We start from the raw sequence: 56,814 nt of genomic DNA, 5'->3' as shown, positions 1-56,814 counted from the left end.
ATTCAGCAAGCAAATGTAACTATATATGATAAATTGCATAACGAAATTTATTCTGAGGTTGCTACCGGTAAAGCTGGTATTATGAAAACCTATAGTCTTGAGGAATTTCCTGATGGTGTTTATTTTTTGGAAGTGGAAACAAACCTAAAAAAAGTAACACACGAGATTGTGATCTCAAAAGATGTGCCTTCATTATCTAGAAAAGCTATTGCAGAAGTGTATAAAGGTAATCTAAAAATGAAAAATCAAAATGTAGTAACTTTGAATTAATAAAGTCATACGTTAAGAACACTATTTACTTCGAATTTATAAAAAACAGCTCTTATATGGAGCTGTTTTTTGTTTTAGTATATTTTCTTTAAAACCAATAAAAAGGTTATGAAAACTAATTTGCATGAGGGATGGAAATGGCATCTCCCGATTTAGAAAAACAAGGTTTTTTGCCGTAGTTTTTGTTAATCGGGAATACAATGGACAGCCCGACCTTGTTGCTTGAAAAATGATGTTATTTGCCCAAAATGATCTGCAACAAGGACATGCCCAAATTTTTAATTTTATTAATTTTATTTTTAGCGTTAAGAAAAGGTTTTAAAGTATTTTATTTTGTTTTTCAGATGGCAAAATAAAGTGAAATTTTGTTGTATTAATTTTAGTTTGATATACTTCTTAGATTACTTTATATTAAAACTAATTATTAAAAAAAAATCCCATCTAGGTAAAGCTAGACGGGATATAGTTATATTCAATTTAATCTATTATGCCAGCATTGTAACTGGATTTTCGATATATTGTTTTAATGTTTGTAAAAATTGAGCACCTGTTGCACCATCGATAGTGCGGTGGTCACATGCCAATGATAGCATCATAGTGTTCCCAACTACAATCTGTCCATTTTTCACTACTGGTTTTTCTACAATAGCTCCAACAGATAAAATAGCGGAGTTTGGTTGGTTTATAATAGAATTAAATTCTGTTATGCCAAACATACCAAGGTTAGAAACAGTGAAAGTACTTCCTTCCATTTCAGTTGGTAATAATTTTTTGTTTTTTGCTCTACCAGCAAGATCTCTAACACTTGCTCCAATTTGTGATAAACTCATGGCGTCTGTAAATCTTAGTACAGGAACTACTAATCCGTCTTCTACAGCTACAGCAACACCCACATTTACATGGTGATTGATGATGATAGCATCTTCTTTCCATTGTGAGTTGATTTTTGGGTGCTTTTTCAATGCTAATGCACAAGCTTTAATTACCATGTCGTTGAAAGATACTTTTGTATCTGGTACGCTATTGATTACAGCTCTTGATTGCATTGCTTCGTCCATTGTCACTTCGATTACAAGATTGTAATGTGGTGCTGTAAATAATGATTCAGCCAAACGTTTCGCAATGATTTTACGCATTTGCGAATTTTTTATTTCTTCTGTAAAAATTTCTCCTGCAGGTACAAATACTTTTGGGGTTTCGGTTTTTACGGCTTCAGGGGTTTTAGTTGCAGTTGGTACCGCTGTCGTTGTAGGGGTGAAGTTCTCAATATCACTTTTTACAATACGACCATTTTCTCCTGATCCTTTTACTTGTGTTAATTGAATTCCTTTGTCACTTGCTATTTTTTTAGCTAATGGAGAAGCTAAAATTCTTTTTCCATCACTTACTGTTTCAATTGGTTCTGCAGATTCTGATGGAATAGTTTTAACTTCTTCTTTTACTGTTGTCGCTGTTGGAGCAGCTCCGCCAACTTTATAGTTTTCGGCTATTCCGCTAATGTCTGTTCCTGCTGGTCCTATGATAGCTAAAAGGCTATCAACTGGAGCGGTGCTTCCTTCTTGAATTCCAATATACAATAAAGTTCCTTCGTTGAAAGATTCGAATTCCATTGTTGCTTTATCGGTTTCAATTTCTGCCAGAATATCGCCTTCAACAATGTTGTCTCCTACTTTCTTTAACCAAGAAGCTACTGTTCCTTCGGTCATCGTATCACTCAAGCGAGGCATTGTTACTACGATAACACCTTTTGGTAAGGTTGCTACAGGAGCTTGTGTGGTTACTTCTGCTGTTTTTGTTTCAGTAGGAGCTGTTGCAGATTCTGTTGCAGTTGGTGCTGCTGAACCTCCAGCTATTAAAGCCGAAACATCTTCACCTTCGTTTCCGATTATTGCTAATAAAGAGTCTACAGGTGCAGTTTCTCCTTCTGGGATTCCAATATATAAAAGAGTTCCTTCATTGAAGGATTCAAATTCCATTGTTGCTTTATCAGTTTCAATTTCAGCTAGGATATCACCTTCGCTTATTTTATCTCCTACTTTTTTAAGCCAAGCTGCTACCGTTCCTTCAGTCATAGTATCGCTCAAGCGCGGCATTGTTATAATTGTTGCCATAATTGATTTATAATTTATGAGGTGTGAATGGATAGTTTTCTTGGTCGTATACTACATCGTATAATTGTTGAATTTCTGGATAAGGAGATTCTTCTGCAAATTGAACACATTCTTCAACTAGATCTTTTACTCTTTGATCTATAATTTCAATTTCGTCTTCTGTAGCATATTTTTGATCTAAAATCACATCTAGAATTTGAGTAATTGGATCTATTTTTTTATATTCTTCAACTTCGTCTTTAGAGCGATACAACTGTGCATCTGACATGGAATGTCCTCTGTAACGGTATGTTTTCATTTCAAGGAATGTTGGTCCGTCTCCTCGTCTTGCTCTTTCTATAGCCTCAGTCATTGCTTCGGCAACTTTTACAGGATTCATCCCATCAACTGGTCCACATGGCATTTCGTATCCTAAACCAAGTTTCCAGATATCGGTATGATTTGCTGTTCTTTCTACAGAAGTTCCCATAGCATATCCATTGTTTTCTACAATAAAAACTACTGGAAGTTTCCATAACATAGCCATATTAAAAGCTTCGTGTAGCGATCCTTGGCGAGCTGCTCCGTCTCCGAAATAAGTCATAGTTACTCCACCTGTTCCGTTATATTTGTCTCCAAATGCAAGACCAGCTCCTAAAGGAATTTGCCCTCCTACAATTCCATGACCTCCATAAAAGCGGTGTTCTTTGGAAAAAATATGCATTGATCCACCCATTCCTTTTGATGTTCCAGTTGCTTTCCCCATAAGTTCTGCCATAATACGTCTAGGATCAACTCCCATTCCTATTGGTTGAACATGATTCCTGTATGCAGTAATCATTTTGTCTTTTGTCAAATCCATAGCGTGTAAAGCTCCTGCTAATACAGCCTCTTGACCATTATATAAGTGAAGAAAACCTCTAACTTTTTGTTGAATGTACAATGCTGCAAGCTTGTCTTCAAACTTTCTCCAAAGAAGCATGTCTTCGTACCACTTTAAATAAACTTCTTTTGTAACTTCTTTCATCTGAATTAATTCTTTTGCTTAAGTGTTATTGTATTATCAATTAGAGCTTAGTAACGCAAAATAGTATCCTCACCACAAATTTGCGCCCCGAAGCAGTTGGGATGCAAAAATAAGACATTCCTACTAAGAACTAAAATTTATATGTTAATTTTTATTTTATTTTTAAAGCAAATTTGTTTCAAACATAAAAGGGAGTAAATTTTTAAGTGATGTGGAATGGTGAATTGGACCACTTTCCCCCATAAAAAATATTGCGATTGGTGTGTTTTGTTTTACTTCGTATTCAGCAATAGATTGTCTACAAGCTCCACATGGCGGTACAGCTGTGATAGTCTTTTTTAGGTCTGAAGCAGCAGTAATTGCCATTTTTAATATTTTTGCCTTAGGAAAAATTGCTCCAGCATAAAAAACAGCAACTCTCTCAGCACATAATCCTGAGGGATAGGCCGCATTTTCTTGATTGGAACCAACAACAATTTCACCGTTATCTAAAAGTATGGCCGCCCCAACCCTAAATTTAGAATAAGGTGCATATGCATTTTTTCTTACTTCAATAGCTCTTAACATTAAATCTTGTTCGGTATCTGTTAATTCTTTGATATCTTCAAAGACACTAATTTTAGATGTTGCTATTATTTCTTTCATAAGTGGATAATATTTTTTTTTAAAGGAATATGGTATTACCAGATCTATATTTGTGTTTGCGACAACTTCTTTTAAGGCGATTTCATAAGTTGAAACCTTATTAGTTGGAGTCTTTTTGAAATATTATTTTTAATAAATTTTAGAGATACTCTTTTGTGATGAATCTTTATATTTTAGATAAAAACAAAAAAATCCAATTTCAAAATTTTGAATCTTGGATCTTAGTTGTGTTATTTTTTATTGAGGATTAATAAATTTCAAATTTTTCACCAAAGTTAAAAGTTAAAGAGAAACGAAGTGTGTTTTCTAATGGGTTTTGGATTTTAGATGTTGAAAATAAATACGAAACATCAATTTTTACGGTACTGTATTTGAATCCAGCACCTAGAGAAAAATATTCTCTTGAGCCATAATCAGGGTTTTCATAAAAATAACCTGCTCTAAATGAAAAAGCATCTTGATAAACATATTCTGAACCAAGTGAATAGGTTACTTCTTTTATATTTCCAAATGATTTAAACATCCCCGAAAACCAATTAATCGATTTGTATTCTTGGTATTCTTCTGTTGTGATTACACCATCGTTATTTATGTCTCTCGAAGGAACTAATAACTTACTGAGTTCTAAATTAACGGCGATCTTACTATATTCGTCTAAAATAAAATCAAAACCGCCACCAAGTTTTACATTAGCAGGTAAAAAATTAGAATTAGCTAGGTCGTTATCATAACTGATTTTAGGCCCCATATTCTGAAAGTTAAAACCCCCTCTCCATCTTCCATTAAAATCGCTATAGGCTATTTCTTCAGATTGGTAAAAACCAGCAACATCTACTGCAAAACTACTAGCGGATGATGCATCGCTGTTTAAATCAGGAAATTTTAGATTCGAGTTAATGAAGCGACCCGCAACTGCCATAGCAAATTTTTCACTTAATTTCATAGAATAGGATATGTCAAAAGCAAATTCATTTGGAGATACGGTTGGACCTTTAACGTCAAAATCTTGCCTTAACTCAATATCGCCTAAACCAAAATAGCGTAAACTACCAGCAAAAGCACTTCTTTCGTTAAATTTATTATAATAGGTTAATTGGGCTAATGAAATGTCGTTTACTAAGTCGGCTAAATAAGGAGTGTAGCTTACTGAAAAACCTTGTTGATCAGTTGAAAATGCATATTTTGAAGGATTCCATTGTTGAGAAAATGTATCAGCTGAAGTTGCTACACCATTATCTGCCATACCAGCTGCTCTTGCATCTGCAGCAACTAACAGGAATGGAACAGCAACAGTTGTTGTATTGTAATTCTGAGCGTTAATGAAATTAAAGGTATATAAAAATGTAAATAGTAAAGTCGCTTTTTTCATTATTTGATAAAAATTAATTCAGGGTAAATATACTATATTATTAAAGAATCACAAGTTTTTCAATTTTTTCTGCCTTTTTATTTGATAAGGTTGCTTTTACAATTAATTTGTAAATATACACACCTTTTCCTATTTTATTTCCAAAATCATCTCTAGTATCCCATGAAATATCTCTCGATAAAAAACCAGAAGTAGTTATGGATTGATTTTTTGTCCAAACTACTTTTCCTGTAATTGTTAATACTTGAACTTGAACTTCTAAAGGTTCATTTGGTTTGTTATGCGTAAACCAAAACTCAGTGTGATTTACACAAGGATTTGGGTAATTTAATACATTTGTAAGTGTTATGGATTCATTACCAACTACTACAAATTGCATTTCAGTTGTTGTGGCATTGTTATATACGTCCCAAACAGTAAAACTAAGAGTATGTATACCTGCTTTTAAATTTCGGAGTGGAAAATGCAAATTTCCTTTTGTGTAGTCATCTAAATTTGTTTCATAATAATCATTCAAAATAAAAGGATTACTCTCGTTTCCATCTAAAACGGCAACAATATCATGACCGATACCACCCGCAGTGTTGATTCCACTTTCATCTTCCATGTATGCGATAAATATAGGAGATTCATTTGTAATACCTCCAGATACAAATGTTTCATCATTCATATATAACTTTACTTTAGGACTATTATTGTCCGCAATGGCATTTTCATTTACTCCACCAATTTTTATACTGGAGTCAAATCCTGTAATGTCTTCCTTTGATCCGTTTTTTTGGGCGTAAAAACTTATTTTTCCATTATCCAATGGAATCCTAATGTCTTTTGGAACAATAAAACTGAATTCAAATTTGCCATTAGTGACAGTTGCATTTCCTCTGAAGATACCTTCTCCTAGAGTGGTAAAATTAATTGGTGGGCTATAGCCATCGTTATTTAAAGTGCTTTTAGTGATTTTTTTGTCAAACAAAATAGTAGACAAAATACCATTATAATCAGATATTTGGATATTGTTTTCATTTGTAATTTCTCCTGATATTTTCATTTTTGCTAATGATTTAAAGTCAGGAATACTAGAATTTATAGGGATATCATTTATTTTGGTTATTACTATTTTTGGTTTTGGAATAGCCAGAAAAATAGCTGGATCTCCAATATAGAGTACAACATTAGTTGCCGAATTGGGATTTTCATTTTTTGAAACCCTTAAGGCTTCTGCTATAGAGACATACTGATTGGAATTAAATGATAATAAGTTTTTGGCAAAAGTATCATTGAAATTTTCGGCACTAAATTGTCCTATGGATCGAATAGTAGAAACTAATGAAATTGCACCTCCTTTTGGATTCCAATAGATATATTCTCCAGCAGTAGGTCTACTGGGATTGTCAAATCTTGAAAACTCACAAGTAATAGTAATAAATAGGGGATATTTGAATTGATTGTTTAGACTTTGGCTATCCGTTTTGTCCCAGATTCGTTCACTTGATAAACCGTCTTCACCTCCATGTCCTAAATAATTAAAAACCAATGCCCCTTTTTCAAATTCATTATAAAATTCAGATTTTGCTTTTGGATATCTTTCTCCGCCAGCGGAAGCTTCTTGGGTATAAGAATCTAAAAATATTTTAGAAACATTTAAAAATGGTTTTTGGGTTTCAATTTCATCGGCTAGTGTGTTTTGTCTTGATTGTAAAGAATTATCAGAATCTTTATCAGAATCATCTGCAAGTGTGATGTATTGATTCCTCCAATTTCCGTATGATTTAGCATCATAATATTCCGTTATTTTAGTAACCATTTCGTCTGCTTGTAAAGAGTTATTGACTAACATTCTTCCACAGGCTATGTCGATTCCACCATAGTAACTTGTAATATTTCCTTCGGAATCATCCATTAAACCATAAAAATCATCCGAAGCAAAGGAGGCTTCTCCAATTGTGTTGCTAATTAATGATTCATATATAGGTACAATATTGGTGTTATTAGTAATTCTTTTTTTGTAATCGAACGATGCGTCCCCAAAAAGATTAACGTAGCGTATTTTTTTGTCGAATGAAGACGCATTATTATATACATATTTAATGCAGTTGCGTATGGCAGCTATATCTTGTTTTCCAGAAGAAAACTCTTGGTAGATCGATTCAAGAGTCAGTACTTTTACATTTAAATTGGAATTAATTCTATGAAAATTTGCTAATTTTTCTGCTTGAGTTTTCAGAACATCTGGAGTGATAATTAAATAGTCAACATCTTGAAATTGTCCTTGATTATTTTTGAAAACGGTTCCTTTTATATTTGAATTTGCGATTCTTGATTTGGATTCTTTTAATGGGTTGTAATAATTTGTTGGATCAATCGCGACATATTTTTTCAACTCTCCAAGATTAGCTTTGAATGAAAAAGTACTCTGATTATTGTTGTCAAATTTGGTTGCATTATAGATGTCTGTCACGTCCCAAATTTGTGAAATGGAAGCTGCATTAGAAAAATCATAAGAAATAATTCCAATACTTGAACTTGATAAGTCATATTGAAAAGGGAATTGTTTTCCGAATCCTTGTAATTTGCACTTTGCTTTTAGCCGAATGTAATCTAGAAAACCTTTTGAACCAGGGACGCCATTATTGTTGTAAGATAATTTAATTTTAATATTTGGTAGGGCTGTAAAGTTTGTGTTATTAGGAAGTTTTCCGTTAAAATACTGAATGTCGGAACTCGTATTTAATGCAGAAAACAAAATAGAACCAACATCAACGCCATTAGCTGAAACTTTAAATGAGGTTGGGGTAAAAGCCGCTGAAGCTAAAGAAACCGAAAGATTTACTGGAGTTGTAGTGTCAATATTTGGAAAATCAAAGGTAAATTCTTGGTCCTGATTAATGTCGAAAGATTCGCCAACCCATTGTCTGCCAACTTGAGCTATATTTTTTAGATCAACTTCATAAAATTGGTAATTGTCATATGTGTTTAGGTTTAAGGTGCTACTGCCGGATGGCTGTGATGTTTCTGTGATTCTTTTTCCATCATTCCCTTGTATATTGATGTAATAATAGGACTTTGAATCATAAATATTAACACTAGTTTGACTTTCTTCGTTCCAATTAGAAATGCCTTCACCGTAAAATAAAATATAATCTTCCTTATTGAAAACACCATCATTTTCACCTTGGATTTGAATTGCATTTTCTGTTAAATCATCAGGGTAAAAAGCATCGTTTGCAAGGGGAAGCATTCGTCCTCCGTTACCGTAGACTTTGATTTTCTTTGGATCTACGCCGTTTAAGTTAATTCCAAGTTGTTGTAAAAATTCTTTAGAAATTTTATATACTCCTGATTTTTCAATATAAAAGCGATACCATTCCCCCGAGGCTAAAACTGAATTTTTAATTATATTTTTGTTTGAAACGGTTGTTTTTTTTGTTGTAGCCCCAAGATTAATATTGTATGAATATGATTTTACTCTTTTGAATCCTGAATTGTCTTTGATTATAGGAGATATTCTTAAAAAATTTTGACTAGTATTTCTGGATTTTGAAGAATATAGCGTTGGGTTTATTGAGAAAGGGATTTCAGTGGTGTTTATATTTTTAAGAGTAGAAATTGAAATGGATTCATAAATTATATTGCTTATTTGAAGGCTATTTTCGTCTAATGTGCTTGATGAATTTAAGTTAAAATTATGATAAATCAATTGTTTATATGTGTCATGAAAGTAGCTATTCCCTTTAAATCTTGGAGTTTGGATTTTGGAATTATTAGGTAATGTTGTGTTGTCAAGCCATTCGATTGATACATTGCCATTTATTTGTGAAAAAGTTATTATGGGTATTAAAAATATAAAGGTAAATACAAGATTTCTCATGGAAAAGGATAACGATTTGAATCATAAATATTTGCTAAAAGTAAAGAAAAAATATTAAATATCTTTTTTGTTGTTTTGTGTAATAAAAAATATAATTTTGCGTTTTTATAAGATCTGACAAATCGTTAGAAAATTATATTTAAAAATGGTTTTGCGATTTAATGTTTAATTATTACATTGCACCACCTAAATTATAATAATTACCTACTAGAAACTATGAAAGTAAATCAAACTATCCCCCTAAAAGTAATGTTGTTGCTGGCATTGATGTTAGGATTCGCTAGTTGTAGCAAAAAATCTAAAACCGACAGTGCTTCAAGAGGTACTGGTTGGAATGTAAGCAGTTCTAAAGGCGGCTTTACAAAAGGGTCAGCTCATAAAACACAAGAGACAGGGCCTGGGTTGGTTTTTGTTGAAGGAGGAACTTTCACTAAAGGACTTGTTCAAGATGATGTGATGCATGACTGGAATAACATTCCAAATCAACAACATGTGATGTCCTTTTATATGGATGAAACTGAAGTAACCAACCTGATGTATTTAGAATATCTTGAATGGTTAAAAAAAGTGTATCCACCGACAGAAGCTAATTACAAAAACATCTATGAAGGTGCTTCGCCTGACACATTAGTTTGGAGAAATCGCTTAGGATATAATGAAACTATGACCAATAATTACTTAAGACATCCTGCTTATGCAAATTATCCTGTTGTTGGGGTAAATTGGGTTCAGGCAGTTGAATTTAGTAAATGGAGAACAGATCGTGTTAATGAGGCTGTATTGGAAAAAAATGGTTATTTGAAAAAGAATGCTAAATCGTTGGATGTTTCTGCTGAAAGTAATTTCAATACCGAAACTTATCTAGCTGCACCAACAATGACTTACGGTGGTAGTGAAGAAATTCTTTTAAAAGGTAGAGGAGCTTCTAAGAAAGGACCAAAACCTGGTAAAGATGGAAAAGTTGTTGAAGAGAAAAATGTTTATGCTCAAAGATCATCTGGGATTTTATTGCCAGAATATAGACTACCAACTGAATCTGAATGGGAATATGCTGCTGCAGCTGATGTAGGACAAAGAGAATATAACATATATAAAGGACAAAAGAAATATCCTTGGTCTGGAAGTTATACGCGTTCTGGAAAAAGATCTAATAAAGGTTTTCAATTGGCTAACTTTAAACAAGGTAACGGAGATTACGGTGGAATTGCAGGTTGGTCTGATGATGGTGCTGATATTACAAATGAAGTGAAAAAATATCCAGCAAATGATTTTGGATTATATGATATGGCAGGAAACGTTGCAGAATGGGTAGCAGATGTTTACAGACCAATAGTTGATGTTGAAACAAATGACTTTAACTATTTCAGAGGTAACGTTTATACTAAAAATAAAATTGGTAAAGACGGAAAAATCGAAGTAATCACCAACAATACTATTGTTTACGATACTTTAAGCAACGGAAAACTGGTTGCCAAAAGACTAGCAGGTGAAATTGCTCAAGTACCTGTAGATGATAATGAAACGTATTTGAGACAAAATTTTAGTACAAGCGATAATATTAATTACAGAGATGGTGATAAACAATCTAGTAAATATTATAAATTTGGTGGAACCGATGCCGATAAAGGTAAGATTTCTGATAAAGAAAATATGTATAATGCACCTAAACACAATGTAAAAATTGACAGTTTAGGCGTAATGGACAGAAAATATGATAAATCTAACAAAAGAACAACTTTGATAAATGATGCAGTACGTGTTTACAAAGGTGGATCTTGGAGAGATAGAGCATATTGGTTGGATCCAGCTCAAAGAAGATTTTTTCCTCAAGATATGGCAACAGATTACATCGGTTTTAGATGTGCAATGTCTAGAGTAGGTTCAAAATCAAATACAAAAAAATCACCAAGAAATTAATTTTTGTACATCATACCAATAAAAGCCCTTTCATTAGGGCTTTTATTTTTTAAACTATTTTTAAATGGATATTAAATACATTCATAGCTTGTTTTTAAAGTGTAGTTCAATTTCGATTGATACGCGTAAAATTGAATTGAATTCCTTTTTTGTAGCAATTAAAGGAAATAATTTTGATGCCAATACTTTTGCCAAAGAAGCATTAGATAAAGGAGCTTCGTATGTTATAATTGACAACAAAGCTTTTTATATTGATAATCGAACTATTTTGGTTGAAGACAGTCTTGTAGCTTTACAGGAGTTAGCTAAATTTCATAGGACATATTTAAATTTACCTATTATTGCTCTTACTGGAAGTAATGGAAAAACAACAACTAAAGAATTGATTAATGTTGTACTTTCTAAAAAATTTAAAACAAAAGCCACCGTTGGAAATCTTAACAACCATATTGGAGTACCATTAACATTACTTTCATTTAATGGTGAGACCGAAATTGGAATTGTTGAAATGGGAGCGAATCATCAGAAAGAAATCGAGTTTCTTTGTGGAATAGCTCAACCTGATTATGGTTATATTACCAATTTTGGCAAAGCACACCTTGAGGGGTTTGGAGGAGTTGAAGGGGTTATAAAAGGGAAAAGTGAAATGTATCAGTATCTTTTAGGAGAAGATAAAATGGCTTTTGTCAATTTGGAAGACCCTATTCAATTGGAAAAATCAAAAGTGTTGAACAATTTTTCTTTTGGTGTGAATAAAGTGAATGCAAATGTTAATATTTCTACGATTGAGGCTAACCCATTTGTAGTAATATCATATTCAGGACAGATTATTACTACTCATTTGATTGGTTTGTATAATGCTAATAATATTAATGCAGCAGTAACAATAGGAAAATATTTTGGGGTTGAAGATGTAGCTATAAAACAAGCGTTAGAAAGTTACATTCCGGAAAATAATAGATCGCAATTAATAACAAAAGGTACTAATGAAATTATATTAGACGCTTACAATGCTAATCCTAGTAGTATGAAGGTGGCAATTGAAAATTTTATCTTGCTTAACAAAAAAAATAAAATTGCATTTCTAGGCGATATGTTTGAGTTAGGCACAGAGAGTTTAGTAGAACATAAATTTGTTGTCGATTTATTAAAACATCAAGTCGAGATTGATTGTTATTTTATTGGTAAGGATTTTTATCAAAATAAAATTGATAAACCAAATTTCTTTTTCTTTGAAACTTTTGAAGCCTTTTCTATTTTTATAAAGGAATTTAAATTTGATACTAATATGATTCTTATTAAAGGTTCTAGAGGAATGGCTTTAGAACGAACTTTAGACTTTATAAACTAATTTAAAATAAAACTCCTTCAAAATTAAAAATGAAGGAGTTTTATTTTTATTTGATACTCATTAAGTATCCAATTAAATTCTCTTTTTGATTTAATTCTAATTTTTTTCTTAACCGATATCTGGCTAATTCTACTCCTCCGGTTGAGATATTCATGAACTCTGCTATTTCTTTTGTTGACATATTCATTAATAAATAGGTTGACAAGTCCATTTCTCTTGGTGAGATAGTTGGATGTTTTTCTTTTAGTTTTTTTAGAAAATCAAAATGAACATTTTTCAAATGTTTTTCAAGACCTTTCCAACTTTTGTCGGTATTGACCTCTTTGGTGATGCTTCTGTTTAATTTAGTAAATTGAGCTTTGGTATTTTCGTCAAATGAATTTGTATCAATATCTTTTAATTTTTGAATAATCCCGTTGAGTGTTTTGTTTTTTTTGACTACTTGCAAGGTATTGTTAACTAGTTCTTTATCCTTGGATAGGATTTTAATTTGTAGTTTTTCATTTTCAAGTTTTTCTATTTCTTTTTCAAGTTCGTATTGTTCTTGTTTTATTTTTGTTTCTTTTTCTAAGTATAATCTTCTTTGTTCTAACTTTTCAAAATACTTGTTTTTTCTTATTTTTATTTTTATTCTAAATCGAATATAGTACACAATAGCGACAACGATTAGTAAGTATAACAAGTATGCTAATGAATGTCTGTACCAAGGTGGATAGATTCTAAATGATATAGAGGATACGTCAGATTGAACGCTTGCATTGTTTCTCACTTTTACGTTCAATTTGTAGTTTCCTTCTTTTAGATTTGTATATTCCTTTATCGTATTGTTTGACCAATTGCTCCAATTTTTGTCAAAATTTTCAAGTTGATAGGAAAATTCTAAATTTTCTAAATTTTCATATGAAGGTGACGAAAAAGTAAATTTTACTTGATTTGAGGCATATGGTAATTTAAATTCTTTATTTTGGTTGATTCCATTTCCAAAATAAATAGTGTCGCTAGGATACGAAAAGCTTCGTATGCATGCTTTTGGTTTATCCACTTTACTATTTTCGATTGAAGAGTCATAATGTGCTAAGCCATCTATCAATCCTATAAATGTGTTTCTAGAGTCTATAGTGTTTATCGAAGAGAAATCGGGCACTAAATTTCCGGACAGGTTAGATAAAGGTGCAATTATGTCTATGTATTTATTGGGTCCTTTTTTAATTAAAACACCAACCGATTTATTGAAAATATACCACAAATTTCCATTCTTATCTTCTGTGATTTCTTTTGCTTTTGGGGTTGATTTAAATAAATCTGTTATTGATTTGTCTTCAATAAATATATTTTTCTCGGAGTTAAAATTGTAAAATATTGAATTGGATTGAAAATATATTTTGTTGTTTATTTTTTGTAGACTCCCTATTCCAGGGTTGGTTTTTGAGAATCTTCTGAAAACATGAATAGATTTTACATTTCGCAAATTAGGACTTAATTTAATTTGATATATGAATTCATATTTTTTTAACCATATAATATCATTGTCAATTTCGAAAGTATTTGATGATTTGTTTACTCCTTGAATTGTATTTCTAAATACGATTCCGTTTTTGGTCTTTTCGAAGATAGAAAAGCCATTATAAAGCGCTCCTAAATATAAATTGGGGTGGTTGGGGATAGTTTTGATACCAAAATACCCTTTGGGGTCTAAATTACGAACCATTTTGCCGTTTTGTAATAATAAGGCCCCTCTATTACTTGAACATAAAATTTCATCATTTAAAATTTGAACATTCCATGCTTGGGAAGTAGTTCCTTCTATAAGTTTAAAAGAATTTTCTTTGAAATCAGTACTCCATGGATGGGTGAAAACACCTTGATTGGTAGCGACATATAAAATTCCTTTATGTGCCACAGACGAGTAAACAGTACCTAAATTATTACTATTTCCATAATACGTTAGAAATGAATTTTCATTCACATACGCGATACCATTGTCTAAACCAAGCCAAAGATTGTTTTCATTGTCAATAAAAGAAGTTAGCACTGTGTTGTTTTGTAATCCTTTGTTTCTATTAATATGTTGGATAATATTTCCATTTAAGTCACTCACAATTATACCTTCTAGTACAGAATTGATAATCATGTATTTTTTTTTGTATAAAATACATCCTAATGACCCATTTTTTAAAATAAAGATATTGGCTTCAGTATTCCAGGGTTTTATTTGATTATTTTCGAATAGGAATAGACCTTTATCAAGTGTAGCAATCAGAAATTTATTTTTTGACATTTCTGCCATACCCCAAACTTCAGAATTGTTTAGTTTACCAGTTCCCTTGAGCATTTTTATTATCCCGTCTTTGTATTCAAGTAGGCCATAGTTAAAATCCTGAATAAAAAGCCTACCATTAATTTGAAACGAAAATTGAAACTTTTTAGGAGCATTAATGATTTTAATTTTATTGTTCTTATAAATGTAAATAGCATCAAAGGATTGGAAAACAACTTCATCATTAAAAAGATGTATTCTCCATATAAAATCCATCGAATTACGTTTTTTTTTGTCTAAATATTTAGAAATAGAAAAGTATTCTAGTTTTCCTTTTGAATTGGATTTAAAGAAACCAAACTCATTATAGCAGCCCACATAGATTTTTCCTGATGGATCTACTTTTAAACATTTAATTGCATCTAAATTTTTTGCTTTGTATTTATTCCAAATTGATCCGTCAAACTGGAGGATACCTTCATTATTTGCAAAATATAAATTACCTGTTTTATCTTGATCAATAGTCCAGTTTTGAGTCCCTCCTTTATATTCAATTCTACTGTAATTTTTAATGAGTGGTAGACCAATTTTTTTTACCTGCCCTATTATTGCAATTGGAGAGTAGATTATTATAAGAAAGGTTAAGAGTCTATTGAGTTTCATTTAATTTTTTTCTTAGATTATGTGTTTTAATGGTATTAGTTAAGTCAATCAGATCTTTTATTTGACCTTTTTAGGAAATATTTAGTACAGAATTCTGTATAATTATGTGATTTACAGCTAAAGTATTTAAATTATATTAAATGTAGTGGTATTTTTAAATTAATATTTTTTTAACTAGAGTAAATTAATATTTAAATATATGATTAATAGTGTTTTAAGAATATTATGATGTGTTTTTGTAATATTACTATATCGTTATTGATGTGTTTTTGTAGTAGTTTTAAAATGTTAATATGAAAATTAAAGGCTTATTATTGCATTAAATAACTAATTAATTAACCAAAATAATCAGAAAAATGAAATTATTAAAAACATTTATTTTTTGTGTTTCATCAATTTTATTCTCGTTTTATGGGTATGCTCAGGATACTATAATAAACGGAAAAATCATTGATGACAAAGGAGCTCCTATACCAGGGGCAACCATAGTTTTAAAAGGAACAACAACTTCTGTAGCTTCAGACTTTGATGGAGGATTTCGAATAAAGGCTCCAAAAGATGGAGTTTTGACTATTACTTTTATTGGATACAAACCCGTTGAATCGTCAATCAATGGTCAAACAGAATTACAGATTAAAATGTATTCTTCTACTCAAGACCTACAGGAAGTTATAGTTGTTGGTTATGGTACTCAAAAGAAGAGCGTTGTAACTGGAGCAATATCTTCAATTAAGTCCGATCAGATTGCTCATTTATCTGTTGCATTAACTTCGCAAGCATTACAAGGCCAAACTGCTGGTGTTACTGTTTTGCCTCAATCTGGTGCTCCAGGAGCTGGTGCTAAGATTCGTATTCGTGGTGCAGGTTCAAATGGTAATTCTGATCCTATTTATGTTGTTGATGGAATGCGTACAAGTAACATTGATTACTTAGATCCAAATGATATCGAGAAGATGGAAATTTTAAAAGATGCTGCTTCGGCAGCTATTTATGGAGCCGATGGTGGTAATGGGGTTGTTATGATAACAACTAAAAAAGGTAAATCTGGATCTATGAATGTAGCATTTAGTTCACAACTTGGTTTTCAATCTTTAAGAACAAAATTAGATGTGATGAATGCTGATGAATATGTTCATTGGATTAATGAAACTAATCCTGCTGGAACTCATCCAAACGTGGGAGAATGGGCAGGTAAAGAAGGAACAAACTGGGTTAATGAAACTGCTGAAGATGCTGCTCCTATGATGCATAATTCGCTTCAGATATCTGGAGGGAATGAGGTATCTACATTTATGGTTTCCGGAAATTATTTTACTCAAGACGGACTTTTTGGTGGAAATAAAAGTAACTTCAATCGTACTACTTTCAGAGTTAACTCGAATCATAAAGTGAGTAAGTATTTTGAAGCTGGTGAAAACTTTTCTTATTCAGTAAATAAGCGTAAATCTTTTACGGAAGATGATAGTTTCGGTGGAATCATGAATCATGCTATGCTTATGGATCCATTAACTCCTGTTTATTATCCTAACGGTAGTGTACTCCCACAACATGTACAGACTGCAATAGCGGCTGGATATCCTTTGGCTAAGACAGAAAATGGAGAATATTATGGTCTTTCTCAGTATGTCGGAAACGAAATAGCAAACCCAATTGGTCAAATTGCAATTGATAATGGACTTAATACAGAAACTAAGATTATTGGAAATGTGTATGCTAATATCAAACCTTTTGATGGTTTTGTTTTTACAACACGTTATGGTATTGAACAGCGTTTTACAAATTTTGAGGATTGGAATCCAAAATTCTGGTGGAATTCACAAAAAACATCTAATATAAATACAAAAACATTTAATCAGTCGCAGTTTAAAACTTGGCTTTGGGAGAACTTTGCTACATACAGCAAAACAATTGATAAGCATGAATTTTCTGCTATGTTGGGGATGTCTGCTCAAGACTCAGAATCTAGTTATTTAAATACTTCTACCAATGGTATGATTAAAGAAGGCGACAACTGGTCTACAGTTGGTGAAACTCCTGTAACAGGGACCGTTGCTGGTAATAAATATCCCTCGTCAATGAATTCATATTTTGGACGTATCACTTATTCTTATGATAACAAATATTTGTTTCAAGCTTCTTTGAGAAATGACAATTCTTCACTTTTTGCACCGGATAAGCGCTCAGGTTACTTCCCAGCGGTATCTGCTGGATGGGTGATATCAAATGAATCTTTTTGGGGTATTGAAGCGGTAAATCAATTAAAGTTGAGAGCTTCTTGGGGTCAAAATGGTTCAACGGCTAATATCGCTGCGGGACAATGGAGAGCTCTTGTAACAAAAGATGGTTTAAAATACCCTGATGCCGATGGAGTTATGCGTCCTGTTGCTGAGCTTAAAGCCTTGCCAAATGAAGATATAACTTGGGAAACAACTGAGCAAACTGATTTTGGATTTGATTTAAGAGCTTTAGGCAACAGATTAACATTTGGTTTTGACTATTACAACAAAGTGACTAAAGATTTATTGACTCCTTCATCACCTCCTTTATCAACAGGTTATTCTGCTCCATTTGCAAATGCAGGAGATGTGACTAATAAAGGATTGGAATTTGAAGTAGGTTGGAGAGAACAAAAGAATGATTTCAGTTATGGAATTAACCTGAATATGACTACCATGAAAAATGAAGTTACTTATTTAAATCCATTACTTACTAGAGTTGATGGAGCTGCGCTTCCAACATTGGGAACTGTTACTGTTTTTGAATTAGGTCAGCCAGTTTGGTACTATAGAGGATTTAAAACAAATGGGATTTACCAAAACCAGGCAGAAGTTGACGCTTATAAAGCAAGCTTAGGTCATGTTACAGCTTATAACCCTGCACCTGGAGACGCAATTGTTGTTGATACAAATGGTGATGGTGACATCAATACTAGTGATAAAACGTACATTGGTGATCCTCATCCAGATTTTATGATTGCAACTACTATTGATTTAGCATACAAAGGTTTTGATTTTAAATTGTTCTTACAAGGTTCATTTGGTGGTGAAAATTTTATGGCATTAGCTAGAACTGACCTTGCATACAGTAATCGTCCTTCTTTCTTTTATAATGACAGATGGACTGGAGAAGGGAGTACTAATAGTTTCCCAAGAGCATCTAGTAATGACCCTTACACTTACACAAGTGATTTAATGGTTCAAGATGCTTCTTATGTGAAAATTAAACAAATTCAATTGGGTTATAATTTAAAACCAGAATTAATCAAAAGATTGGGTATGACTAGCCTAAGACTATATTTGTCGTTAGATGATTACTTTACTTTCACTAAATACAAAGGAATTGATCCAGAAGTAGGAAGTTTTAACAACAACTCTCAGGGTATTGACAGAGGTTTGTACCCTACAGCTAGCCGTTTTATGTCTGGCTTATCAGTAACATTTTAATTTTACGACAATTACTATAATTATATAACAATGAAAAAATTAATTTATAAATTATCAGTTATTGCAGGCTTAGCCTTGATGCTAACAGCTTGTGAAAAAGATTTCTTAGATAAACCAATTTATGGTGTTCTAGCAGCAGATGATTATTTTAAAACGGATCAAGAATTAGAAGAAGGGCTTTTTGCATGTTATGATGTTTTACAATGGGCTTATGCTACAGACTGGAACTCAATGTATGTGGTAAAGTCGTTTCCTTCTGATGAATCATTTGCAGGAGGTGGTGATAAAACAGATCAGCCTCCATATCAAGAATTGGACAACTTCTCTTATACACCAGAAAACGCTGCAATTGCACACTCATATCAAGGAATGTATTTTGGTATAATGAGAGCTAATGTAATTATTAATTCTGCTACTGCTGCGGGAGATTCTCCAGTAAAAGTAAAAATGATAGCTGAAGCTAAGGCTCTTAGAGCTTACTTTTTCTTTGAATTGGTTTCAATGTGGGGAGGAGTGCCTTTAAGATTGACACAGCCTAAAGGAACTGATTATGCAATGGCAAAATCTACTCCTGAGGAAGTATATGCTCAGATACATAAAGATTTAGATGAAGCGATTCCAAACTTGCCTAAAAAGAGCGAATATGCTGCAGCAATGCGCTTTAGAATGTCTCAGGGTGCTGCTTGGGCTTTAAAGGGGAAAGCATATTTATTTCAAAAGAAGTATGTAGAATCAGCTAAGGCATTTGATGAAGTAATTAAATCAAACCAATACTCTTTGCTTGTAGATTACTCAAAGTTATTCCTAAAAGAGCAGGAATATGGTGTAGAATCTTTATTTGAAATTGGTTATAGTGAAACTACCAAAAATGATTGGGGGAATTTCCAATGGGGAGGAAGCCGAGCTATGGAAAATCAAATTAACTGGCAATTGATGGGACCTAGAGCAGATTACTTAATAAGTGGAACTTCTGGACTTGCAGGTGGTTGGGGATTCAATTACCCAACGGCAAAAATGGGTCAGGCGTATGATGCTGAAGGCGATTTAGTTAGAAGAAAGGCGTCAATCTTATCCGTTGATGAGCTTAGAGCTCAAGGAGGGGATTGGGTAACAGCTAAAGATAAAGATGGTAATATTATTGACTGGAAAATCGCTCCCCCAGTTTGGGGAATGGAAGGCTATTTTAGACTTAAATACGGTACACTTGTTACTGAAACTGCTGGACCTACTAACGAATTGAACTATGGTACAAACATTAGATTAATTAGATATGCGGATGTTTTATTAATGGCTGCTGAGGCAAACTTTTTGTCTGGCAATATTGGAGTTGCCCAAGGTTATTTCGATCAAGTACGTAATAGAGTAAACTTACCAGCCAAAGTTATTACAATGGATGGAATTAAGACTGAGAGAAGATTGGAGTTGGCTTTTGAAGGATCTAGATTTCTTGATTTAGTTCGTTGGGGAGACGCTGCAGCTGTATTGAAAAACGAAGGCTTTGCTAAAAATGGAAACTTTATAGAAAAACATAACTTGTTTCCAATACCAGATTCAGAAGTAAAGAACAATAATTTAATGGTACAAAACCCTGGTTGGTAATTAGATTAATTGGTTAAAAGCAGTGTTTTTATAACACTGCTTTTAATTTACTTTTTTTTAAATGAAATGATAAATATTATGCGTTTCAATCTAAAAGGCATATGGTATTTTTAAAATAAGTTAAGTTAAGTTAAGTTATGTTTGAGTTAGTAAAATGGCCCATTCTCTTGTGATTATGGGTCATTTTTAATAAATAATAATTTTTTAATTAGTATATAAAATAAAGTAATAAAAAAGTATAGTACTAAAATAAGCATATATGTAGCTATAATTTTTTAATGTAATTTGTTTGCAGTAAGCAAGACAGAATTCCATATTTATAAGGCAGATTGGCATACATCATTTATAATGTTTTATATTGATTATGTTTTGAATTATGTATTTATAAATTCAGATAAATTTTCTTTTAAATAAAGATTTTTACTAATTGTTAATATAGTAATGGTGTGTATTTAGACTGGTTAAGTAGTTTTAAACTTTATTTCTTCTGTTTTTTGAAGTAGATTATGATAGAGTGTATATATTTTTTTTATAAATTATTTGATACAGAAATAGGTAGTAAATTTATAAAAGATAAAATTTTAAAAATATGTCTAAAAGAAATAATCTAATTGTTGTTTGCTTTGTTTTGTCAAGTTTGATGACCTATGCTCAAACCCTAAAAATAATGACCTATAATATACGTCTTGATGTAACCTCAGATGGAGAGAATGACTGGGCGCATAGGAAGGATTTTTTAAATGGACAGATTCAATTTTATGCACCTGATGTTTTTGGAGTACAAGAAGCATTACCCAATCAAGTATTGGATATCGCGACAGCGCAGTCACAATACAATTATATTGGAATAGGAAGAGACGGAATTGGCAAAGGAGAATCATCTAATATTTTTTATAACACAGAAAAATTCAAGGTGATAGAATCCAATACTTTTTGGTTGTCTGGAACTCCTGATACCATTTCTTTGGGATGGGATGCTGCCTGCAACAGAGTTTGCTCGTATGCTTTATTAAAAAATAAACAAACTAATAAGTTGATTTGGGTTTTTAATACTCATTTGGATCATATGGGTGAAGTAGCCAGAACCAAAGGATTAGAACTTATTCTTTCTAGAATTGAAAAATTGAATACCAAAAAATATCCAGTTGTTTTAATGGGCGATTTTAATTCAGAACCCGAAGCAGATCGAATAGTTGCATTAAAAAACAAAATGAATGATGCTAAAACAATTTCAAAAGAAAAACCTTTCGGGCCTTATGGAACTTTTAATGGTTTTAAATACAATGAAGCAACAACGCATTTGATTGATTACATTTTTTTATCCAAAAGCAACCAAGTTAAAGTCAATAAATATGCTGTTTTATCGGATGCTAAAGATTTGAAATACCCATCAGATCATTTTCCAGTTTTTGTCGAAATTATATACAACTGATTAAAAGTACTAATCGCTAAAGTAGCATTGATAAATAGATGAAAGGTATGCGTAAAACAATCAATAGTCTTAATTATTATAAAAAAACAAGAGAATTACAACCAAAGGATCTTTAAAAAAATAAATATCTAAAAAATGAAAAAAATAAATACCACAGTATTAATATTAGCTACTTTTTTTGTTTTTGCACAACAAAAAAGTAAATCACAAAATCAATCGTATAGTACAAATGGTAAAACGGTTACAGTTTATACGACAGCCGAAAGTACTAATTTAAGATTGACTAAAACAGATGATCTAACGTTTTCAGAATTAATTCAACCTACTGAAAGGCAAATTTCGGTATTTGTAAATCCAGACAAAACGTTTCAATCATTTCTGGGAATTGGAGGTGCAATTACGGATGCCAGTGCCGAAGTTTTTGCCAAATTATCGAGTGACAAACAGCAAGAATTCTTGAATGCATATTACAGTCAGGACAAGGGAATTGGGTATTCTTTGATGCGAACTACAATTCACAGTTCGGATTTTGCTTCCGGGAGTTATACCTATATAAAGGAAGGCGATACTGAATTGAAAACATTTTCTATAGAACATGATAGAGCATTTAAAATACCACTGATAAAAAAAGCAACAGCGACAGCTGGCGGAAAAATGACTTTATATGCAAGTCCATGGAGCCCTCCCGCTTTTATGAAAAGTAATAAAGGCATGCTCAAAGGTGGGACACTTTTGCCAGAGTATTTCCAGTCTTGGGCAACGTATTATACCAAGTTTGTAAAAGCCTATGAAAAAGAAGGGATTCCGATTTGGGGTATTTCAATTCAAAATGAGCCAATGGCAGTTCAAACTTGGGAATCCTGTGTGTTTACCGCTGAAGCTGAACGGGATTTCTTGAAGAATTTTCTTGGTCCAACAATGAAAAAAGAAGGCTTAGGAGCTAAAAAAATAATAGTTTGGGATCACAATCGCGATTTGATGGTGCAACGTGCCAATACTATTTTTGGAGATCCAGAAGCGGCCAAATATGCTTGGGGAATGGGTTTTCATTGGTATGAAACTTGGGCAGGAGGTACCCCAATGTTTGATAATGTAGCCAGAGTACATGAAGCATATCCTGATAAAAACTTGATATTTACCGAAGGATGTATCGAAAAATTTGATGCTAAAAACTACCAACTATGGGCTAATGGTGAGCGTTATGGAACTTCAATGATAAATGATTTTAATAACGGAACTGTGGGTTGGACTGATTGGAATATCCTTTTGGATGAAAAAGGCGGACCCAATCATGTAGGTAATTTTTGTTTTGCACCCATTCATGCGGACACTACAACGGGTGAATTAATTTATACGCCATCGTATTACTATATTGGACATTTTTCAAAATTCATTCGTCCAGAAGCCAAAAGAGTGAGTACTGCCGTGAGCAGAAGCAGTTTGTTGAGCACTTCATTTTTGAATAAAGACGGAAAAATGGTAACGGTTGTTATGAATCAAAGTGAGGCTACCGTAATTTACAATTTGTGCATAGGAACCCAAGCCACCCAAATTACTATTTTACCCAATGCCATTCAAACTTTGGTGTATTAAATTAATAGATTAACCTGCTGTACGAAAATCAAATAAATTAAAAATTTAGCCACATAGAATCATAGATTAGTACTTAAAAGGGAAAGAATAAATAGAAATAGCACTATTTCACACATAGAATAGCTATGTGAATAGTAAAACGGCTATTTGTTTCTTTCTTTTAAAAACTATAAATTCTATTTTTCAATGTGGTAAAAATTAATTTCACCCAACGGGTTATATCTAATATCATACTTGTATAAAACTCCCGGAGACCTAGAAAAGATGCTGCAATATCTAATTACGATGCTTTATAACCATCACTCTGGGAGCAAATGCAAAATCAAAGTTGAGGTGTTGCGACAAAAAAGCTTCTATTTATTTGCTAATACGTTACACTCAAAAATATAGTTTTTAAACAAGAAATTAATACAATTCACGTTCAATTTGAAAGAGGAAATTTTAATCTTAATTTTTTAGAATTTAAAAAATGAGCTAAATCAAAATAGCGATTTGGCTAATTGCATATAAAAAATTTATAATGAAGAAAACAATAACATTAGCACTACTATTCCTTTCGGTTTTTGCCTTTTCGCAGCAACAAACGATAGATCAAAAAGTGGAAACTTTGCTAAAGAAAATGACCCTCGAAGAGAAAATTGGACAACTCAACCAATACACAGGAGACAATGCCGCTACTGGTCCCATTACCATTAATTCCAATAAGAAAAGCGAAATCAAAAAAGGGCTAATTGGTTCGATGTTGAATATAATGGGTACCAAATACACGCGGCAATATCAAGATTTGGCCATGCAATCCCGATTGAAAATTCCGTTGCTTTTTGGTCTCGATGTGATTCATGGATACAAAACGACTTTTCCTATCCCACTGGCTGAAGCGGCAAGCTGGGATTTGACGGCGATTGAACTTTCGGCCAGAATAGCGGCGACCGAAGCAGCTGCCTGTGGAATTCACTGGACATTTGCTCCCATGGTGGATATTTCCCGCGACCCGCGATGGGGCAGAGTGATGGAAGGCGCAGGAGAAGATACCTATTTGGGGTCCAAAATTGCGTATGCCAGAGTCAAAGGATTTCAAGGCAACTTGGGCGATGTGAATTCGGTTATGGCTTGTGTCAAACATTTCGCGGCCTATGGAGCAGCGGTTGGCGGACGCGATTACAACTCGGTCGATATGAGCAACAGAATGCTTTGGGAAACCTATTTACCTCCTTTCAAAGCCGCTCTAGATGCGGGCGCAGCTACTTTTATGAATTCATTCAACGACCTTAACGGAATACCGGCGAGTGGAAATACTTATTTATTGAGAGATATTTTAAAAGGAAAATGGAATTTCGAAGGTTTTGTGGTTTCCGATTGGGGTTCGATAGGTGAAATGGTGAATCACGGGTATGTAAAAGACAACAAAGAAGCCGCTCTTGCCTCGATAACTGCCGGAAGTGATATGGATATGGAAAGCAATGCCTACCGTTATCATTTGGAACAATTGGTAAAAGAAAATAAAGTTCCAGTAGCCTTAATTGATGATGCTGTAAAAAGAATTTTGCGAAAGAAATTTGAATTGGGATTGTTTGATGATCCCTATAAATTTTGCAATCCAGAAAGGGAGCAAAGAGAACTGAATAATCCTGAGCATACCAAGGCAGCCAGAGAAATTGCAGCCAAAAGTATTGTTCTATTGAAAAATGAAAGAGATGTTTTGCCACTTTCCAAAGGATTAAAAACGATAGCGTTTATCGGGCCAATGGTAAAATCCAAAAGAGACAATCACGGATTTTGGGCTGTGGATTTAAAGGACGTTGATTCGACTTACATTGTTTCGCAATGGGAAGGCTTGGAGAACAAAGTGGGCAAAAGAACCAAAATTTTGTATGCCAAAGGTTGTGGAGTCGAGGACAAAAGCAAAGACGGTTTTGCAGATGCTTTGTTGGTTGCTAGCCAAGCCGAGGTGATCATTTTGAGTATTGGAGAAAACTTCAACAAAAGCGGTGAAGCCAAGAGTAAAAGCAACCTGCAGTTACCCGGAGTTCAGGAAGATTTGATCAAAGAACTTCAAAAAACGGGTAAGCCAATAGTGATTTTGATTAATGCGGGAAGACCTCTTGTTTTTGATTGGATTGCCGATAATATGCCAACCATTGTGTACACTTGGTGGCTGGGCTCTGAAGCAGGCAATGCCATTGCCGATGTGCTTTTTGGGGATTATAATCCTTCAGGAAAATTACCAATGTCATTCCCAAGAACCGAAGGACAGATTCCTATTTATTACAACCATTTCAATACAGGAAGGCCTTCTATTAATGAAGATAAAGTGTATAAATCCGCCTATATTGATTTGCCCAATTCCCCGAAATTTCCGTTTGGATACGGATTGAGTTATACGACTTTTGAATATTCGGATTTGAAATTGTCTAAAAAAACAATGAAGAACAGTGAATCCATTACGGTTTCGATGAACATAAAAAATGCGGGAAGCATGAAAGGGGAAGAAGTGGTTCAGCTGTATTTGAGAGATAAAGTGGGTTCGGTGGTACGCCCGATAATCGAGCTGAAAGATTTTCAAAAGATAAGTTTGAATCGCGGAGAGACCAAAACCATTCAGTTTACGATTGACAATCAAAAGCTGTCGTTTTATAACAATGCATTGGAATTTGTTTCGGAACCAGGTGATTTTGATCTGATGATTGGGTCGTCTTCGGTAGATATTCGTTTGAGAGATAGTTTTGAATTAGTAAAATGATAATTAACGTATAGTTTTCAGGTGTTTGGATCAAACCTATATTAAACTTAAGTTTTTTTAAAAATAAAAATGAATTAAAATTTAATATGATGAATATGAAAAAATCCATACTAATTATGGCTTTGATAATTTGCACCACTGCATTTTCTCAAACAGATGTTGCAACAGAAAAAAGAATACAAGGTTTGATAAAAAAGATGACTTTGAAAGAAAAAGTCAGTTTGTTACACGGGAATTCCAAATTTTATGTTTCTGAAATAAAAAGATTAGGCATTCCTGAATGGGCTTTGTCTGATGGGCCACATGGGGTAAGGGCTGAAATGAATAGAGACAATTGGAATTATGCGGGTCGAACTGATGATGCTGTGACTTGTTTCCCTCCGGGTACAGCAATGGCGGCAACATGGAATTTAGATTTGGCTACCAAAAGAGGGTATGTATTAGGGGAAGAAGCTCGTTTTCGAAAAAAAGACGTATTGCTTGGACCTGGAATAAATATTATTCGTAGTCCGCTATGTGGTAGAAACTTCGAGTATTTAAGTGAAGATCCTTATTTAATATCACAATTTGCCGTGAGTTATATTAAAGCTTTGCAAAGTAAAGATGTGGCAGCAAGTGTAAAACATTATGCTGCAAACAATCAAGAAGACAATCGATTTTCAATTGACGTAACAATGAGCGACAGAGCCTTGCATGAAATTTACTTGCCAGGGTTTAAAGCTGCAGTTATGGATGGTCATGTATTGACGGTTATGGCTGCTTATAATAAATTTCGAGGAGAATTTTGTACAGAGAATATACTACTTGGAAGAACTATTTTACGGGACTCCTATAAATTTGATGGTGTCTTAATGTCTGATTGGAATGCCGTTCATAGCACAGACAATGCAGCTTTGGCAGGTCTTGATCTTGAAATGGGGACTGAAAAAACAAATTATAATGATTGGTTTTTTGCCGACCCCTTAATTAAATCTGTTGAGCAAGGCCGATTAAAAGAAAGTTTAGTGAATGAAAAAGTAGCCAATATTCTTAGGGTAATGATCAAAACAAAAGTATTAGATCCTGAAACTAGAGAAAAAGGGAATATAAACACAAAAGAGCACCAACAAGTAGCTTATCAATCTGCAGTAGAGTCTATAGTACTTTTGAAAAACGAAAACAATGTATTGCCTTTACAGATGAATGCTGTAAAATCGGTTGCTATAATTGGTGATAACGCGACAAGAAAACATTGTAGTGGCGGATTGAGTTCTGAAATTAAACCTTTGTATGAAATCACTCCGCTTGAAGCGATAACTACAAAGTTTGGCAAGCAATTGCAAATTAATTATGCACAAGGATATAATAAACAATCTACTCCTGGAGAAGGAAGCAACAAAGGACAATTAAACACCGATTTTGTAGATTGGAAATTGATTGATGAAGCGGTAGAACAAGCCAAAAAATCGGATGTGGCTATTATTTTTGCAGGATTGAATCACGATTTTGATTCGGAATCATTTGATAGAGTTCACATGCGTTTACCTTATGGGCAAGAAACTTTGATTCATGAAGTGGCAAAAGTTAATCCTAAAACTATTGTTGTAATTATTGCAGGTTCTCCATTAGAATTGTCAGGAATTCAAAGTAGAGTTCCATCAATAGTTTGGGCTTGGTATGGTGGAATGGAAGCCGGAAATGCTGTTGTGGATGTCTTAAGCGGAAAAGAATTTCCATCTGGGAAATTACCAATTACTTTGCCTATTTCTATCAATCAAATGCCAGATCATGCATTGGGTAATTATCCTGGTAGAAATTTAAAAGTAAATTATGAAGAAGATATTTTTGTAGGTTACAGATGGTTTGATACCAAAGGAATCGAATCGCTATACCCATTTGGATTTGGATTGTCTTATACCAGTTTCAATATAGCAAATATTACTGCTGATAAAAAAGTGTTTAATCAAAATGAGGTTATAACTGTAAAATGCACCATCAAAAATAGTGGAAAATCAGATGGAGCTGAGGTGGTTCAATTGTACGCAAGTCAAACACTAAGTTCAGTTTTAAGACCTAAAAAAGAGTTGAAAGCTTTTCAAAAAGTATTCTTAAAAGCAGGTGAGGAAAAAACGGTAGAACTCAAAGTAAATGTAAAGGATTTAGCTTTTTACGACGAAAAAACTTCAAGTTGGAAAGTTGAGTCAGGTGAATTTGTACTTCATTTAGGAACTTCGGTAAAAGATATCGTGGGTTCTGTAAGTGTTCGTGTTAATTGATATTGTGTTTTGCAGCAAAAAAAAACTCCTTAATTTCTTAAGGAGTTTCTTGGTGGGCGATGAGGAAACAGAACTCTATTAATTTGTAAGAATTAAAAAAAGGAGTAAAACTGTTATAAACTCAATTAAATTAATACTTTTTTAAATTTTATACTTACAAAAAAATTAAGCTGAATTAAGGTAAATTCGAATAAATAAGAATCTTTTCGGGAATATTTCGGGATTTTAACTATATTCGTATCCTAAAATATTGGATATGAACCTAAAATATTTCATTAAAAAATCAAAGTCTGCAACTTCTAATATTTACGTCCGTTTTTGGGACAGTAACCGCATTGACCAAACAGCAGGAACAAAACTAAATGTTCAGTTTGAGCATTGGAACAAAGATAAGCAAGAAGTTAAAAATATCGCTACCATTTCCAACAGAGATTTTACAAACAGTAAATTACGCAATTTAAAAACGTTTATTCTCGACCAGTACAATATTGATTTTAATTCACAACAAAACATAAATGATACTTGGTTAAAGACACAGATAAATATTTTCTTTGGCAGAGTCAATACCGATGAATCGCATAAAATTTATTTTGTGGCTTGGATAGAGAAATTTATTGCCGATTGTCCCAACAAAGCAACGCCACCCTCAGAAAGCACCGTTATAAAATTCAACAGGGTTAAAAACAAACTTACCGATTATCAAACCCACTTCGATATAAAACTTCGATTTCAAGATATTGATTTGAAATTTTACGAGAGTTTTTTATTTTACTGCCAAAAAATAGAAATACTGAACAATAATACCGTTGGAGGGTTTATTACCATCATAAAAAACTGGTGCAGTAAAATAGAAATTGAAGGATTACCAATTAGTCTGCAATACAAACACAGTGATTTTAAGGCTATTTCCAACAAAACAAAAGATGTTTACCTCACAGAAGCCGAAATAGACAGCGTTTTTAACTATAATTTTGAGCAAATGGAGCGATTGGACAGAACTAGGGATAATTTTATAATCGGATTACGTACAGGGCTTAGAATTTCGGACTTTATGAAACTAAAGCAACTCAATATCGTAGGGGATTATATAGAAATTGAAACTAGCAAAACTGAACATCCCGTAGTTATTCCGATGCACCCCCAAGTAAAGGCGATTTTGCAAAAAAGAAACGGAGAACTTCCTCCTACTATATCTGACCAAAAATTTAATGAATATGTAAAAGAAGTTTGTAAAACTATAGGGTTTGCCCAAAAAGTGGACGGGGCAAAAATGATGAATAAAAAAGACGAAAAGGACTTTTTTGGGGACAGTAAAGTCAAAATAAAAAGTATGATGCGAAAAGAGTTTGGCTCGTATCCCAAACATGAACTTATAACCTCCCATACTTGCAGACGTTCCTTTGCCAGTAATCTTTACTCCAAATTGGACAATCCTACGATAATGGCAATTACAGGGCATAAAACGGAAACCATGTTTTTGAAATACATAAAAATCACTCCGAGAGAACACGCAGAAAAGTTAAAAGAGCATTGGAAAAAAGTAGAAGCCGAAAAACAAGCAAAAAAAAAGAAAATATAAAATGAGCATTGATTACAAATACATAAGCAGGCCTTATACCTTAGATGAGTTAGTTACAGGAAATCCCATTTTCAAGGTGTATTATGATTTTTTTTATAACTACTATGAATGGGAACAAGACAATGATGCGATAGAAGTTGATAATTATACCGACAAAGAACATCTGGAATTGCTTTTTAATGAGTTTCTGAATATAGTTGGATTGTTGCTTTTTGAAAACGTAACATACAATGAAACATTCAAAAAGCTAAAACTAAAAACGGAACAAATAGAAATGCTTTGGTTCATGTCAGATTGCATTCCTTTTCTTTTAGAAGACCATCCTTTAACGTACGATTCTGATATTTCAGAAAGAACAAGGGTTTTTATTAACAAAATTAAAAAATCAGAGGCATTTGAACAAAACACAGAAATAAGAGAAACACTTTACCCAATAGTGGAGAAATTCCTTGATGATTCAAAAAATGCCTTTACATATGAACATATATATGACTTAACTTACTTCTTTGATGTGCATCATACCAATTGTATTGAGCAAGTCATAACGGCTACTAAAGCTAAGTTGAAAAGAAAAGAAGACAAAAACACTACTTTTAAAGGTTTATTCACAATGGAAACACAAGAGATGCTAGACGCATCACAAAAAGTATTATTGATTGAGGAGTTAATCAGAAGTGATAAATGGGGAAATGCAACCGAAAGGAAAAAAGCGGAAATAATATCTCAAATTATCGATAGGAATCCTGACAATATCAGACGAATATTAGCGGAAATAAACAAACCGTTATCAGCTACATCACAGAAATTTAAAGAAGATTTACTAAAAGCACAAAAGACAATTAAAATTTTGGGGTAACCTTTGGGGTACACCCCAAAGGTTAAAAAAGATGCATCTACATTAAGTTTGCCGTAATATAATCTTAAAAACAAAAAGAATATTATGGTAAACGTACTTCAATTAGAAAACACAAATGCTTTAGATTTTAAAAATGAAATCTTAAAAGGCGTAAAAGACTGCCTTGTAATTTTTGCAACTACTTTGCAAAGCGAAAGCGAGCAATTATTAACCCGTGAAGAAACGGCAAAAATGCTGTCTGTTTCACTTGTTACCCTTTGGGACTGGACGCGAAAAGACATTATTCCTGCCTACAGAATCGGAAATAAAATACGATACAAAAAGAGTGAGGTTTTAAAATCATTGATTCAAAAAAACAAATTTGAATAATTTTTAAAGCCAAACTTATGGAAACGTTAAAAATCCTAAACTACATTCGAAACAAAAAGGAATTACAAGAACTGTATTTAAGTCAAATGGCAGAATTGTATATCCGAAATGAAATAAACCAAATACTTCGAGAAACTCGAATGTCAATTCCAGCAGGAATGCGGATGAATTTCAAAAATATCACTACACGGGAAGCTATTATTTTTATCGAACAAAACGGCACACCCGATGACTATACTTTATCCGACGAATTGAATATCAAATTAAAAGAGTATCGGGAATTGTTGGTAAATAAAAAAATATCGTCAAAAAAAGAAAGAATATGATTTGTTTATTTCTGAGGAAATCTTGCTTTTTAATTTAAATTCTATTTGAATTTACAGTAAAAATAGAGTTATACTCCTTTAAATGAATAAAATAACAAACCCATTGCAATTATACGTTTGCAATGGGTTTTAAATGGATAAAAAATATGACTAAAAAAGTATTAACCAAAGATATAATTTTTCAATACACAACCCAAGAAGCTATTTATATAAAACTTCTAAATCTAGATGATTTTCCCAAAGGAAACATTTCAAGTCCATTCTCTGACGATAAAAAACCATCATTCAAAGTCTGGAAAAATGGAAGTTTCAAATGCAACAGTACAGGAAAACAAGGAGACGTATTTCAATTTGTTGCAGAGTTAAGAAACTTGGATTGCAAAAGCCAGTTCAATGAAGTATTAAATATCGTTGCATCCGAAATGAATTTGTTTATAAAAACAGAAACGGTCGCAAAAACCTTTGCAAAAAAAGGACAAACTTTTGCAAAGCCTTTGCAGAAACCGTTGCAACACCTGTTTTATAAGGGAGAAGCAGTAATGTTAGACACTGTAATAGATAAAGAAACCGTTGAAACGGCATTGCAACAACCGTTGCAACAGTTGTTGCAACAGACAGAAAAAAACGTTGCAAAGGAAAAAACGCCTTCACTTTTAACCGTTTCCACAAGGGAATTCACAATATTGGATTTAGAGTACTGGAATACATTAGGAGTCGAAAAAGCAACATTAAAAAAGTATGAATTACATTCTATTTCAAGTTACACTTGGACTGGTAAAAAACCGATTTATACCAAAAAAGAAAGTGTTGCTTTTGCAATTGCGTTGCACGGGAATTTTAAACTTTACATTCCAAATCAAATCGAAATTGGAGTAAATAAAAATGTTTTACCTCCATTCCCAACAGGTGTTTTTGGAATAGAACAATTAGGCGTAGAAAAAAAAGAAAATTTAATCATTTGCGCAGGCGAAAAAGATGTAATCGTAGCCACTTCAAGAGGTTTTCACGCTGTAACTTTTGGAAGTGAAGCAATCCACCCAAAAGACGAACAAATTCAAAAATTGCAATCCCTTTGCAACAACTTGTTTATATGTTATGACAATGATAAAACAGGAGAAAATGGGAGAAATGCAATCGTAAAACGTTTTTCTAAAATCATTCCTTTGCTACTTCCCGAAAAAGAAGCTGTAAAAGGCTATGACATAACCGACTATTTTCAAGAACATAATTCAGAAGATTTTCAAAAAATCATAAGCTTGGCAGTAAAAAATAAAAATACGGTTACAGTTCAAAACGTTGAAAACAAAGGTCTAACTACGATATTTCACATAGCAGAAGATTATTTACTGGAAAATTATGATTTCAGAAACAATATGATTTCTCTTGAAATTGAAATTAGTCATAAAGACGAAAATAAATGGACTTCCTGCAATGAAAATTCCCTTTGGTTGGAGATACAAAAGAAAAGCATAAAAATCCCTTTAAACTCCTTGATTGCCATTTTGAAAAGTGATTTCGTACCGAATTACAACCCACTAATAAATTACTTTACCAATTTGCCTGAGTGGAACAAAGAAACGGACTATATAAAACAATTTTCAGAGTATGTAAAACTGGAACAGGGAGAAAATAAAGAACAGTTTGAATACCATTTTAAAAAATGGTGTGTAAGAGCCGTAAAATGTGCCACAATTGATGATTACTTCAATAAACAGGCGTTTGTGTTGACCGATGACGGAAATGGTCAGAACATCGGTAAAAGTTCATGGTGTCGATTTCTTTGTCCAAGTGAACTGTCAAATTATATGGCGGAAGACATGAGTGACGATAAAGACGCCCGTATTTTGCTTTGCAAGAACTTTTTAATCAACCTTGACGAGTTAGCTGCTTTGTCCCGAAAAGAGATAAACCAGTTAAAATCCTATTTCAGTAAGGCGCAAATAAACGAAAGATTACCCTATGACAGAAAAAATTCAATAATTCAAAGGGTTTCCAGCTTTATGGGTTCTACCAATATGACTACTTTTTTACAGGACGAAACGGGGTCGGTTCATTGGTTGTGTTTTATTGTAAAATCAATAGATTGGAATTATAAAAAAGAGTTTGACATAAATAATCTTTGGACACAAGCCTATGCCCTTTCAAAAGACAAAAGCTATGATGAAGCGTTGAGTATTGACGACATAAAACAAAACGAAACCCGAAATGAAAAATTTCAAGTTATTTCACCCGAACGAGATTTGATACACAAACATTTTGAAATTCCAGTAAAATTAGAATTTGGCGAATTTTTAACAGCCACAGAAATACTACATCATATCAGTTTGTACACATCAGGTGTAAGACTTTCAAACATTGGAATCGGAAAAGCATTAAAAAGCATTGGTTTTAAACGAGATAAACACAATCAGGTTTACGGATATTGGATGAAAAAGAAAACTTTTTAAAAATAAATTTACAGTAAAAACAAAAATCACCGCAAATATACTTTTCTTCTTACCTATTTTACCTAATCTTTATAAACTCCCACAAACAGTGATCTAATAGCAGGTAACTTATATAGATTTCTTCTTACCTTAACTTACCTATCTTACCATTATTAAAACTTTGAAGCTATAAAAAAATAGGTAAGATAGGTAGCAATGGTAAGATAGGTATTTTAGTTGTTAACCCTTGTTGTCATTGGGATGGGTAGGATAGATAAGGATGTTTCAATTTTTTAGACTCAATGAAAACTTTTTATCGATTAATTTTTATTTTTCTGTTTAAAAAAAAACTCAAATATCACTGAAAGTGGGTATTGTAATTTACCAATAGAGGAGTTAGTTTTGCGTCAGAAAAGTTAAACACTATTTTTAAATATTTATTAACCTTCGAATTAACATGTATGACGAAAGGTGTTTTACGATATGGGGTAAACAAATCCATTTCTTCCCAGCATTAGCAAAAAGAAAAGGTAAAAAAAATAAAATAATGAAACAAAAATTAAATAAAATTACAAGTGTAATTCTATTTTGCTTAGTTCTTATCTTCTCAGGTTGTGTGAGAGATGAATTACCTATGGATAATACAATGATTAATCAAGAACCCAAAATTGCCGAAGCGAAAAATTGGTTTGAAGATTACAAAGCCAAAGAAAGTTTTCATCCCATTTTTGCGGACATCAATTACCATTGGGAGAATGCTTCCATAATAATACTGGAAGATGGCTCCAAGGCGGTAACTGTACCGATAACAGACATGAATACAAATCCAGAATACAAAGGCGAAAGAGTTTTATATTTGTATCCATTTGAAGAAAGTTATGATGCCGTTGTCTATGAGTTGAGCCCTGACTCGAATCAAGCCCCAAAAAGTGTGGGATTCAAAAATTTAGAATCTTATAATGGTTATATTAGCACATGGGATTTAAAAAAAGGTTTTATAAAAGCACAAAAATTCACAAACAGCACCGCAACAAAGGCGGTGGTCTTTAAGGTTGTCTCTGATGAGGATTTAAAATTACATAAAAGTACTTCGAAAATCATTGATTTGGATGAAGTAATAATAGAGGGTCCAGGAGGCGGTGGCGGAGATTATCTTTATTACTCCTATGTATTAAGTGGCGGTAGTTTTGGCTCCAATAATATAGGAGGCTCAAATACAGATAATTATTTTAACCCACCCCATGGCGGCGGCAGTACTTCCAGTAGCACTAAGCCTACTATAGATGATGCAGAACAGGATCCTTGTAGTAAAATCAAGAAACTGAAAGACGACATCAAGCATATGAAAGCTTTGGCTGAGCTAAAAAAGAATTTAAAATTACAGTATGAAACGGGGTATTACATTAGCAAGTCTAAAGGATATGTGGCTGGAACTCCAGATAGCAACCTCGCATTGACGGGAACAAGATATTCTGATAGTTATGGGATTATGCATGTACATGAAGACACCTTTACACATCAGGTCAATAATGGAGGAATTAGACCTGAGATTGTGAAACCTATCCATATGTTTTCGCCTAAGGATGTTAATACATTTTGTTCTTTGTTAATCACTGCAAATAAATACAAAACATCATCTTTAGACGAAATTTTTAATGAAATGGTTAGCGGTTCTGGCACCTATCAATTACGTTTCGAGGGAGATATTAATGATGTTAAAAATTTTGATTTTGATTCTTTAAGTAAGACTTATGTAGACTATATGAAGCCATATAAGGATGATTTAGAGTCAGGATTTCTTTCTTTTATGAAAGAATACATTGGGATTAACGGTATCACACTTTATAAAATAAATGAAGACGGGACATCCGAAAGTAAAACTTTGTCTGTAAATAATCAATTAACAACTAATCCTTGCTAAATAAAAAAAAATGAAAAAACTAATCTACTTAAGTGTCTTATTGCTATCTATATTAAATATCAACGCTCAAAAAATAGTGCCATTGGAAAATGAAGATGACTATAAAATTATCAATCGAAATGAACAAATTTATTTTAAAGATGTCAATAATGTTTTGGGAAAGTTTGTTGGAACTTGGAAAGGGACTTATGGGGATAAAAAATATGAGTTCAGAATCGTAAAATACACGAAAACATTTAAACTTATAAAATATGATAAATTATTGGTCCGTTATATTATAACTGATTTAAATGGGAATGTTATAGATAACACTACTTCATTACCAGATTCCAGTACGTATGTCGCTGAAGGACGTTATTATATTAATGAAGGTTATTATTTGACTCATAAGGCAAAAGGTGGGAATTGCGCACAAGGGGGTCAAATGCTTCTTTATGTAGACGAAAGCAATAAAAATGCAATAAAAATGGATGTAATTTATAGAAATGAGATGGGTTTTGTAGATTCCGCAGAATGCCCAAATATAATTAATGCATATTTCCCAACAGGAGTTATTTTTAATTTAATAAAACAGTAAGGTATAAAATGTAAATGCATAAATGTTCGTGATAGCTAAAAAAAGCCTCTATTCAGAGGTTTTTTTAGGTTTGTCATCTAAAGTGCTTAATGTTTTTTTTAATCAATTGAATTCGTCGAGGCTTTGCCTCGGGGTTAGAGAAGAAAGTTAGAAAACCTTAGGTTTTAGAAACTAAAAATTTATTTTTTCCCGATTGATACCTTTATGTCACTGTATCGGGGTAATTCATTAATTTAATAGCAGATGAAATCAAAAATAACAATCCTATCAATACTTAGTTTTTTACTTATTTATTTGTATTGTTCTGAATATTATTACATACTAAGTCTTGATGACTCCTATTATGTAATAAACTATTTTTGGATAGCACTTTTAATTATTTTGATAATTGGTCTCATATTAATAATAAAAAAATATTCAAAAAAAAACGTGATAGAAAACCCAAAATTTAAGTATTAATAAATACAATCATAAAAAAAGAATAGTGTGCAGTCTAAATAAACTGCACCTATCTTTTTCTTTATGCGTAAGGTTTTAAGAAAATACCTATGAAGTATATATCTATATTACGCATTATAATATTTGCTAATCAGTTATTTTTTCTAAAAGAGTACCTTTCTTTTGAAATTAAAATAAATAACCAAACGGGCAAAATTATATCAGGAACAAGGCTTTAATTAAAAAAAACAAACTATGAAAATAGATCAATTCGAATGGGCATTATTCTTTTGGCAACTTATTATATTAGCTTTTTATGTATTTTTGGGTTATTTACTATATTTACTTTTTAAATTTTTAAAAAAGAATTTAAACAAATAGTAAGTTGTTTAAAATTTTAAAAAAATTGGTTTTAGTTCTTTTGCTAAAACCAATTTTTTTTTTTTTGAATTTTATACGATAGTTTTAAAATGAAGACTCAAAATAAATAGCAACTTAATTAGAATTTCTCATATAAAACTATATTTAGGATTATATTATTTGCCAATAGAGTGTTATTTTCTTTTCAATATTATACCTTTTTTTCGTAAAATCCGACTAATTTATCTAATAAATTGAATCCAATAATCCCGAAAAACAAAGAATTACAATTAATGGGAACAAAATATTTTCGGGAAAAATTCGGGAAAAACCAAAGCAAAAAATCCATAAACATCAGTAAATAAGATGTTTATGGATTTTACATGTGGGCGATGAGGGGTTCGAACCCCCGACCCCCTCGGTGTAAACGAGGTGCTCTGAACCAGCTGAGCTAATCGCCCTATTTTACTAGGCTGCTATCGTTTTGTGATTGCGAGTGCAAATATAAGCTAGTTTTTCGTTTATGCAAAACATTTTTAAATAAATTTTGCTTTTTATTTTTTTAAAATATTCAGTTGGCTAATATTTAGTGATTTAAAAATTAAAAAATTTGCAATAAAAATAGTTTTATACTCCGCTCCAAACAAAAAACATCACTTTTTTAAGAATAACTAGGATAAAAATAAAGATAAAGAAGTTCTGATTTATACATATTGGGATCCAAAAAAAACAAAATGTCTATAGGGAACATTAAAAACTGTGACTGAGAACTTCGACTTACTCTTTTTTGCTATTTTTAGCTTCGATCCAACGGGACATGTATTTTGTACTGTTTAAAGTGTGATGCTGTAATAAAGTCCCCAAGAAATTATCCAAACGATGTTTGGTTAAGTTGGAACTCAAGAATTGAATTTTGGAAATAAAATCTTTTTCAAACAAATCCCTTGAATACCGCTGATTGATAATGGATATTCCGTTTTCTTGAGCTTTGTGCCATAATTTTTCATCTTGGTACAATTGAATCGAAGCTTTAATAAATTCGGGAATATCATTGGTTGCAAAACCGCTCCAAGGCAAATGTCCGTGCATGGATTCAGCTCCAATAAGGGTTGTTATACTTGGAGTGCCGCATTGCATGGCTTCGATTAATTTTCCTTTGATACCAGCGCCAAAACGCAACGGGGCCAAAACTATTCTTGCATTTTGAACTACTTCATTAGCGTCAGTCGCCCGGCCTTTGATGTAAAAACCTTCCTTTGGCTGATGCAATTGCATTACTTTTTGCGAAGGATAGGCACCATAAATATGAAGTTCAACTCCGGGTAGTTGTTTTCTCAGTTGCGGCCAAATGGTTTCTTTTAAATATTGAACAGCGTTCCAGTTGGGTTCGTGGAGGAAGTTGCCTATGAAAATAAAGTTATTTCTTTGGTTGAAAGAAGGAAGTTCATGAAAAGTGGTTTTTGAAATTGGTTCTAATAAAAAAGGCAAATAATACAATAGTTTTTCGTCAATTTTAAAAGTCGTTTTCAATAAATCCATTTCAAATTCGGATATCATTAAAGACAAATCACATCTCAAAATACTGGCGATTTCTCTTTTGGCAATATCCTCTTTGAGTAAATCCTCAAGTATAAAATTGCGTTTTTCCTTAAAGGCTTTTTGCCTAGCTAATCTTAGAGAATGCATATCTTCAGTATCTAATATTCGTAAGGCATCAGGGCAATTTTCGGCAACGCGCCATCCAAATTGCTCTTCCATCATGAATCGGTCAAAGAGTACAATTTTCGGATTTAGTTCTTTGACAAAAATATCAAAACTAGAACAATTCAAAACAATAGATTTTTTGGTTATATTTAATGTAGCTAAATCAACCATGTAATCACTATCCAAAGCAGGACTTGCAAATACGATTTCAAAACCTTGTTGTTGAAACAAAGTTATTAATTGAAGCATCCGTCCACCCGCTGCCGAAGAATCAGGTTCGGGCCATACAGTACCAATTATTAAAAGCTTTTGGATTTGAGACATATTACTTATCAAATTTTTAGATGCAAAATAATGCAATTTAGATGGTTAAAGCATTATTTTAAATAGAAATTTGCTAATAAAACACTAATTTTGCAGAAAGAAAAATCACCTGTTATGCTTGGATTAAAATTAGTTACAGACCCACGATGGGTAAATATAGTAGAAAGTAATATCGAAGAAATATTGACGGATCACGCATGGTGCGAACAAAAAGCGGCTTCCAATGCTATAAGTTTGATTACGTATAATTCAGAGTTGGAAGAGTTGGTAACAGAACTATTGGTTATTGCAAAAGAAGAATTGGACCATTTACAATTGGTTCATGATTTGATAAAAAGGAGAGGTTTGACTTTGGGAAGGGAACGCAAGGATCATTATGTAAATGAGCTTTTTAAATTCATGAAAAAAGACGGTAGCCGAAAAGATGCTTTAGTTGATCGATTATTATTTTCGGCAATGATCGAAGCCCGTAGTTGTGAACGATTCAAGTTACTTTCTGAAAATATAAAAGACCCGGAACTGGCTAAATTCTACCGTGATTTAATGATTTCTGAAGCAGGACATTATACTACTTTTCTTGGCTTTGCCAGAAAATATGTAGACAATTTTGATGTCGATAAACGTTGGCAAGAATGGATTGAGTATGAAACCTCGATTATTATCAATTATGGTAAAAAAGAAACTGTTCACGGTTAATGTTTTTGCTTTGCTGAAAATTTAATGGTAAGTCAAAAATTATAAACTCATAGAATTTTGTTTAGCACCTTTGTCAAAGTTTAAAACTTTGACAAAGGTTATAGGTCTAAAATAACTTTATATGTAGTTCCTTTTTTAGATTATAATTAAAATTTTAATAGTGTTCTATTTTTTAAAATTCAAGGCATAATTTCTCAACTAATTCATATCCAATATGGCTACAGTCAACTACAAATCAGTTTTTTTTAAATTTTTAAAATATACAGGAATTTCTCTTGTGACTATTTTAGCCTTAATGTTTATTGCGCCTTATTTGTTTGCAGATAAAATAAAGGAACAAGTAAAAAAAACAGCTAACGAAAAGTTGAATGGAGAATTGAATTACACAGATGCCAATGTTTCCTTTTTTAGTCATTTTCCTTCCTTGACTTTAACTTTAAATGATTTTACTCTCAATGGATCTGCCCCTTTTCAAAATGAGAAATTAGTGACGGCAAAAGAAGTTGCTTTTGGAATCAATGTGACCAGCCTTATTTTTGGTGAAACAATAAAAATTGATGAAATTTTCCTTTCTAATTCGTTGATTAATGTAAAAGTGAACCAAAACGGTGAAGCTAATTATAATGTCTACATATCCGAGAAAGAAACAATTCCAAAAGAAAAAACAGAAACAGGATTGAAATTAGAAGCAATTGAAATTAATAACAGTAAAATTGTTTATGATGATCAATCTACCAAAGTTCATATCGATGCTATAGGTTTTAATTATTTAGGGAATGGTGATTTGAGTCAAGCCATTTTTGCACTGCACTCGAAGGCTAAAATTGAAAAGCTGAATATTATTTATGAAAATGAACCCTACTTAATGAACAAAAAAGTGGATGGGGATTTGATTACCAAAATAAATACGAATTCGCTATCATTTGTTTTTGAACAAAATGATCTTTTTATCAATAAACTTCTAGTAGATTTTACAGGTAAATTTGATTTTTTAAAGGATGGTTATGACATTGATTTTAAAATAAAATCAAACAAAAGTAATTTATATGATCTCTTCACTGCATTTCCTCCAAAATACATTACTTGGCTCAAAGACACAGAATTAAAAGGGAATATCGATTTGCTTTTTACTCTTAAAGGTAAATATATTGCTTCGCAAAACATAGCTCCCGATTTGAGTTTGGATTTTAAGTTAAAAGATGGATTTGTAAATTATAAAAAAAGTGCTTTTCCGGTTTCCAATTTGAATATGGATATCAGTACCAAAGTGGCTTCATTAAATCCGGAACTTTTAGATTTGAATGCAAGGAACATTTCTTTAAACGTTGAAAAAAATCAATTAAAAACGCAATTAAAAATGAATGGGTTGACCACTCCTGTGGTTGATTTGGTTTTGAATTCCAACATTGATTTAGAGAAACTGAATCGTGCTTTAGGAATTTCTGATATTGAATTAAAAGGAATGCTAATTGCTGATGTAAAAGCCAAAGGGAAATACGACCAAAAGCATGGGCTTTTTCCAATTACAAATGGAAGATTGAATTTGAATAATGGTTTTGTAAAAACGCCATATTACCCAAATCCAATAACCAATATCAATGTCAATACCACGATTGCCGATAAAAATGGAACTTACAAGGATCTTTCGGTGGTGTTGAAACCAGCAACTTTTACTTTTGAAGGCGAACCTTTCTGGGTAGAAGCCGATTTGAAAAATTTTGATGATTTGAATTACGATATCAAAGCCAAAGGAACATTGAATATTAGTAAAATCTACAAGGTGTTTTCGCAAAAAGGTCTTGAAGTGGATGGTTTTATTAAAGCAGATTTGGCTTTAAAAGGAATTCAAAGTGATGCCGAAAAAGGAAATTACAGCCGTTTGCAAAATAAAGGAACGCTTGAACTTAGAAATATTAATGTGGCAACGGAGTACCTGCCAAAATCAATGTTGATTAAAGAAGGGATCTTTAGATTCAATCAGGATAAAATGGCTTTCAATACCTTTTTGGCGTCTTATGGGCAGTCCGATTTTAAATTGAATGGGTATTTGCAAAATGTTTTTAATTTTTTGTCTCCCAAAAAAGGAGTTTTGAGAGGGTCATTTACTTTAAATTCAAAATACATCAATGTAGATGAATTTATGTCGAGTACTGCTAAAGTTTCAACTCCTTCAACAACAACTGTTCCCAATAATGCACCACAAACAACAGCTCAAGAAACAGGCGTAATTCTTATCCCATCCAATTTTGATTTGCAATTTTATGCTACGGCACACAAAATCAATTACCAAGGATTGAATTTGCAAGATGGAAAAGGCGCTATAAAAATGAAGGGCGGTAAAATGCTAATGCAAAATACAGGGTTCAATTTAATTGGTTGTAATGTCGCTATGAATGCCGCTTATCAAGGAATTACTCCTAAAAAAGCCGTTTTTGAATACAGTATAAAAGCTACTGATTTTGATGTCAAAAGAGCCTACAAAGAAGTAAAAATGTTCAGGGAAATGGCTAGTGCTGCTGAAAATGCTGAGGGAATTATCTCTTTAGATTACAAAGTAAAAGGAAGGCTAAATCAAGATATGATGCCTGTTTACCCTTCTTTAATTGGCGGAGGTATTCTCTCTATAAAAGATGTAAAACTAAAAGGGATGAAAATGTTTAATGCTGTGAGTAAAACCACAGATCATGAAGCGATTAAAAATCCGGAGTTGTCTAAAGTAGATATCAAAACAACTTTAAAAAACAATGTTATTACTATAGAAAGGTTTAAATTTAAATTTGCAGGTTTCAGACCAAGAATAGAAGGAACGTCCAGTCTGGATGGAAAGTTGAATATAAAAATGAGATTAGGATTACCGCCATTGGGAATTATTGGAATTCCTTTAACAGTTACAGGAACTAAAGACAATCCAAAAGTGAAAGTGGGTAGAAAAGGCGATGAAATTGAGGAGACTCAAGATGTAGAATAAATCAGATTTCGATATAGTTTCCATTTTGTGATCATTATAAAAAAGGGGAATATATAAAGTCAATTTTTTAACATATGAAAAATTTGACTTTAATTGAAAGTACGTTTTAATAAGGTTTCTTCGGCTCTTATCAATATTACGGAGTTAGAAATATATGAAATTTCTAACTCCGTTTTTTTTATATTTATTTGTCAAAAAAGGCATTAGCTGTAATAGTGTTTCTCTTATTTGAGTAATTAAATTTTGGTTGAATCAGTACCTTTTTTATTATCAGTGAATTACATAAGAAACGCTCGAATTTATGCCGCTTTTTTTTGTAAATTTATAAATATTTCTGAGTCTTTTGTATTGGTAATCAATACGTTTGTTTTATGAATAAAGCGAAAAGTAAACTTTGAAATTAAATATAAAAACGAAAATATGAATACTGTAGAACGTAAAAAATATTTATTTTCAAAAGAAATTGATTCTTATTTTGAGGGTGTTTACAATGGTTACCGGTTTGTTGTCCGTTTTTTTAAAGAAGCTTTTACTTCGCCTTTTCATTTTCGAGAAATTATTAATCAATGCTTCGAGATTGGTTTAAAATCACTTTCATTAATAACACTGACTGGTTTTATCGTTGGAGTTGTTTTTACAAAACAATCGCGACCTTCTTTGGAAAGTTTTGGAGCGGTGTCTTGGCTTCCGTCATTGATGGGAATTGCAATAATGAGAGCTCTTGGACCATTGGTAACCTCATTGATTTGTGCTGGAAAAGTAGGCTCCAGTATTAGTGCTGAATTGGGATCTATGAAAGTAACCGAGCAAATTGATGCCATGGAAGTGTCGGCAATTAATCCTTTTAAATATCTTGTGGTTACCAGAGTTATGGCAACCACCATCTCTATTCCCATACTTTCTTTTTACTGTAGTTTTGTAGGCTTGGTCGGGTCGTATTATAATGTTTCAAACGAAGAAGCGACAAGCTTGCAGGTGTTTTATCATGATGCTTTTGCAAACATTTCTTTTCTAGATGTTTTTTCGTCGCTTACAAAAGCTTTGGTGTACGGATTTACGATTGGAATTGTTAGTAGTTACAAAGGTTTTTTTGCCACACACGGAACGAGAGGTGTTGGTAAAGCAACCAATCAAGCCGTAATACTTTCCATATTTTTAATCTTTCTGGAAGAGGTCATAATAGTACAAATTGTGAATTGGATTAGATACTTTTAATTATGGAAAAAGAGAAAATTCAATTAGCCAATCCAGAAGGAACGGTCATAAAAATAGAAGGATTGTATAAGTCTTTTGGAGAACTAGAGGTTTTGAAAGGAATTGATTTGACGGTACAAAAAGGTGAAAATTTAGCAATACTGGGCAAATCCGGTTCTGGAAAATCGGTTTTGATAAAAATTTTGGCAGGGCTATTAAAACCAGATAAGGGAAATATAACAATGTTGGGTAAACAATTGAATCAATTAAAACCGAAACAATTGGATGAATTGCGTTTGCGTATGGGTTTTTCATTCCAAAATAGTGCGTTATATGACGGGATGAGTGTATACGATAATTTATCGTTTCCATTGACTATGAATGTAAAACATCTTAGCCGAAAACAAGTGAGTGATGCTGTTGAAGAAGCGCTAGATGCGGTAGGGCTAATTGACAAAATTAAAAGTAACCCCGAAGAACTTTCTGGTGGGCAAAGAAAACGGGTGGGTATTGCTCGAACGTTAATTCTGAAACCCGAAATAATGTTATACGATGAGCCAACAGCTGGTCTAGATCCTGTCACTTGCGCTGAAATTAATGCCCTTATTGTTAATGTACAACAGCAGTATAAAACAAGTTCTATTATTATTACACATGATCTCACTTGTGCAAAAAATACTTGCGGACGCATTGCTATGTTAATTGACGGAACCTTTTTGAAAGTTGGAACATTTGCAGATGTTTTTAATACTAATGATGAACAAATAAAAAAATTTTACTCTTATAATTTTACACTTTAAACCATGAACGAATCATCAAATAAGCGTGGGCTGTATGTAGGTCTATTTATTTTTATAGGAATGCTTTTTTTATTTGGAGGTATTCTGATGGTGGGAAATCTTCACGAAACCTTCAAGAAAAAAATGCAATTGGTTTCTGTTTTTGATGAGGTAAATGGACTGCAAACTGGAGCCAATGTTTGGCTTTCAGGAGTAAAAATAGGAAAGGTAAAAAGTATTCGAATTAGTAAAAACAGAAATGTTTGGGTAACTTTAGATATTGAAAACACAGCACAACAGTTTATTGTGAAAGATGCTAAAGCCAAAATAGGAACGGATGGTCTTATTGGAAACAAAGTTGTGATAATTTACGGAGGAACAGAAAATTCCCAATCAGTGATGGATGGAGATACTTTGCGAGTAGGAAGCACTTATTCTACAGAGAATATGATGATTACTTTACAGAAAAATAATGAAAACCTTCTGGCGATAACAACCGATTTTAAAAAAATAAGTCACAAGTTGACAACAAATGAAGGGACTGTTGGTAAATTGCTAAATGACAATGTTTTGTATGATAATATTAATTCGGTAGCCTTGTCACTTAGCAATGCTTCTGTAAAAGCAGATAAATTAATCGCTTCACTTAATGAGTATGGCGCAAAATTAAACAGAAAAGGAACACTTGCAAATGATTTAGTTTCGGATACAATTGTTTTTAATTCGATTAAAAAATCGGTTTCGGAATTAGAAAAAATGACCAAAACGGCCAATGTTTTTGTTGAAAATCTCAAAGTAGCCAGTAGTAATACCAATTCAACAATAGGCGTTTTATTGCATGATGAAGAATCTGGGGCAAATTTGAAAAAAACGATAGAGAATTTAAAGACCAGTTCCGAAAAATTAGACGAAGATCTCAAAGCCGCCCAAGGCAGTTTTTTATTGAGAAGTTATTTTAAAGACAAAGAAAAAGAGGCTAAAAAAGCCGCTTCTCAAAAATAGGAAATACGTACAAGGAACTTTGTGTTTAATAAATAATTTAACCTTTACTGTTTAATGACAATTCAGCAACAACAAAGGTGCTTCCGCCTACATAGATAAAATCGTTTTTCGAAGCATTTTTTTGAGCTGTGTTGAATGCTTCATTTACCGATTCATATACATTCCCAACTAATGAAAATCGCAAAGCATTTTCTTGTAATGAAACAGCATCCAAACCGCGTGGAATATTAGGTTTGCAAAAATAATATGTTGCGTTTTTAGGGAAGAGTGGCAATACTTCGTCCAGTTCTTTATCATTGACAACTCCCAACACGATATGTAAATGGTCAAAAGCCTCCTTTTGTATCTGATTCAAAACAATTTCTAGACCGTTTTTGTTGTGAGCCGTATCGCAAATTACTTTTGGGTTTTTACCCAATTGTTGCCATCGTCCAAGTAATCCGGTGTTTCTGACCACATGCATTAAACCTGATTTTAGGTTTTCGGAACTCACTTTAAAATCGGTTTGCTCGTTTAAAATTGTGATGGTTTGAATAACAGTTTTTTTGTTGTGATCTTGATAATCACCCAGTAAATCGGAAGGAAAGGTCTCTGAAATCAAATCAGAAGCAAAATAGATTTGAGAATTATTTACTGAAGCTTTTTCTAAAAATACTGGTTGGGTTTCTGGAGTATATTCGCCAATAACAACAGGAATTCTGGGTTTGATAATTCCTGCTTTTTCAGTTGCAATAGATTCAAATGTATTCCCCAAAAATTGCACATGATCGATACCGATGTTTGTAATTACGGAAACCAAAGGCGTGATAATATTTGTAGCATCCAATCTTCCGCCCAATCCCACTTCGATAACGGCAATGTCCACTTTTTCTTTTGCAAAATAGTCAAAAGCCAATCCAACGGACATTTCAAAGAAACTCATGTCGTTTTCTTCAAAAAAGGATTTGTGTTTCTCAATGAATTCACAAACAAAATCTTCGGAAATTTCAGAGCCATTAATTTTGATGCGTTCCCTGAAATCTTTCAAATGCGGCGAAGTGTACAAACCCACTTTGTATCCCGCTTCTTGTAGTACGGAAGCCAGCATGTGCGAAGTAGAGCCTTTACCGTTCGTACCCGCAACATGAATGCATTTTAATTTTTTTTGAGGATTATCAAGATGTTCCGCCAGTATATTAACATTGGTCAAGTCTTTTTTATAAGCCGAAGCCCCTTGCAATTGATACATTGGAAGTTGATTAAACATCCAATTTGTGGTTTCTTGATAGTTCATTATTTTTTGATAAAATAGTTGAAGATTGAAATAATTTTCGCTTTTTTTAGTTTAATATTACAGTGAAAATAGATCAGTTCTTGTTTTTTAGTTTCTAACTGCAAAATTGAAATATTTTTTAGAATTAATGACCAGGAACTGTGAAAAAATAACTGATACATTTTGACTTGCTCTTTTGCCCTTTTTCTTCGTTACAAATTATTTTAATAGCCCAACTATTAAAATAATTTGTGCCTTGTAAAAGAACAAAATAACATCGCCAATTCTGTACCATTTATTTCTTCACCGTTCCTTTTAAACCCAGAATAATATATGTTTAGTTTTATACAATTACAAGCTGATACTCTTGCCAATGCTGCGTCTAATGTTGTTATCGAAAAAATAGCACCCAATACCGAAATCTCTGTTTTAGGTTTCATTCTAAAAGGAGGATTTTTTTTAATTCCCATTGCGATTTTATTATTTTATACTTTTTATGTCATTATAGAACGGTATTTGTTCATCAATAAAGTTTCCAAAGTCGACCCGCTTTTGATGCGTGACGTACGCGATCACCTAACGGCAGGTAATTTTGATTTGGCGCGTTCCATAACCGAAAGAACTAATACAGCTTCCGGAAATGTCATCAAAGAAGGAATTTTATTAATTGGACGTCCCATTGCCGAAATAGAATCGAATATGGATCGTGCTGCCGATATTGAAATTGCCCAAATGGAACAACATCTGGGACAACTCGGATTGATTGCTGGTATCGCACCAACGCTTGGTTTTATCGGTACGATTTCTGGGGTAATCAAGATTTTCTACAGCATCTCTGTAACTGAGAACATTAGTATTGGTAATATTTCAGGAGGATTGTACGAAAAAATGATCAGTAGTGGTTCAGGGTTAATCGTTGGAATTATTGCCTACAGTGCTTACCACTTGTTGAATGGGAAGATTGATAATTATGCGCTAAAAGTGCAAAAACAAATATTGGAATTCGTAAATATTATTCAAAAAGCATAAGTCATGTCAATCAAAAGAAAAAGAAGATTTCACGCCGAAGTGGCTACTTCCTCCTTGAGTGATATTATGTTTTTTTTGTTGCTGTTTTTCCTGATTATTTCTACGTTGTCCAATCCGAATGTGATTAAGATGACCTTACCAAAGTCAAAAACCAACGAGAAAACCAACAAACAATACATCAGTTTATCGGTCACTGAGGACAAAAAATTCTATATTGACAAACAACCTGTTGCTTTTGAGGAACTAGAAACGACTTTGATGTCCAAAATGAATTCACAAAAAGACCAAACGGTAATTGTTCGAATTCCGTTCAATTTACAAGTGCAGGATTTGGTCGATGTACTGCAAATAGGAGTGAAGAACAACTTAAAGTTCGTTATTGCCACGAGTCCAAAATAACATTAGTTGGGCGTGACCACAATAAAAAAAGGGGCTATTTAACGTTGTCGTTATTTGCCCCTTTTTTTATTGTGGTCGGGCTATTGCCATTACTTCGGTAATTTGGCGCTATCCCTCACGCGCAATACGTAAACACGAGATGTTTAATTCTCCTAACAGGTTTTTTTAATCTGTTAACCTGAGTTCGATTATTCAATAATTTATTTTTTATTGAATATCCTGCAAGGTTTTTTTCAACCTTGTAGGTATAAATACTGATGATAGAATTCCTATAAGGTCTCGAAAAAGACCTTGTAGGGACATTAACCGGCATAATTAATTTGTAAATAAGTATTGTATTAATCGAACTCAGGTTGTTGGGTATAATTTCGATTATTATTAAGTCGAGATTAAATACCTAACAGGTCTTTGGAGACCTGTTAGGATTCTTTTAGGAAATTCATGCCGCCTATCCATCACTATAAGTAATAATCTAAAAAAAAACAAAAGCGTAACATTTTTTAAAAGAGTATACTAATAAATTTAAGAATTAACTTAAAGGTATATTTTATGAAAAACATTTCAAGACGGTCTTTTGTCAATAAATTTGGTTTAGGGGTTGGGGCAACAGTTGTTATGACAACACTTCCTTCATACATAACTCAGTCAGAAAAGTTTCAGAAACCATATACGGGGAAGAAGTTGAATATAGCGCTTTGCGGGTTAGGAAATTACGCATCTATGTTAGCCGCAGGAATTGAAGTTTCCGAATATTGCAATTTAGCAGGAATAGTGACAGGCACGCCTGAAAAAGCTGTAAAATGGAAAAACCAATATAATATTCCCGAAAAGAACATTTATAATTATCAGAATTTTGACGAAATAATTAATAACAAAGATATAGATTTAGTGTACGTTGTTTTGCCAAATGGCTTGCACAAAGAGTTTGTAATTCGTGCTGCAAAAGCAGGCAAAAATGTAATTACAGAAAAACCAATGGCCATTTCTGTGGCTGATTGCGAAGAAATGATAAAAGCATGTAACGATAACAAGGTTCAATTGGCTATTGGTTACCGTTTGCATTACGAGCCAACACATTTGGAAATTAAAAGATTGGGACAAGAAAAAGTCTTTGGTCAAGTTCGCTTTATAGAAGCGTCACTGGGTTATAAAACGTATGATACTCTTGATAAAAAAACAATCGTTGACAAAAATGACCGTAACGAATGGAGACTAAACAAGAAATTATCAGGCGGTGGCCCTTTAATGGATTTAGGGATTTATTGCATACAAGCGAGCCGTTATGTTTTAGGTGAGGAACCAATTGCTATAACGGCACAATTTGGCACTGTGAATGATAAAAATAGATTTTCGGAGACTGAGGAAAGCATATCGTGGCAAATGGAATTTCCGAGTGGGGCAGTTGCAAACTGCAATACATCATGCGGTTACAATATTGACAGGTTTTACGCATCGGCCGATGAGGGTAGTTTTGAATTGAGTCCCGCTTTGAGTTATGGGCCATTTGAAGGTAAAACTTCAGAGAAAGAATTGAAATTTCCTTTGATAAACCAGCAACAAACACAAATAGATGAAATTTGTAAGGTGCTGTTAGAAAACAAAAAATTACCCAATCATATAACTGGAGAAGAAGGATTAAAGGATGTAAAAATCATTAATGCAATTTATAAGTCAGCCAATACTGGAAAGAAAATTTCCATACTGTAAAAATAACTTCTAAAAAATCAAACCTGTAAACTAGCCCCGATAGAAGGGAAAATCCTTTTTTGAGCCGATTTTTATTCGGCTCAAAAAAGATTGGAATGATAGCGGGAGAACTGCTGATGCAATACGCAAAAGTTCTGCTCCAAATTTTTGTTTTAGTTCAAATTGAAATTATAAACAATCTTACCTACTTGTTTTTCAGGGGCATCAGAGCTGGCATCCCATTTGGTGTTCATAGCCGCAATTCGGGCTTGATCCAGTAAGCATTTTGCAGTATTGGTTGTGCCTTTTATACCTGCAACAGCATTTATAGTATTCCCATTTCGATCCACCGAAACTTCTACAACTACTTTGCCGGATTCGTTGCAGGTGTATTTGGGAGCGGGTTTGGAGAGTGCTTTTCTATTGCCGAGCGAATAGCCGGATCCGCCTCCTGTTCCTCCGCCAGAGCCACCGCCACTTCCGGGACCGTAGCCGCTGCCATTGCCAATACCATTTCCGGTTCCGTTGCCACCGCCGGTACCGCCACCAGAACCGCCTGTGCCGTAATAGCCAGTTGCGGCCAGACTGCCGTTGGATTTTCCTTTGTTGCCAGCGGTTTTGTCGTCGCCGTCACCGCCTTTTTTGGAACCTTTTAGAATGCTGGACAAAGCATCGTTGGTAGAATTGGAAACTTTCGGTTTTACCACTTCGGGTTTGGGAGTTTCTTTGACAACAACTTCAGTTTTTTTAGGTTTTTCATTTTGCGGAATAACTACACTTTCTTCGGTGCTGTTTTCTTGAGATAAAATAGCTTCTTCAGAAATGCTTTTTGCAGGAGTTTGCTTGACTTGGTTTTGTACATTCAACACTTCGCTTTGCGTATTTTTTCCGGATCCCAAATCGCTATCACCAAAGTTTAGGGTAACGCCACCTCCACCACCTCCACTAGCAAGTGCTACATTGTTTTCTGGATTATAGGGTGGCCAAAAGCGAATGAAAAACAACAGCAACAATAAAGATGCATAAATGAGTATGGATAGAACTAATGATTTCTTTTGATCGTTTGAAAGTGTAGAACTCATTGTGGAATTTGAATTAAAAAAGTGTACTTGTAAAAACGTTGAAAAGTACTAAAAATTGTCAAGACTAAAAAACTACATGAGAGTTAAACCCAGAAAGGGCACAAAAAAAAAACACGGTTTAAACCGTTTTTAAGAGGTCTAATCCGTGTTGAATATTTTGAATTGATCTGCTATGTCAATTGCTTTAATGCAATTTCAAAAGCAGTAGCACTAATATTTTTCTTAGAACTATTCAAGTCATGGGCTTTTGCAATGGCTTTTTTGATCGTTTCAGAGGTATCTCTAAAGATTGCTTCATCCGTCATTTGTACTTTTTTCTCCATGAAATAAGCAAAAACTCGCGCCATTCCACAGTTAGAAATAAAATCTGGAATCAAACTCACTTTACTGTCCACTTGTTCCATTATTGGACCAAAGAAAATGGCAGTATCTGCAAATGGAACGTTTGCTCCGCAAGAGATTACTTCAAGGCCATTGGCAACTAAACTATCAATTTGAGATTGTGTTACCAAACGAGAAGCAGCACAAGGAGTGAATATTTCGGCACCAATTGTCCAGATTTTTTCGTTGATTTCTTCAAAAGGAATCATGTTTTTGGCAATTAGTTTGTTTCCGTATTTGTCTAAAAAGAGTTCTTTAATTTCCTCAAAAGTAAATCCTTCTTCGTTGATCAATCCGCCATCTCTGTCAATAATTCCAATAATTTTGGCTCCCATTTCGGCCAAATAAAAGGCTGCAGCTGAACCTACATTTCCAAAACCTTGAACAATAGCTTTTTTACCTACTACAGAACCACCATAAATATCATAATAATGACGAACGGCCTCTGCAACGCCATATCCAGTGATCATGTCTGCGATGGTGTATTTTCGAGTTACATCAGGTGAGAATTTAGGATTTTCAATTACTTTAATAACGCCTTGGCGTAATTGCCCAATTCTATTAATCTTGTCCGCTTCAGTAGGTTTGAAGTGGCCGTTAAAAACACCTTCTTGTGGATGCCAAACACCACATTCTTCAGTCATTGGAATTACTTCGTGTATTTCGTCTACATTCAAATCACCACCAGTTCCGTAATAACTTTTCAATAAAGGTGATACAGCTTTGTACCAACGTTGTAATACCCCTTGTTTACGTGGGTCGGTTGGATCAAAATTTATTCCAGATTTAGCTCCGCCAATTGCAGGACCAGAAACCGAAAATTTTACTTCCATAGTTTTTGCCAAAGACAAAACCTCATTCATATCAAGCCCTTTTCTCATGCGAGTTCCTCCGCCAGCAGCACCGCCACGAAGTGAGTTTATCACTGTCCAGCCTTCAGCTTCGGTTTCAGAGTCTTTCCAATTGAAAACGATTTCAGGAGCTTTGTTTTCGAATTTCTTCAATAAATCTTTCATATTGTTGTGATATGTTTATTTTTGACAAATATAAAAAAGGTTTTATGAGAAATATGTATTTGTCATATTTTTTTTTGCCTTTGAATATTAGGTATAAAAAATGCTTTTATATCTTAGTTAGATACAAAAGCATTTTTTGTTATGCAAGCCAATTTTATGGAGAAAAATTATTTTCCTAAAAGGCTATTTTTTAAATCTTCGTCTACTGGATTGTCACTAAGCCAAATCCCGAAAAATGCTTTCTTGAACTCAAGCCCAGGAATCTTACCCTCCAAAATATTGTTTTTGTATATCCAAATTGATTTGTCAGAAGGGGAATAAATTAGGTTAAAACCATCATTGACGTTTGTGTCTTCACGGCCCAAAAGTTTTTCTAATAATTCTAATTGCGATTGATATTTGGGTACATTTTCTTCTCCAACTGATTTTATAATTCCTTTTTGAAGCGATTTAGTTAATTTTTTTGAAGTAACTAGTGATGATGTGATTTGCAAACGAATGGCCATATCGGTATCACTGTTTATAATTTCTTTAGGATCTTCAGATAAAGTAGTCAGGTACAGTGCTTGTAAATAGACTTCAGTCCACATTTTTGTTCGTGTCCCAAATCCATTAAGTTGTAGATTTTTGCCTTCAAATTCAATAGTTCTAGGCAATGTTATTCCTTCAACTACAATTTGTTTTTGAGCATATACATTTGTCAATACTGCCGAAACGAAAAATAAATAAGTAAAAGTAATTTTTTTCATAATGTGTTTTTTAAGTTTTTAGTATTTAACTCGAATGCCTTCCAAAATAATAATATTGAAAGAATTTTAAATGTAGTTTATTTTTAGTTATAAATTACATTAGTCCCAATGGATGCGATTGTTGTTTTTATTCAAAAATTAGGAGGAAAAGCGAACTTTAAAACGGTGGGTTAAATACCTAATAAGCTATTTTTTAACTCTTCATCAACTGGTTCGTCTCCAAGCCAGATGCCGAAAAATACTTTTTTGAATTCAAAGCCTTCCACTTTTCCTTTGAATACTTTGTTTTTTACGACCCAAATAGATTTATCAGAAGGGTTATAGGTCAATTCAAAGACATCGCCATTTGTAATTTCCTCAGATAAAAAGCTTTTAAGTAATTCCATTTTAGGCTTTAACTCATTAAATTTTTCTTTAGCTGATTTTTCAAATCCTGTATTTATGGCTCTAGTTAATTTTCCAGAGGAAACTAATGGAGAGGTGATTTGAATTCGAATTGACATTTCTAAATTGTCATTTATAATTTCTTTTGGATTCTGTGATAATATAGACAAATACAATGCTTGAATGTAAACTTCTACCCACATCTTTGATCTTGATCCAGCACCATTAAGTTGCAATGTTTTATTTTCAAATGTCATAGTTCTTGGTATTGTTACTCCTTCAAACACGATTTGTTTTTGAGCATTTACCTCAGAAAATAGGGCAGAAATAACAATAGCAATTATTAATAATGTTTTTTTCATAAATTATGGAATTTTTATTTTTGGGCAAAAATAATATTATAATTTAGAGAAATTACAAGCAATATTGTTTTTTTTTAGATATATAACTAAAATACAATGAAATAGATAGTTTTTTGGATGAAACTTCAAAGTACTGGTAAATAATTACTTACCTTTAAAAGAGTTTGTTATCGCAAATTTGAATTTTAAGGACAATAATTTGAAAACACTAATGGTTCTTTTATGATTTTAGAAGCTAATTTTCTTATTTATTTAGAAAAAGAACTCCAGTACTATGATCTTGTTTGGCACCAGTTACACTTTTTAGTGCGTTAATTTCTCCACGAAGTTTCAAAACACCCAGTAAGGCAAAAATTAAAGCTTCTTTGAATTCCAGAATTTTTTTAGGAGGAATGATAATATTCATTTCAGGAAGTTTTGCTTGAATGCGTTCTATTAAGAAATCATTATAGGCACCACCTCCAGTTGTGAATAAGGATCCTTCTTTTTTGGGCAATGCTAAAGCTATTTGTATTGCTATATGCTCACTAAAGGTATTTAATTTGTCGGCTATAGAAATTTTATGTTTTTCAATTATTGGTAAAACGGTTTCTTTAACAAATTCAAACCCCAAGGATTTTGGGTATTTTTTTTGATAGAAATCTAATGCATTCAATTCGGCAAGTAAAATCGGATTGCATTTCCCTGTTCTTGATATTTCTCCTTTATTATCATATTCTAGCCCCAATTGATTGGCGTAAAAATTCAAAACAGTATTTACTGGTGAAATATCAAAAGCAATTCTTTGCTCATTTTCTTCAAATGATACATTCGAAAAACCTCCTAAATTCATGCAATAATCGTATTCTGAAAATAAAATACGATCACCTATTGGGACCAAGGGCGCTCCTTGACCTCCTAATTGAACATCTTGAACTCTAAAATCGCAAACAACGTTTTGATGAGTGCATTTTGCTATTTCGGTTAAATTACCAATTTGAAGTGTAAATCCGTTTTGGGGTTGGTGTAAAATAGTATGTCCATGCGAGCAAACAGCATCCAAATCTTTTAAAGAATGTTTGTCTATAAAATTTGAAATGATTGATGCTAAAAGTTGTGTATAGTTCTTGTTTAATTCATCTAATTGAATTTTTGTATAATCTACAGCTGTCTTTAAGACCGAAATCCAATTTATATCGTAAGAAATAGTTTCGCATTCTAGGATTTTAAATGCCCATTTATGATTTTTTATTTCAAATTGAATATGAGCCAAATCGACCCCATCAAGCGAAGTTCCTGACATCACTCCGATAACGTTATAGTAATCTTTTTTCATAGGCCAAATTTACGATTCAAAATTGAAAATTTCATAATTAAAAATTACCTTTGACAACATTTTTAAAACAAAAACCAATTTTTATTTTATATTATTATGGATTTTAATCTAACCGAAGAACAATTAATGATTCAGCAAGCAGCTCGAGATTTTGCTCAAACTGAATTATTGGAAGGTGTAATAGAGAGAGACGAGTTCTCTAAATTTCCTACAGAACAAGTCAAAAAAATGGCTGAACTTGGTTTTCTGGGAATGATGGTTGATCCAAAATATGGAGGTTCTGGATTGGATAGTGTGTCTTATGTTTTGGCCATGACCGAAATTGCAAAAGTTGACGCTTCGGCTGCAGTAATCATGTCCGTAAACAACTCTCTAGTATGTGCTGGAATGGAAAAATATTGTAGCGAAGAACAAAAAATGAAATATTTGGTACCATTGGCAAAAGGAGATGTTATTGGTGCTTTTTGTTTGTCTGAGCCAGAAGCAGGATCGGATGCTACTTCTCAAAAAACAACCGCTATTGATAAGGGAGATCATTATATATTGAATGGAACTAAAAACTGGATTACCAACGGAAGTACGGCTTCTACATATTTGGTGATTGCTCAAACAGATGTTGAAAAAGGACATAAAGGAATCAATGCTTTTATTGTAGAAAAAGGATGGGCGGGATTTGAGATTGGTCCAAAAGAAAAGAAAATGGGAATTCGTGGGAGCGATACACATTCTTTGATGTTTACAGATGTCAAAGTGCCCAAAGAAAATAGAATTGGTGCAGACGGTTTTGGATTTGCTTTTGCGATGAACGTATTGAATGGAGGTCGAATCGGTATTGCGTCACAAGCTTTAGGAATTGCTACAGGTGCTTATGAATTGGCATTGAAATATTCTCAAGCACGTAAAGCTTTTGGGAAAGAGATTTTCAAACATCAAGCCATTGCTTTTAAATTGGCAGATATGTATGTAAAAGTTACGGCTGCAAGGTTACTGGTAATGAAAGCAGCTTGTGAAAAAGATGCAGGACAAGATATTGCACACTCTGGAGCAATGGCCAAATTGTATGCTTCTGAAATTGCTTTGGAAGTGGCCAATGAAGCGGTTCAAATTCACGGCGGAAATGG

General features: G+C 33.0%; 38 protein-coding genes and 1 tRNA gene (2 of these 39 cut by a window edge). 25 read left to right on the top strand and 14 right to left on the bottom strand.

Annotated features, from left to right (window positions below; genetic code table 11):
- Positions 1 to 270: the 3' portion of a secretion protein gene (locus tag OZP06_RS04875; protein WP_269223018.1), read on the top strand. It extends 135 nt beyond the left edge of the window; only the last 270 of its 405 coding nucleotides appear in the window; the start codon falls outside the window, past its left edge; it ends in the stop codon at positions 268 to 270.
- Between the two features lie 485 nt (positions 271 to 755).
- Here the strand turns inward: OZP06_RS04875 and OZP06_RS04870 are convergent, their stop codons facing one another.
- From OZP06_RS04870 to porU, 5 genes are all read right to left on the bottom strand, one after another.
- The gene (locus OZP06_RS04870) at positions 756 to 2,381 is read right to left on the bottom strand and encodes a pyruvate dehydrogenase complex dihydrolipoamide acetyltransferase (RefSeq protein ID WP_269223907.1); all 1,626 of its coding nucleotides are present in this window, start codon (positions 2,379 to 2,381) and stop codon (positions 756 to 758) included.
- A gap of 7 nt (positions 2,382 to 2,388) precedes the next feature.
- Entirely contained in the window at positions 2,389 to 3,387 is a 999-nt protein-coding gene (gene pdhA, locus OZP06_RS04865; protein WP_269223906.1) for a pyruvate dehydrogenase (acetyl-transferring) E1 component subunit alpha, read from the bottom strand.
- 162 nt (positions 3,388 to 3,549) lie between these two features.
- Positions 3,550 to 4,032, bottom strand: a complete 483-nt coding sequence (gene cdd / locus OZP06_RS04860) for a cytidine deaminase (protein ID WP_269223905.1) — start codon at positions 4,030 to 4,032, stop codon at positions 3,550 to 3,552.
- A gap of 247 nt (positions 4,033 to 4,279) precedes the next feature.
- Positions 4,280 to 5,401: a type IX secretion system outer membrane channel protein PorV gene (porV, locus tag OZP06_RS04855; protein ID WP_281324304.1), complete on the bottom strand. Its 1,122-nt coding sequence runs from the start codon at positions 5,399 to 5,401 to the stop codon at positions 4,280 to 4,282.
- A gap of 40 nt (positions 5,402 to 5,441) precedes the next feature.
- Entirely contained in the window at positions 5,442 to 9,269 is a 3,828-nt protein-coding gene (gene porU, locus OZP06_RS04850; RefSeq protein WP_281324303.1) for a type IX secretion system sortase PorU, read from the bottom strand.
- Positions 9,270 to 9,485: 216 nt separating this feature from the next.
- Here porU and gldJ point away from each other — a divergent pair, with 216 nt between their 5' ends.
- Entirely contained in the window at positions 9,486 to 11,186 is a 1,701-nt protein-coding gene (gldJ, locus tag OZP06_RS04845) for a gliding motility lipoprotein GldJ (RefSeq protein ID WP_281324302.1), read from the top strand.
- A 64-nt stretch (positions 11,187 to 11,250) separates the two neighbouring features.
- Positions 11,251 to 12,537, top strand: coding sequence for a UDP-N-acetylmuramoyl-tripeptide--D-alanyl-D-alanine ligase (gene murF, locus OZP06_RS04840; RefSeq protein WP_281324301.1), 1,287 nt, complete (start codon positions 11,251 to 11,253; stop codon positions 12,535 to 12,537).
- Positions 12,538 to 12,583: 46 nt separating this feature from the next.
- On the opposite strand, the gene OZP06_RS04835 is transcribed toward murF, so the two are convergent.
- Positions 12,584 to 15,457 (bottom strand): triple tyrosine motif-containing protein, encoded by a 2,874-nt coding sequence (locus OZP06_RS04835; RefSeq protein ID WP_281324300.1) that lies wholly within the window; start codon positions 15,455 to 15,457, stop codon positions 12,584 to 12,586.
- 356 nt (positions 15,458 to 15,813) lie between these two features.
- On the opposite strand from OZP06_RS04835, the gene OZP06_RS04830 reads away from it, so the two are divergent.
- The 13 genes from OZP06_RS04830 (at position 15,814) to OZP06_RS04770 (ending at position 36,573) form a co-directional block, all read left to right on the top strand.
- On the top strand, positions 15,814 to 18,900 hold the full coding sequence (locus OZP06_RS04830) for a TonB-dependent receptor (protein WP_269223902.1): 3,087 nt from the start codon (positions 15,814 to 15,816) through the stop codon (positions 18,898 to 18,900).
- A gap of 30 nt (positions 18,901 to 18,930) precedes the next feature.
- The gene (locus tag OZP06_RS04825; RefSeq protein WP_269223901.1) at positions 18,931 to 20,499 is read left to right on the top strand and encodes a RagB/SusD family nutrient uptake outer membrane protein; all 1,569 of its coding nucleotides are present in this window, start codon (positions 18,931 to 18,933) and stop codon (positions 20,497 to 20,499) included.
- Positions 20,500 to 21,088: 589 nt separating this feature from the next.
- The gene (locus tag OZP06_RS04820) at positions 21,089 to 21,931 is read left to right on the top strand and encodes an endonuclease/exonuclease/phosphatase family protein (protein WP_269223900.1); all 843 of its coding nucleotides are present in this window, start codon (positions 21,089 to 21,091) and stop codon (positions 21,929 to 21,931) included.
- Between the two features lie 135 nt (positions 21,932 to 22,066).
- The gene (locus tag OZP06_RS04815; RefSeq protein ID WP_269223899.1) at positions 22,067 to 23,524 is read left to right on the top strand and encodes a glycoside hydrolase family 30 protein; all 1,458 of its coding nucleotides are present in this window, start codon (positions 22,067 to 22,069) and stop codon (positions 23,522 to 23,524) included.
- Between the two features lie 520 nt (positions 23,525 to 24,044).
- Complete coding sequence (locus tag OZP06_RS04810) at positions 24,045 to 26,264, top strand: glycoside hydrolase family 3 N-terminal domain-containing protein (RefSeq protein ID WP_269223898.1); 2,220 nt, start codon at positions 24,045 to 24,047, stop codon at positions 26,262 to 26,264.
- A 95-nt stretch (positions 26,265 to 26,359) separates the two neighbouring features.
- Positions 26,360 to 28,519, top strand: coding sequence for a glycoside hydrolase family 3 C-terminal domain-containing protein (locus tag OZP06_RS04805; protein WP_269223897.1), 2,160 nt, complete (start codon positions 26,360 to 26,362; stop codon positions 28,517 to 28,519).
- Positions 28,520 to 28,775: 256 nt separating this feature from the next.
- Positions 28,776 to 30,098 (top strand): tyrosine-type recombinase/integrase, encoded by a 1,323-nt coding sequence (locus OZP06_RS04800; RefSeq protein WP_281239725.1) that lies wholly within the window; start codon positions 28,776 to 28,778, stop codon positions 30,096 to 30,098.
- A gap of 1 nt (position 30,099) precedes the next feature.
- Entirely contained in the window at positions 30,100 to 30,954 is an 855-nt protein-coding gene (locus tag OZP06_RS04795; protein ID WP_281324299.1) for a hypothetical protein, read from the top strand.
- An 84-nt stretch (positions 30,955 to 31,038) separates the two neighbouring features.
- Entirely contained in the window at positions 31,039 to 31,323 is a 285-nt protein-coding gene (locus OZP06_RS04790) for a helix-turn-helix domain-containing protein (protein ID WP_269223894.1), read from the top strand.
- A gap of 17 nt (positions 31,324 to 31,340) precedes the next feature.
- Complete coding sequence (locus OZP06_RS04785) at positions 31,341 to 31,649, top strand: hypothetical protein (protein WP_269223893.1); 309 nt, start codon at positions 31,341 to 31,343, stop codon at positions 31,647 to 31,649.
- Positions 31,650 to 31,795: 146 nt separating this feature from the next.
- The gene (locus OZP06_RS04780) at positions 31,796 to 34,096 is read left to right on the top strand and encodes a VapE domain-containing protein (protein ID WP_281324298.1); all 2,301 of its coding nucleotides are present in this window, start codon (positions 31,796 to 31,798) and stop codon (positions 34,094 to 34,096) included.
- A gap of 526 nt (positions 34,097 to 34,622) precedes the next feature.
- Positions 34,623 to 35,996, top strand: a complete 1,374-nt coding sequence (locus OZP06_RS04775) for a hypothetical protein (RefSeq protein ID WP_269223890.1) — start codon at positions 34,623 to 34,625, stop codon at positions 35,994 to 35,996.
- A 10-nt stretch (positions 35,997 to 36,006) separates the two neighbouring features.
- The gene (locus OZP06_RS04770; RefSeq protein ID WP_269223889.1) at positions 36,007 to 36,573 is read left to right on the top strand and encodes a DUF6705 family protein; all 567 of its coding nucleotides are present in this window, start codon (positions 36,007 to 36,009) and stop codon (positions 36,571 to 36,573) included.
- 1,184 nt (positions 36,574 to 37,757) lie between these two features.
- Here OZP06_RS04770 and OZP06_RS04765 read toward each other — a convergent pair.
- Together OZP06_RS04765 and OZP06_RS04760 are read right to left on the bottom strand one after the other, a co-directional pair.
- Positions 37,758 to 37,832: transfer RNA gene (locus tag OZP06_RS04765), tRNA-Val, on the bottom strand.
- Between the two features lie 316 nt (positions 37,833 to 38,148).
- The gene (locus OZP06_RS04760) at positions 38,149 to 39,399 is read right to left on the bottom strand and encodes a glycosyltransferase (protein WP_269223888.1); all 1,251 of its coding nucleotides are present in this window, start codon (positions 39,397 to 39,399) and stop codon (positions 38,149 to 38,151) included.
- Between the two features lie 114 nt (positions 39,400 to 39,513).
- On the opposite strand from OZP06_RS04760, the gene OZP06_RS04755 reads away from it, so the two are divergent.
- The 5 genes from OZP06_RS04755 (at position 39,514) to OZP06_RS04735 (ending at position 46,038) form a co-directional block, all read left to right on the top strand.
- Complete coding sequence (locus OZP06_RS04755) at positions 39,514 to 40,095, top strand: tRNA-(ms[2]io[6]A)-hydroxylase (protein ID WP_269223887.1); 582 nt, start codon at positions 39,514 to 39,516, stop codon at positions 40,093 to 40,095.
- 214 nt (positions 40,096 to 40,309) lie between these two features.
- A complete protein-coding gene (locus OZP06_RS04750; RefSeq protein WP_281324297.1) occupies positions 40,310 to 43,063 on the top strand; it encodes an AsmA-like C-terminal region-containing protein in 2,754 nt (917 codons plus the stop codon).
- A 420-nt stretch (positions 43,064 to 43,483) separates the two neighbouring features.
- A complete protein-coding gene (locus OZP06_RS04745) occupies positions 43,484 to 44,278 on the top strand; it encodes an ABC transporter permease (protein ID WP_269223885.1) in 795 nt (264 codons plus the stop codon).
- A 2-nt stretch (positions 44,279 to 44,280) separates the two neighbouring features.
- Positions 44,281 to 45,057, top strand: coding sequence for an ATP-binding cassette domain-containing protein (locus OZP06_RS04740; protein ID WP_269223884.1), 777 nt, complete (start codon positions 44,281 to 44,283; stop codon positions 45,055 to 45,057).
- A 3-nt stretch (positions 45,058 to 45,060) separates the two neighbouring features.
- Complete coding sequence (locus OZP06_RS04735; RefSeq protein ID WP_269223883.1) at positions 45,061 to 46,038, top strand: MlaD family protein; 978 nt, start codon at positions 45,061 to 45,063, stop codon at positions 46,036 to 46,038.
- Between the two features lie 37 nt (positions 46,039 to 46,075).
- On the opposite strand, the gene OZP06_RS04730 is transcribed toward OZP06_RS04735, so the two are convergent.
- The gene (locus OZP06_RS04730; protein ID WP_269223882.1) at positions 46,076 to 47,311 is read right to left on the bottom strand and encodes a folylpolyglutamate synthase/dihydrofolate synthase family protein; all 1,236 of its coding nucleotides are present in this window, start codon (positions 47,309 to 47,311) and stop codon (positions 46,076 to 46,078) included.
- 312 nt (positions 47,312 to 47,623) lie between these two features.
- Between OZP06_RS04730 and OZP06_RS04725 the strand changes: the two genes are divergently transcribed.
- From OZP06_RS04725 to OZP06_RS04715, 3 genes are all read left to right on the top strand, one after another.
- Positions 47,624 to 48,319, top strand: a complete 696-nt coding sequence (locus tag OZP06_RS04725) for a MotA/TolQ/ExbB proton channel family protein (protein ID WP_269223881.1) — start codon at positions 47,624 to 47,626, stop codon at positions 48,317 to 48,319.
- Between the two features lie 3 nt (positions 48,320 to 48,322).
- Complete coding sequence (locus OZP06_RS04720) at positions 48,323 to 48,718, top strand: biopolymer transporter ExbD (protein ID WP_269223880.1); 396 nt, start codon at positions 48,323 to 48,325, stop codon at positions 48,716 to 48,718.
- A 549-nt stretch (positions 48,719 to 49,267) separates the two neighbouring features.
- Positions 49,268 to 50,425: a Gfo/Idh/MocA family oxidoreductase gene (locus OZP06_RS04715; protein ID WP_269223879.1), complete on the top strand. Its 1,158-nt coding sequence runs from the start codon at positions 49,268 to 49,270 to the stop codon at positions 50,423 to 50,425.
- 152 nt (positions 50,426 to 50,577) lie between these two features.
- On the opposite strand, the gene OZP06_RS04710 is transcribed toward OZP06_RS04715, so the two are convergent.
- The 5 genes from OZP06_RS04710 to OZP06_RS04690 all read right to left on the bottom strand — a co-directional run bounded on the left by OZP06_RS04710 (position 50,578) and on the right by OZP06_RS04690 (position 55,693).
- Complete coding sequence (locus tag OZP06_RS04710; RefSeq protein ID WP_281324296.1) at positions 50,578 to 51,486, bottom strand: energy transducer TonB; 909 nt, start codon at positions 51,484 to 51,486, stop codon at positions 50,578 to 50,580.
- A gap of 170 nt (positions 51,487 to 51,656) precedes the next feature.
- Positions 51,657 to 52,883, bottom strand: coding sequence for a Glu/Leu/Phe/Val dehydrogenase dimerization domain-containing protein (locus OZP06_RS04705; protein ID WP_269223878.1), 1,227 nt, complete (start codon positions 52,881 to 52,883; stop codon positions 51,657 to 51,659).
- A gap of 167 nt (positions 52,884 to 53,050) precedes the next feature.
- Positions 53,051 to 53,632 carry a chalcone isomerase family protein gene (locus OZP06_RS04700; protein WP_269223877.1) on the bottom strand — a complete coding sequence of 194 codons (582 nt, stop codon included), beginning with the start codon at positions 53,630 to 53,632 and terminating at the stop codon, positions 53,051 to 53,053.
- Between the two features lie 170 nt (positions 53,633 to 53,802).
- Positions 53,803 to 54,378, bottom strand: a complete 576-nt coding sequence (locus OZP06_RS04695; protein WP_269223876.1) for a chalcone isomerase family protein — start codon at positions 54,376 to 54,378, stop codon at positions 53,803 to 53,805.
- Between the two features lie 244 nt (positions 54,379 to 54,622).
- A complete protein-coding gene (locus tag OZP06_RS04690; RefSeq protein ID WP_269223875.1) occupies positions 54,623 to 55,693 on the bottom strand; it encodes an anhydro-N-acetylmuramic acid kinase in 1,071 nt (356 codons plus the stop codon).
- A gap of 96 nt (positions 55,694 to 55,789) precedes the next feature.
- Between OZP06_RS04690 and OZP06_RS04685 the strand changes: the two genes are divergently transcribed.
- Positions 55,790 to 56,814, top strand: partial view of an acyl-CoA dehydrogenase family protein gene (locus OZP06_RS04685; protein WP_269223874.1) — the 5' portion only. 115 nt of this gene lie beyond the right edge of the window; 1,025 of the gene's 1,140 nt are visible here — the first part of the coding sequence; the start codon lies at positions 55,790 to 55,792; the stop codon falls past the right edge of the window.

The sequence above is a fragment of the Flavobacterium sp. IMCC34518 genome, from assembly GCF_027111095.2.
In the GTDB taxonomy this organism is placed as follows: domain Bacteria; phylum Bacteroidota; class Bacteroidia; order Flavobacteriales; family Flavobacteriaceae; genus Flavobacterium; species Flavobacterium praedii.
Note: the sequence above shows the minus strand (reverse complement) of the source record. Positions and strands in the feature narration are given on the sequence as shown.

Bases quoted from the DNA above. Each gene is read 5' to 3' on its own strand.
- OZP06_RS04780 (WP_281324298.1), top strand. From the start codon at position 31,796: ATGACTAAAAAAGTATTAACCAAAGATATAATTTTTCAATACACAACC.
- OZP06_RS04830 (WP_269223902.1), top strand. From the start codon at position 15,814: ATGAAATTATTAAAAACATTTATTTTTTGTGTTTCATCAATTTTATTC.
- OZP06_RS04715 (WP_269223879.1), top strand. From the start codon at position 49,268: ATGAAAAACATTTCAAGACGGTCTTTTGTCAATAAATTTGGTTTAGGG.
- OZP06_RS04790 (WP_269223894.1), top strand. From the start codon at position 31,039: ATGGTAAACGTACTTCAATTAGAAAACACAAATGCTTTAGATTTTAAA.
- OZP06_RS04870 (WP_269223907.1), bottom strand. From the start codon at position 2,381: ATGGCAACAATTATAACAATGCCGCGCTTGAGCGATACTATGACTGAA.
- OZP06_RS04740 (WP_269223884.1), top strand. From the start codon at position 44,281: ATGGAAAAAGAGAAAATTCAATTAGCCAATCCAGAAGGAACGGTCATA.
- OZP06_RS04810 (WP_269223898.1), top strand. From the start codon at position 24,045: ATGAAGAAAACAATAACATTAGCACTACTATTCCTTTCGGTTTTTGCC.
- OZP06_RS04820 (WP_269223900.1), top strand. From the start codon at position 21,089: ATGTCTAAAAGAAATAATCTAATTGTTGTTTGCTTTGTTTTGTCAAGT.
- murF (WP_281324301.1), top strand. From the start codon at position 11,251: ATGGATATTAAATACATTCATAGCTTGTTTTTAAAGTGTAGTTCAATT.
- cdd (WP_269223905.1), bottom strand. From the start codon at position 4,032: ATGAAAGAAATAATAGCAACATCTAAAATTAGTGTCTTTGAAGATATC.
- OZP06_RS04745 (WP_269223885.1), top strand. From the start codon at position 43,484: ATGAATACTGTAGAACGTAAAAAATATTTATTTTCAAAAGAAATTGAT.
- OZP06_RS04825 (WP_269223901.1), top strand. From the start codon at position 18,931: ATGAAAAAATTAATTTATAAATTATCAGTTATTGCAGGCTTAGCCTTG.
- OZP06_RS04815 (WP_269223899.1), top strand. From the start codon at position 22,067: ATGAAAAAAATAAATACCACAGTATTAATATTAGCTACTTTTTTTGTT.
- OZP06_RS04720 (WP_269223880.1), top strand. From the start codon at position 48,323: ATGTCAATCAAAAGAAAAAGAAGATTTCACGCCGAAGTGGCTACTTCC.
- gldJ (WP_281324302.1), top strand. From the start codon at position 9,486: ATGAAAGTAAATCAAACTATCCCCCTAAAAGTAATGTTGTTGCTGGCA.
- OZP06_RS04710 (WP_281324296.1), bottom strand. From the start codon at position 51,486: ATGAGTTCTACACTTTCAAACGATCAAAAGAAATCATTAGTTCTATCC.
- OZP06_RS04735 (WP_269223883.1), top strand. From the start codon at position 45,061: ATGAACGAATCATCAAATAAGCGTGGGCTGTATGTAGGTCTATTTATT.
- OZP06_RS04800 (WP_281239725.1), top strand. From the start codon at position 28,776: ATGAACCTAAAATATTTCATTAAAAAATCAAAGTCTGCAACTTCTAAT.
- pdhA (WP_269223906.1), bottom strand. From the start codon at position 3,387: ATGAAAGAAGTTACAAAAGAAGTTTATTTAAAGTGGTACGAAGACATG.
- OZP06_RS04750 (WP_281324297.1), top strand. From the start codon at position 40,310: ATGGCTACAGTCAACTACAAATCAGTTTTTTTTAAATTTTTAAAATAT.
- OZP06_RS04700 (WP_269223877.1), bottom strand. From the start codon at position 53,632: ATGAAAAAAATTACTTTTACTTATTTATTTTTCGTTTCGGCAGTATTG.
- OZP06_RS04730 (WP_269223882.1), bottom strand. From the start codon at position 47,311: ATGAACTATCAAGAAACCACAAATTGGATGTTTAATCAACTTCCAATG.
- OZP06_RS04775 (WP_269223890.1), top strand. From the start codon at position 34,623: ATGAAACAAAAATTAAATAAAATTACAAGTGTAATTCTATTTTGCTTA.
- OZP06_RS04805 (WP_269223897.1), top strand. From the start codon at position 26,360: ATGAAAAAATCCATACTAATTATGGCTTTGATAATTTGCACCACTGCA.
- porU (WP_281324303.1), bottom strand. From the start codon at position 9,269: ATGAGAAATCTTGTATTTACCTTTATATTTTTAATACCCATAATAACT.
- porV (WP_281324304.1), bottom strand. From the start codon at position 5,401: ATGAAAAAAGCGACTTTACTATTTACATTTTTATATACCTTTAATTTC.
- OZP06_RS04690 (WP_269223875.1), bottom strand. From the start codon at position 55,693: ATGAAAAAAGATTACTATAACGTTATCGGAGTGATGTCAGGAACTTCG.
- OZP06_RS04835 (WP_281324300.1), bottom strand. From the start codon at position 15,457: ATGAAACTCAATAGACTCTTAACCTTTCTTATAATAATCTACTCTCCA.
- OZP06_RS04755 (WP_269223887.1), top strand. From the start codon at position 39,514: ATGCTTGGATTAAAATTAGTTACAGACCCACGATGGGTAAATATAGTA.
- OZP06_RS04725 (WP_269223881.1), top strand. From the start codon at position 47,624: ATGTTTAGTTTTATACAATTACAAGCTGATACTCTTGCCAATGCTGCG.
- OZP06_RS04760 (WP_269223888.1), bottom strand. From the start codon at position 39,399: ATGTCTCAAATCCAAAAGCTTTTAATAATTGGTACTGTATGGCCCGAA.
- OZP06_RS04785 (WP_269223893.1), top strand. From the start codon at position 31,341: ATGGAAACGTTAAAAATCCTAAACTACATTCGAAACAAAAAGGAATTA.
- OZP06_RS04795 (WP_281324299.1), top strand. From the start codon at position 30,100: ATGAGCATTGATTACAAATACATAAGCAGGCCTTATACCTTAGATGAG.
- OZP06_RS04695 (WP_269223876.1), bottom strand. From the start codon at position 54,378: ATGAAAAAAACATTATTAATAATTGCTATTGTTATTTCTGCCCTATTT.
- OZP06_RS04705 (WP_269223878.1), bottom strand. From the start codon at position 52,883: ATGAAAGATTTATTGAAGAAATTCGAAAACAAAGCTCCTGAAATCGTT.
- OZP06_RS04770 (WP_269223889.1), top strand. From the start codon at position 36,007: ATGAAAAAACTAATCTACTTAAGTGTCTTATTGCTATCTATATTAAAT.